This window comes from Streptomyces desertarenae (assembly GCF_042681365.1).
Classification (GTDB): domain Bacteria; phylum Actinomycetota; class Actinomycetes; order Streptomycetales; family Streptomycetaceae; genus Streptomyces; species Streptomyces desertarenae.
On record NZ_JBHUFU010000004.1, the window covers coordinates 229,407 to 285,338 of the forward strand.

58 protein-coding genes and 2 pseudogenes (2 of these 60 running past the window's edge) are annotated in these 55,932 nt (G+C 70.6%); 34 read left to right on the forward strand and 26 right to left on the reverse strand.

Going from position 1 to position 55,932, the window contains the following annotated elements; translation table 11 throughout:
* The 6 genes from ACFSJS_RS09010 to ACFSJS_RS09035 form a co-directional block, all read left to right on the forward strand.
* On the forward strand, positions 1 to 173 hold the 3' end of the coding sequence (locus tag ACFSJS_RS09010) for a roadblock/LC7 domain-containing protein (RefSeq protein WP_380898709.1). Its footprint begins 232 nt before the window's first position; only the last 173 of its 405 coding nucleotides appear in the window; its start codon lies off the left edge, out of view; its stop codon occupies positions 171 to 173.
* 29 nt (positions 174 to 202) lie between these two features.
* Positions 203 to 535, forward strand: a complete 333-nt coding sequence (locus ACFSJS_RS09015) for a DUF742 domain-containing protein (protein ID WP_380898711.1) — start codon at positions 203 to 205, stop codon at positions 533 to 535.
* On the forward strand, positions 507 to 1,103 hold the full coding sequence (locus tag ACFSJS_RS09020; RefSeq protein ID WP_380898713.1) for a GTP-binding protein: 597 nt from the start codon (positions 507 to 509) through the stop codon (positions 1,101 to 1,103). Before ACFSJS_RS09015 ends, ACFSJS_RS09020 begins: the two co-directional genes overlap by 29 nt.
* Positions 1,100 to 2,365 carry a cytochrome P450 family protein gene (locus tag ACFSJS_RS09025; RefSeq protein ID WP_380898715.1) on the forward strand — a complete coding sequence of 422 codons (1,266 nt, stop codon included), beginning with the start codon at positions 1,100 to 1,102 and terminating at the stop codon, positions 2,363 to 2,365. Before ACFSJS_RS09020 ends, ACFSJS_RS09025 begins: the two co-directional genes overlap by 4 nt.
* 5 nt (positions 2,366 to 2,370) lie before the next feature.
* Positions 2,371 to 3,633, forward strand: coding sequence for a cytochrome P450 family protein (locus tag ACFSJS_RS09030; RefSeq protein WP_380898716.1), 1,263 nt, complete (start codon positions 2,371 to 2,373; stop codon positions 3,631 to 3,633).
* A gap of 572 nt (positions 3,634 to 4,205) precedes the next feature.
* Positions 4,206 to 5,465 (forward strand): transcriptional regulator, encoded by a 1,260-nt coding sequence (locus ACFSJS_RS09035; protein ID WP_380898718.1) that lies wholly within the window; start codon positions 4,206 to 4,208, stop codon positions 5,463 to 5,465.
* Positions 5,466 to 5,513: 48 nt separating this feature from the next.
* Here the strand turns inward: ACFSJS_RS09035 and ACFSJS_RS09040 are convergent, their stop codons facing one another.
* From ACFSJS_RS09040 to ACFSJS_RS09080, 9 genes are all read right to left on the reverse strand, one after another.
* Positions 5,514 to 6,104 (reverse strand): nitroreductase family protein, encoded by a 591-nt coding sequence (locus tag ACFSJS_RS09040; RefSeq protein WP_380898721.1) that lies wholly within the window; start codon positions 6,102 to 6,104, stop codon positions 5,514 to 5,516.
* Positions 6,101 to 7,378: a cation:proton antiporter gene (locus tag ACFSJS_RS09045; RefSeq protein WP_380898723.1), complete on the reverse strand. Its 1,278-nt coding sequence runs from the start codon at positions 7,376 to 7,378 to the stop codon at positions 6,101 to 6,103. The genes ACFSJS_RS09040 and ACFSJS_RS09045 overlap by 4 nt, the downstream gene beginning before the upstream one ends.
* A 102-nt stretch (positions 7,379 to 7,480) precedes the next feature.
* The gene (locus ACFSJS_RS09050; protein ID WP_380898725.1) at positions 7,481 to 8,353 is read right to left on the reverse strand and encodes a dimethylarginine dimethylaminohydrolase family protein; all 873 of its coding nucleotides are present in this window, start codon (positions 8,351 to 8,353) and stop codon (positions 7,481 to 7,483) included.
* 131 nt (positions 8,354 to 8,484) lie between these two features.
* Positions 8,485 to 8,919 (reverse strand): GFA family protein, encoded by a 435-nt coding sequence (locus ACFSJS_RS09055; RefSeq protein ID WP_380898727.1) that lies wholly within the window; start codon positions 8,917 to 8,919, stop codon positions 8,485 to 8,487.
* The gene (locus ACFSJS_RS09060; protein WP_380898729.1) at positions 8,919 to 9,782 is read right to left on the reverse strand and encodes a DUF3865 domain-containing protein; all 864 of its coding nucleotides are present in this window, start codon (positions 9,780 to 9,782) and stop codon (positions 8,919 to 8,921) included. Before ACFSJS_RS09060 ends, ACFSJS_RS09055 begins: the two co-directional genes overlap by 1 nt.
* A complete protein-coding gene (locus ACFSJS_RS09065; protein ID WP_380898731.1) occupies positions 9,779 to 11,065 on the reverse strand; it encodes a hypothetical protein in 1,287 nt (428 codons plus the stop codon). The genes ACFSJS_RS09060 and ACFSJS_RS09065 overlap by 4 nt, the downstream gene beginning before the upstream one ends.
* A 75-nt stretch (positions 11,066 to 11,140) precedes the next feature.
* Positions 11,141 to 12,274, reverse strand: coding sequence for an inosamine-phosphate amidinotransferase 1 (locus ACFSJS_RS09070; RefSeq protein WP_380898733.1), 1,134 nt, complete (start codon positions 12,272 to 12,274; stop codon positions 11,141 to 11,143).
* Between the two features lie 108 nt (positions 12,275 to 12,382).
* Positions 12,383 to 13,462, reverse strand: coding sequence for a fatty acid desaturase family protein (locus tag ACFSJS_RS09075; protein ID WP_380898734.1), 1,080 nt, complete (start codon positions 13,460 to 13,462; stop codon positions 12,383 to 12,385).
* A 125-nt stretch (positions 13,463 to 13,587) separates the two neighbouring features.
* Positions 13,588 to 13,722 (reverse strand): hypothetical protein, encoded by a 135-nt coding sequence (locus ACFSJS_RS09080; RefSeq protein WP_356701180.1) that lies wholly within the window; start codon positions 13,720 to 13,722, stop codon positions 13,588 to 13,590.
* A gap of 435 nt (positions 13,723 to 14,157) precedes the next feature.
* Here ACFSJS_RS09080 and ACFSJS_RS09085 point away from each other — a divergent pair, with 435 nt between their 5' ends.
* From ACFSJS_RS09085 to ACFSJS_RS09165, 17 genes are all read left to right on the forward strand, one after another.
* Positions 14,158 to 15,051 carry an amino acid--tRNA ligase-related protein gene (locus ACFSJS_RS09085; RefSeq protein WP_380898736.1) on the forward strand — a complete coding sequence of 298 codons (894 nt, stop codon included), beginning with the start codon at positions 14,158 to 14,160 and terminating at the stop codon, positions 15,049 to 15,051.
* 28 nt (positions 15,052 to 15,079) lie between these two features.
* Positions 15,080 to 15,997, forward strand: coding sequence for a TauD/TfdA dioxygenase family protein (locus tag ACFSJS_RS09090; RefSeq protein ID WP_380898738.1), 918 nt, complete (start codon positions 15,080 to 15,082; stop codon positions 15,995 to 15,997).
* Between the two features lie 27 nt (positions 15,998 to 16,024).
* Positions 16,025 to 17,140, forward strand: coding sequence for a DNA alkylation repair protein (locus ACFSJS_RS09095; RefSeq protein WP_380898740.1), 1,116 nt, complete (start codon positions 16,025 to 16,027; stop codon positions 17,138 to 17,140).
* 210 nt (positions 17,141 to 17,350) lie between these two features.
* Positions 17,351 to 17,635 carry a hypothetical protein gene (locus tag ACFSJS_RS09100; protein WP_380898742.1) on the forward strand — a complete coding sequence of 95 codons (285 nt, stop codon included), beginning with the start codon at positions 17,351 to 17,353 and terminating at the stop codon, positions 17,633 to 17,635.
* Positions 17,586 to 18,098 (forward strand): DUF6879 family protein, encoded by a 513-nt coding sequence (locus tag ACFSJS_RS09105; protein WP_380898744.1) that lies wholly within the window; start codon positions 17,586 to 17,588, stop codon positions 18,096 to 18,098. Before ACFSJS_RS09100 ends, ACFSJS_RS09105 begins: the two co-directional genes overlap by 50 nt.
* Positions 18,099 to 18,128: 30 nt before the next feature.
* Positions 18,129 to 18,977: a helix-turn-helix domain-containing protein gene (locus ACFSJS_RS09110; RefSeq protein WP_380898746.1), complete on the forward strand. Its 849-nt coding sequence runs from the start codon at positions 18,129 to 18,131 to the stop codon at positions 18,975 to 18,977.
* A gap of 375 nt (positions 18,978 to 19,352) precedes the next feature.
* The gene (amcB, locus tag ACFSJS_RS09115) at positions 19,353 to 20,471 is read left to right on the forward strand and encodes a cyclophane-forming radical SAM peptide maturase AmcB (RefSeq protein WP_380898748.1); all 1,119 of its coding nucleotides are present in this window, start codon (positions 19,353 to 19,355) and stop codon (positions 20,469 to 20,471) included.
* The gene (amcA, locus tag ACFSJS_RS09120; protein WP_380898750.1) at positions 20,449 to 20,625 is read left to right on the forward strand and encodes a multiple cyclophane-containing RiPP AmcA; all 177 of its coding nucleotides are present in this window, start codon (positions 20,449 to 20,451) and stop codon (positions 20,623 to 20,625) included. The genes amcB and amcA overlap by 23 nt, the downstream gene beginning before the upstream one ends.
* A 62-nt stretch (positions 20,626 to 20,687) precedes the next feature.
* Positions 20,688 to 21,362: a pentapeptide repeat-containing protein gene (locus ACFSJS_RS09125; RefSeq protein WP_380898752.1), complete on the forward strand. Its 675-nt coding sequence runs from the start codon at positions 20,688 to 20,690 to the stop codon at positions 21,360 to 21,362.
* Between the two features lie 14 nt (positions 21,363 to 21,376).
* Complete coding sequence (locus ACFSJS_RS09130) at positions 21,377 to 22,090, forward strand: hypothetical protein (protein WP_380898754.1); 714 nt, start codon at positions 21,377 to 21,379, stop codon at positions 22,088 to 22,090.
* 575 nt (positions 22,091 to 22,665) lie between these two features.
* Complete coding sequence (locus ACFSJS_RS09135; protein WP_380898757.1) at positions 22,666 to 24,534, forward strand: ATP-binding cassette domain-containing protein; 1,869 nt, start codon at positions 22,666 to 22,668, stop codon at positions 24,532 to 24,534.
* 71 nt (positions 24,535 to 24,605) lie between these two features.
* Positions 24,606 to 26,069, forward strand: a complete 1,464-nt coding sequence (locus ACFSJS_RS09140) for an NUDIX domain-containing protein (RefSeq protein WP_380898759.1) — start codon at positions 24,606 to 24,608, stop codon at positions 26,067 to 26,069.
* A gap of 80 nt (positions 26,070 to 26,149) precedes the next feature.
* Positions 26,150 to 27,187 (forward strand): phosphotransferase enzyme family protein, encoded by a 1,038-nt coding sequence (locus ACFSJS_RS09145; protein WP_380898762.1) that lies wholly within the window; start codon positions 26,150 to 26,152, stop codon positions 27,185 to 27,187.
* The gene (locus ACFSJS_RS09150) at positions 27,171 to 27,623 is read left to right on the forward strand and encodes an MFS transporter (protein WP_380898765.1); all 453 of its coding nucleotides are present in this window, start codon (positions 27,171 to 27,173) and stop codon (positions 27,621 to 27,623) included. The genes ACFSJS_RS09145 and ACFSJS_RS09150 overlap by 17 nt, the downstream gene beginning before the upstream one ends.
* Positions 27,620 to 28,996, forward strand: a complete 1,377-nt coding sequence (locus tag ACFSJS_RS09155) for a phosphotransferase (protein ID WP_380898767.1) — start codon at positions 27,620 to 27,622, stop codon at positions 28,994 to 28,996. The genes ACFSJS_RS09150 and ACFSJS_RS09155 overlap by 4 nt, the downstream gene beginning before the upstream one ends.
* Before the next feature lie 30 nt (positions 28,997 to 29,026).
* Entirely contained in the window at positions 29,027 to 31,402 is a 2,376-nt protein-coding gene (gene fxlM, locus ACFSJS_RS09160; RefSeq protein WP_380898770.1) for a methyltransferase, FxLD system, read from the forward strand.
* A 62-nt stretch (positions 31,403 to 31,464) separates the two neighbouring features.
* Entirely contained in the window at positions 31,465 to 32,259 is a 795-nt protein-coding gene (locus ACFSJS_RS09165) for a hypothetical protein (RefSeq protein WP_380898772.1), read from the forward strand.
* 69 nt (positions 32,260 to 32,328) lie between these two features.
* Here the strand turns inward: ACFSJS_RS09165 and ACFSJS_RS09170 are convergent.
* Both ACFSJS_RS09170 and ACFSJS_RS09175 read right to left on the reverse strand, forming a co-directional pair.
* Positions 32,329 to 32,760 (reverse strand): annotated as a pseudogene (locus tag ACFSJS_RS09170) (IS5 family transposase); the annotation flags it as partial.
* Positions 32,761 to 32,770: 10 nt separating this feature from the next.
* Positions 32,771 to 34,138, reverse strand: coding sequence for a hypothetical protein (locus ACFSJS_RS09175; RefSeq protein ID WP_380898775.1), 1,368 nt, complete (start codon positions 34,136 to 34,138; stop codon positions 32,771 to 32,773).
* 436 nt (positions 34,139 to 34,574) lie between these two features.
* On the opposite strand from ACFSJS_RS09175, the gene ACFSJS_RS09180 reads away from it, so the two are divergent.
* Positions 34,575 to 34,787, forward strand: coding sequence for a hypothetical protein (locus ACFSJS_RS09180; RefSeq protein ID WP_380898777.1), 213 nt, complete (start codon positions 34,575 to 34,577; stop codon positions 34,785 to 34,787).
* A 467-nt stretch (positions 34,788 to 35,254) separates the two neighbouring features.
* Here ACFSJS_RS09180 and ACFSJS_RS09185 read toward each other — a convergent pair.
* The 5 genes and pseudogenes from ACFSJS_RS09185 to ACFSJS_RS09205 all read right to left on the reverse strand — a co-directional run.
* Positions 35,255 to 35,725, reverse strand: a pseudogene (locus tag ACFSJS_RS09185) (ATP-binding protein); the annotation flags it as partial.
* Positions 35,726 to 35,818: 93 nt separating this feature from the next.
* On the reverse strand, positions 35,819 to 36,439 hold the full coding sequence (locus ACFSJS_RS09190) for a hypothetical protein (protein WP_380898779.1): 621 nt from the start codon (positions 36,437 to 36,439) through the stop codon (positions 35,819 to 35,821).
* Positions 36,436 to 37,632, reverse strand: a complete 1,197-nt coding sequence (locus ACFSJS_RS09195; RefSeq protein ID WP_380898781.1) for an MAB_1171c family putative transporter — start codon at positions 37,630 to 37,632, stop codon at positions 36,436 to 36,438. The genes ACFSJS_RS09190 and ACFSJS_RS09195 overlap by 4 nt, the downstream gene beginning before the upstream one ends.
* Positions 37,632 to 37,970, reverse strand: coding sequence for a hypothetical protein (locus ACFSJS_RS09200; RefSeq protein WP_380898783.1), 339 nt, complete (start codon positions 37,968 to 37,970; stop codon positions 37,632 to 37,634). Before ACFSJS_RS09200 ends, ACFSJS_RS09195 begins: the two co-directional genes overlap by 1 nt.
* Positions 37,971 to 38,417: 447 nt before the next feature.
* Positions 38,418 to 38,864, reverse strand: coding sequence for a helix-turn-helix domain-containing protein (locus tag ACFSJS_RS09205; protein WP_380898785.1), 447 nt, complete (start codon positions 38,862 to 38,864; stop codon positions 38,418 to 38,420).
* A gap of 806 nt (positions 38,865 to 39,670) precedes the next feature.
* Between ACFSJS_RS09205 and ACFSJS_RS09210 the strand changes: the two genes are divergently transcribed.
* From ACFSJS_RS09210 to ACFSJS_RS09255, 10 genes are all read left to right on the forward strand, one after another.
* Positions 39,671 to 40,576 (forward strand): helix-turn-helix domain-containing protein, encoded by a 906-nt coding sequence (locus tag ACFSJS_RS09210; protein ID WP_380898787.1) that lies wholly within the window; start codon positions 39,671 to 39,673, stop codon positions 40,574 to 40,576.
* A gap of 2 nt (positions 40,577 to 40,578) precedes the next feature.
* Complete coding sequence (locus tag ACFSJS_RS09215; protein WP_380898789.1) at positions 40,579 to 41,271, forward strand: zinc finger domain-containing protein; 693 nt, start codon at positions 40,579 to 40,581, stop codon at positions 41,269 to 41,271.
* A gap of 125 nt (positions 41,272 to 41,396) precedes the next feature.
* Entirely contained in the window at positions 41,397 to 42,023 is a 627-nt protein-coding gene (locus tag ACFSJS_RS09220) for a WhiB family transcriptional regulator (RefSeq protein WP_380898791.1), read from the forward strand.
* Positions 42,020 to 43,543 carry a hypothetical protein gene (locus ACFSJS_RS09225; protein WP_380898793.1) on the forward strand — a complete coding sequence of 508 codons (1,524 nt, stop codon included), beginning with the start codon at positions 42,020 to 42,022 and terminating at the stop codon, positions 43,541 to 43,543. Before ACFSJS_RS09220 ends, ACFSJS_RS09225 begins: the two co-directional genes overlap by 4 nt.
* The gene (locus ACFSJS_RS09230) at positions 43,540 to 43,731 is read left to right on the forward strand and encodes a hypothetical protein (protein WP_380898796.1); all 192 of its coding nucleotides are present in this window, start codon (positions 43,540 to 43,542) and stop codon (positions 43,729 to 43,731) included. Before ACFSJS_RS09225 ends, ACFSJS_RS09230 begins: the two co-directional genes overlap by 4 nt.
* Positions 43,732 to 43,816: 85 nt before the next feature.
* A complete protein-coding gene (locus ACFSJS_RS09235; RefSeq protein ID WP_380898798.1) occupies positions 43,817 to 44,053 on the forward strand; it encodes a hypothetical protein in 237 nt (78 codons plus the stop codon).
* A complete protein-coding gene (locus ACFSJS_RS09240) occupies positions 44,050 to 44,676 on the forward strand; it encodes a hypothetical protein (RefSeq protein ID WP_380898800.1) in 627 nt (208 codons plus the stop codon). The genes ACFSJS_RS09235 and ACFSJS_RS09240 overlap by 4 nt, the downstream gene beginning before the upstream one ends.
* Positions 44,673 to 46,394 carry a relaxase/mobilization nuclease domain-containing protein gene (locus ACFSJS_RS09245; RefSeq protein ID WP_380898802.1) on the forward strand — a complete coding sequence of 574 codons (1,722 nt, stop codon included), beginning with the start codon at positions 44,673 to 44,675 and terminating at the stop codon, positions 46,392 to 46,394. Before ACFSJS_RS09240 ends, ACFSJS_RS09245 begins: the two co-directional genes overlap by 4 nt.
* An 84-nt stretch (positions 46,395 to 46,478) precedes the next feature.
* Entirely contained in the window at positions 46,479 to 46,925 is a 447-nt protein-coding gene (locus tag ACFSJS_RS09250) for a hypothetical protein (protein ID WP_380898804.1), read from the forward strand.
* 80 nt (positions 46,926 to 47,005) lie between these two features.
* Positions 47,006 to 47,701, forward strand: coding sequence for a hypothetical protein (locus ACFSJS_RS09255; protein ID WP_380898805.1), 696 nt, complete (start codon positions 47,006 to 47,008; stop codon positions 47,699 to 47,701).
* A 172-nt stretch (positions 47,702 to 47,873) separates the two neighbouring features.
* On the opposite strand, the gene ACFSJS_RS09260 is transcribed toward ACFSJS_RS09255, so the two are convergent.
* The 10 genes from ACFSJS_RS09260 to ACFSJS_RS09305 all read right to left on the reverse strand — a co-directional run.
* Positions 47,874 to 48,695 carry an SPDY domain-containing protein gene (locus ACFSJS_RS09260; protein WP_380898807.1) on the reverse strand — a complete coding sequence of 274 codons (822 nt, stop codon included), beginning with the start codon at positions 48,693 to 48,695 and terminating at the stop codon, positions 47,874 to 47,876.
* Between the two features lie 15 nt (positions 48,696 to 48,710).
* The gene (locus ACFSJS_RS09265; protein WP_380898809.1) at positions 48,711 to 49,001 is read right to left on the reverse strand and encodes a hypothetical protein; all 291 of its coding nucleotides are present in this window, start codon (positions 48,999 to 49,001) and stop codon (positions 48,711 to 48,713) included.
* A 110-nt stretch (positions 49,002 to 49,111) separates the two neighbouring features.
* Complete coding sequence (locus ACFSJS_RS09270; protein ID WP_380898811.1) at positions 49,112 to 49,450, reverse strand: SPDY domain-containing protein; 339 nt, start codon at positions 49,448 to 49,450, stop codon at positions 49,112 to 49,114.
* Positions 49,451 to 49,812: 362 nt separating this feature from the next.
* Positions 49,813 to 50,724, reverse strand: a complete 912-nt coding sequence (locus tag ACFSJS_RS09275; RefSeq protein ID WP_380898813.1) for a hypothetical protein — start codon at positions 50,722 to 50,724, stop codon at positions 49,813 to 49,815.
* A gap of 393 nt (positions 50,725 to 51,117) precedes the next feature.
* Positions 51,118 to 52,188, reverse strand: a complete 1,071-nt coding sequence (locus ACFSJS_RS09280) for an MSCRAMM family protein (RefSeq protein ID WP_380898815.1) — start codon at positions 52,186 to 52,188, stop codon at positions 51,118 to 51,120.
* Positions 52,189 to 52,246: 58 nt separating this feature from the next.
* Positions 52,247 to 52,741: a hypothetical protein gene (locus ACFSJS_RS09285; RefSeq protein ID WP_380898817.1), complete on the reverse strand. Its 495-nt coding sequence runs from the start codon at positions 52,739 to 52,741 to the stop codon at positions 52,247 to 52,249.
* Positions 52,742 to 52,775: 34 nt separating this feature from the next.
* Entirely contained in the window at positions 52,776 to 53,642 is an 867-nt protein-coding gene (locus tag ACFSJS_RS09290) for an SPDY domain-containing protein (protein WP_380898819.1), read from the reverse strand.
* Positions 53,643 to 53,657: 15 nt separating this feature from the next.
* Positions 53,658 to 54,899: an ATP-grasp domain-containing protein gene (locus tag ACFSJS_RS09295; protein ID WP_380898821.1), complete on the reverse strand. Its 1,242-nt coding sequence runs from the start codon at positions 54,897 to 54,899 to the stop codon at positions 53,658 to 53,660.
* 51 nt (positions 54,900 to 54,950) lie between these two features.
* Positions 54,951 to 55,100, reverse strand: a complete 150-nt coding sequence (locus ACFSJS_RS09300) for a hypothetical protein (RefSeq protein ID WP_380898823.1) — start codon at positions 55,098 to 55,100, stop codon at positions 54,951 to 54,953.
* 195 nt (positions 55,101 to 55,295) lie between these two features.
* Positions 55,296 to 55,932: the 3' portion of an MFS transporter gene (locus ACFSJS_RS09305; protein ID WP_380898938.1), read on the reverse strand. 503 nt of this gene lie beyond the right edge of the window; the window shows 637 of its 1,140 coding nt (coding positions 504-1,140); its start codon lies beyond the right edge, outside the window; it ends in the stop codon at positions 55,296 to 55,298.

Consider the following 55,932-nt stretch of genomic DNA (forward strand, 5'->3'; position numbering starts at 1 on the left):
ACCGCGGCGGCTACCTCTTCCTCGTCGCCGCCAGCGACCGCTCCTACCTGGCGGCGTCCGCGCAGGCCGACGTGGACATCGTCACCTTCTCGGACCGGATGGCCAAGGTCGTCGAGCGGCTGGGGTCCGCACTGGGCGTCGCCCCCCGTCAGGTTGAGGACGAGCGGGGATGAGCCCGGCGGGGCGCGGCGATGACCGGCTCGTGCGGACCTACGTGGTCACCGGCGGCCGGTCACAGCCCAGCCGCAACCACTTCGACCACATCACGCTCATAACTCTCACCGCGTCCTCCGCTCACCTCAACCGTGCTGCGCTCAACCCCGAGCAGCTGACGATCCTCGACGCCCTGGTCCACAGCTCCCAGTCGGTCGTCGAACTCGGGGCACTCCTCGGGCTGCCGGTGAGCGTGATGCGGATCCTGCTCGCCGACCTCATGGAGGCGGGCCACATCTCCACCCGGCAGCGCATCACCGACGCTGCCGATCCCGACCGACAGCTCTTGGAGGATGTCCTTGCCGGGCTTCAACGGCTCTAAGTCCCCGATACTCCGCGGGGACGAGCGCACCGCGAAGGTCCTCGTCGCCGGGCACTTCGGCGCGGGCAAGACCACCTTCGTTCACGGCCTGTCGCAGATCGCGCCCGTCAGCACCGAGGAGGTGATGACCAGCGCCGGCGAAGGCATCGACGACCACGCTGGCCTGCCGCAGAAGACCACCACGACCGTGGCGATGGACTTCGGCCGGCTCCACCTCGCCGACGACCTGGTCCTCTACCTCTTCGGAGCGCCCGGCCAGCCCCGCTTCTTCACCATCCTCAAGGACCTGGCGTACGGCGCGCTCGGCGCCCTCGTCCTCACCGACACCCGCCGCCTGCAGGAGACCTATCCCATTCTCGAGCTCATCGAGCAGCTTCACATGCCGTACGCGGTCGCCGTCAACGCCTTCGACGGCGCCCCGGTCCACCCCGAGCCGCGGCTACGGCAGGTCATGGACCTCGCCGTGACGACCCCGCTGGTCACCTGCGACGCCCGCGAGCCGGTGAGCTCCCGCAACGCGCTGATCGTCCTCATCCGCCACCTCCTGACGCCGGAGTCCGCCCGATGACCGCCCGCCACGAGTCCGATGCCGCCCAGTGCCCTGTGCGCGGGCACACCCCGCCGCCCCAGCGGCCTCTGCCGATCTACGGAAGCGCCTTCGATGCCGACCCGCAGGCCACCTACCGCCGGCTGCGCGACATGGGCCCGGTCGTGCCGGTCGAGATCTCCCCGGGCGTGTTCGGCTACCTCGCCGTCACCTACCGGGCCTGCCTCTACCTGCTGCGCCACACCCCCGCGCTGTTCCACAAGGACCCGACCTACCACTGGGAGGCCCTGCGCACCGGGCAGATTCCGGCGGACAGCCCGGCGCGGCAGATGATGATGCCCCGGGACAACGCGCTGTGGAAGGACGGCGCGGAGCACCAGCGGCTGCGCGGCGCCATCACGGGCGCGCTCGCCCGCATCGACACCTACGCGCTCGCCGACACCGTCGTGCGCGTCGCCGACCAGTTGATCGACGCGTTCTTCCCGGCCGGGCAGGCCGACCTCGTGTCCCAGTACGCCGACCCGCTGCCGATGCTCACCGTCATCGAGCTGTTCGCGAGCCCGCCCGAGCACGGCCAGCGGATCATCCGCCACGTCACCCGCCTGTTCGCCGCCGGGGAGGACGCCGCCCAGGCCAACGCCGCGCTCGAAGCCGCCTGTCTGGAGCTGGTACAGCTCAAGCGGGCCCAGCCCGGCCTCGACATCGTCAGCTACCTGATCCAAGCCGGGCTCAGCGACGGCGAACTCGTGCAGACACTCGTGCTCCTCTTCGGAGCGGCGGCCCCGCCGACCGCCAAGCACATCGGCCGCGGCATCCAGCACTTCCTCACCAGCGAGCGGTTCGCCGGCAGCGTGTACACCGGCGTCACTCCGGTCGCCGCCGCCCTCGAGGAGGTGCTGTGGGACGAGCCGCCCGTGCCGAACTACTCCCCGCTGTACGCCCAGGGCCTCCGGCAGGTCGAAGGCGTCACCGTCCACCCCGGCTACCCGATCCTCATCTCCTTCGCCGCCGCCAACAGCGACCCGGCCGTGTCCGTCGACGCCGATCAGCGCGCCGGGAACCGCGGACATCTGGCCTTCAGCGCGGGCGTCCACGCCTGCCCGGCCCCGGGGCTGGCCCGCGTCATCTCCGAGACCGCCGTCGAACGCCTCCTCGACCGCCTACCCGGCCTCGCACTCGCCGTCCCCGCCGGCGACGTGGCGAACCTGTCCGGCACCTTCCTCGCCGGCCCCACCTCCCTCCCCGTGCACTTCCAGCCCGCTCCCGCACCCACCGGAAGGTGACCACCATGCCCGCCAACCCCGCGCCCCAGAGCCCCCTCACCGGCTGCCCCTACCGACTCGACGGCACCGGATCCGACATCCACGGCGAAGCCGCCGCCCTGCGCGACCGCGGCCCGGCCACCCGCGTCCTGCTGCCCGGCGACATCCCCGCCTGGTCCATCACCGACCCCGGCCTCATCCGCCACCTGCTCACCCACCCCGACGTCTCCAAGGACGCCCACCAGCACTGGCCCACCTACATCAACGGAGACCTCCCGGACACCTGGCCGCTGCGGATCTGGGTCGACGTCCGCAACGCCCTGTCCGCCTACGGCACCGAACACCGTCGGCTGCGCCGCTCCCTGGCCGCCGCGTTCGCCACCCGCCGCGTGCGGGCGCTGGTGCCGCGGATCGAGGAGATCACCCGCACCCTCCTGGACGAGGTCGCAGCCGCCGGGCCCGATCAGGTGGTGGACCTGCGCGAGAAGTTCGCCTGGCGCCTGCCGCTGCGGGTCGTCAACGTCCTGCTCGGCGTGCCCGACGACCTGCACGACGACTTCCGCGACGCCGTCGGAGCGCTCTTCGTCACCAACGCCACCCCCGAGGCGGCCGCAGCGGCCGGCCAGCGCATCTACGAGCTGATCGGGCAGCTCGTCGACCGCAAGCGGAAGACGCCCGGCGACGACGTGACCAGCACCCTCGTCGCCGCGCACACGGACGGCGAACTCAGCGACCAGGAACTCGCCGACAGCCTCGTCCTCCTCATCGGCGCCGGCCACGAGACGACCGTCAACCTCCTCGACCACGCCATCACCCACCTGCTCACCCACCCCGACCAGCTCCATCAGGCCACCTCCGGCCACACCCCCTGGGAGCAGGTCATCGACGAGGCGCTGCGCCTGGAAGCGCCCATTGCGACGATCATCATGCGTTTCGCCGTGCGCGACGTCACCGACGAGCCCACCGGCATCACCTTCGCGAAGGGCGACGCCATAGTGATCAACTACGCCGCCGTCGGCCGCGATCCCGGCGTCCACGGCCCCGACGCCGACCGCTTCGACACCAGCCGCCCCACCGCACACGAGCACCTGGCCTTCGGCCACGGCGCCCACATGTGCCTCGGTGCCGAACTCGCTCGCATCGAGGCGCGCATCGCCCTCGACGCGCTCTTCGCCCGGTTCCCCGCCATGCGGCTCGCTGTTGAGGCCGACCAGCTCCGACCGCTGCCCAGCTTCATCTCCAATGGCCACCAGAGTCTCCCCGTCCGCCTCGGCCAGTCGGCCGCCTGACCCCCCAATCCGTCAGGACCTCATGACAACCGTGACCGCCGATCCCATTACACCCCTGACCCCAGCAGCCAAACGCGTCGCCGCACGCCTCGTCTACGGCGACACCGACGCCGCGATCGCCGCGCACCTGTACCTGTCCGTGCACGGCGTGAAAAGTCAGCTCCAGGCGGCCCGCAGACACGTGGGCTGTCCGCCCGGAGCCTCCCGGGCAGTGCTCGTGCACGCACTCCTCACCGCCCGGCATATCGACCCGCCCGCGTGCCGCACCTGGCCCGCCGGATACCTAATCGGAACGCGTGCGGCGGCTGGAGGCAAGGCAGTGAGTACCGAAGCCATGGACTGTGCGTGTGCCCTCGGCCACGCCAGGCGGCTACGCGGTTGTTCCATCGGCACGGGTCAGATGGGCGCGTCCTGCCCATGTCGCCCGGTGCCTCCGCACGACGGTCTTCACCCAACCGGTCCGAGATCAGCATGCGTGCACTGACGGTCACCCGGATCCCGGGGGCAGCCGCATGAGCGGGGCGGCGTCGGTGCGCGGAGCTTCGCGGAGGAACAGGGATCTCGAGCGGATCGTGCTGGATGAGCTCAAGTGGTCGTTGTCCGGGTTCGCCAAGAGGATTCGCGAGCATTGCGCGGCCACCGGCCATCCCCGATCCGTGAGCAAGAGCACGGTGTCGCGATGGTGCGCGGGGGCGCAGCCCGGGCCGGAACTGGCGGCCGCCGCGTGTTACGTACTGACTCGGGCGTGCAAGCGCCAGGTGGCCCCTGAGAGCTTGGGATGGTCGTCCGAGGACACGGATGTCGCGGAGCAGGCGCTCCAGTACGGCGATCTGAGACACGCGGTGCGGATGCTGCGGCGGCTGTGGCAGATGGACGCCGTGCCCAGGAGTGCGGCGGTGCGGAGGATGCCGTTCGCCTCGACGCCCTCCGCGGTCGAGGCACTGGTCATGTTGCCCGACGCGGAGATCGCCGGGCGCGGACAGCGGCGGGTAACCGTGGCGGACATCGAGCTCCTGGACGCGCACACCGACCTGTACGGCAGGACGGACGCCCGGCACGGAGGCGGGCAGTTCCGCTCCGTGTTCGCCGCTTTCCTCGCCGCCCACGCCGTTCCACTGCTCGAAGGGAGTTTCAATGCCGCGCGTGGCCGGCTGCTGTACGGCAGCGTCGCCGACGCGGTGCTCGCACTGGCGAGCATGGCCTACGACGACCAGTTACCGGGCCTGGCGCAGCGCTATGACCTGCAGGCGATGAGGCTGGCGCAGGCGATCGGGGATCGCGGCCGGCTGGCACGCGGCTGCATTCACCGGGCCCGGCTGGCGGCGGTGCGGGGCGACGGCCGGGAGGTGCTGACCCATGCCCGCAGCGCGGTGGTCGCGGCGACGGGCGCGCCGGCGCTGGTGCGGGCCTACGTTGCGGTGACGGAGGCGAGGGCGTGGGCCTACAACGGTGACGGCGCGCAGTGCCGGGCGGCGGTGGAGCGGGCGCGTGCCGCGTTCGACCGGGCGGGGCGCGGGTCGGACCCGAGGTGGCTGGCGTGGCTGGATCGCCCGGAGTTGGAGGGGCAGGCCGCGTGGGCGCTGGTGATGGCCGGGCTGGTCGAGGAGGGCGAGCAGGCATTGAAGGTGGCGATGGGCCTGCCGCCGGAGCGTACGCGCGACAGCGTGGAGCTACTGATCACTGGTGCTGAGCTGGCGCGGCTGCGTGGTGACCGGGCGGAGTGGGAGGAGTTGCTGGTGAGGGCGGAAACTGCCGCCCAGAATCTCAAGAGTCGGCGCCTGACGCGGCGCTTGGCCGACGCCACTGCGGGCGGGCCGCTCCACGCTTTCTGACCCCTGGCCGGCCGGGCCCGGCGGGCACGGGCGTCGGCGGAGCGGGGGTCAGAGAGCGATGTCGTCGAGCCAGGTGAGCTTGGAGCGGACGTCGGCAGCGGGACGGGGCCGAGGCCCATCGCCGGGGACGGGGGTTCCGACGTACAGGTAGCCGAGTAGTTGTTCGCCGTCGCCGATGGCGAGGTGCTTGCGGACCTGTGGCGCGTCCGGGTAGGGCCCGCCGAACCAGACGCCGCCCCAGCCGCGAGTGTCGAGGAGCAGCAGCAGGGTGGTGGCCATCGCGGATGTCGCGGCCAGTTGCTCCCAGCGCGGGATGGTTGGGTGTTTACGGGGCTGGAAGACGATGGCGAGCATCAGCGGCGCGCGCAGGTGCTTGGCGGCGACCCTCTCGGCCAGGTCGGCGGTGGGCGCGGCCTCAGCAGCGGCTTCACCGAGCCCGGCGCGGGCATCGCCGCGGATGGCGATCAGGCGCCAGGGGCGCAGCTGTCCGTGGTCGGGTGCGGTGGCCGCGGCCGCGAGGAGGTCGAGGAGTTCGTCCGGGCTCGGGGCGGGCTCGGTGAGGCGGATGGTGCTGCGCCGGGTGCGGATCGCCGTCTCGACGGTGCCCGCAGCGGGCCGGGGGGCGGGGACGGTGGTCATCGGGCCGCTCCCGGGGTCTCGGGCAGCACGGTGACCGGCTTGCCGGCATACGGGGTGGTGGGGTCGGAGGTGCTCCGGGTCAGGCGGTCGAGCAGGGGCGCGGTGGCGGCGGTGGTCGCGACGGCCATGACGACCATGATCGTGAACAGGTTCGTGGTGATGACGCCGAGCTGGAGGCCTATGCCGAGGACAACGATCTCGGTGATCCCGCGGCAGTTCATCAGGGTGCCCATCAGCGCTGACCACCGCCAGTCGCAGCCGGCGAGCCGGGCCGCCCCGGCGGCGCCGACCCACTTACCCGTCACGGCGACGGCCAGGACGAGCGCGGCCCACCCCCACTGTCCGGCCGGGAGGGCGGCGAGGTCGGTGTGCAGGCCGATGTCGACGAAGAATAGCGGCAGCAGCACCGGGACGATCAACGCATGGAGGCGAGCAGCGCTGCGTTCGACGGCCGGCACCCCGCGCGGCACGGTCGCGCCGGCCAGGAACGCGCCGATCGCGGGGTGGATACCGATCCGGTCGGTGGCGTATGTGGCCAGGAGCAGCCCGGTGACCAGCAGCACGGTCACCAGGTCGTCGGAGGTGCGGGCGGCGCGCTCCAGCGTGCGCTTCACGAGAGGGCGGGCCGCCGCCAGCGCGGCGGTGAGGGCGGCGGCCAGGGCGAGGGCGGTGAGTGCGTCCAGCGGGGAGCCGGCGGTGGCCAGGGAGGTGACAGCGATGAGCAGGCACCAGGCGAGGGCGTCGTCTGCGGCGGCACACGCGAGGGCGAAGGTGCCCAGGCCGGTGGTGGCCAGGCCCCGGTCGGTGAGGATCCGTGCGAGGACGGGGAAGGCGGTGATGGACAGCGCGGTGGCGATGAACAGGACGAACGGCAACTGGTGCACGCCGGCAGGCGCGAGGGACGGGTACATCGCGAGTGCGAGGCCGGCGCCGAGGGCGAGGGGCAGCAGGATGCTGCCGGCGGCTACGGAGGCGACGGCGAGGCGGGTGGCGCGCAAGGAGCCCAGGTCGAGTTCGAGGCCGATGAGGAAGAGGAAGACGAGCAGGGCGAGGTTGCCGAGCAAGGAGGTGTAGGGCAGGACGGCGGGCGGCAGCAGGAGGTGCTGGACTCCGGGGGCGAGCCAGCCGAGGAGGGAGGGGCCGAGGAGGATGCCGATGGCCATCTCGCCGATGACGGGCGGCTGGCCGAGGCGGCGGGCGGCCCAGCCGCCGGCCTGGCAGGCCAGCACGACGGCGGGGACGGCGACGAGGACGAGTGAGAGAGGACTGGACAACGCAGAAACCTCCGGGGACGGCGGCGAGGGGCTGGCGTGCGCGAGCGGACCCGCAAGCCAAAGGTGAGCCGGGAGCGGGCAGCTCCAAGAGGACGAGCGGGGTCAGGTGCGCAGCAGGGGCAGGGTGGTGCAGCGCAGGGAGCCGGGGATGCGGGTGACCTCGCTGTAGTCGACGGTCAGGACCTCAAGTCCGCGGGCGGTCAGGGCGGCGGCGATGCGGTCGCTGCCGGCGGCGACCACGATCGTGGTGGGGGCGATGGCCAGGACGTTGACCTGGACTGCGCGGGCCTCGGCGTCGGTGACCGGGAGGAGGTCGTCGAAGTGGGCGTCGAACCAGCGGTTCTGGTCGGCGGTGAACACCTCGCGGTGGATGAGTGCGGTGCCGGGCGCGACTACGGCGAGGTGGTCGTCGAGGTGGACGATCCCCTTGACGTTGAAGTGCACGGGGATGACCTCGCGGTCGACGCCGTGCTGGGCGAGGGCCTTCTGGAGGGCGGCAGCACCGTCGGGGCTGGTCTCCTCGCTCAGGCCGACGAGGACACGGCCGGTGTCGGGGAGCAGGACGTCACCGCCCTCGATCGTGCCGCGCGTGAGGTCGACGGGCCGCAGTCCGAGCTCGGGGTCGGTGAGGGCGTCGGTCTCGGGAAGGCGGTGTTCGGAGTTCAGGCGGGCCCGGAGCAGGACATGGTCGACGGCGAAGGCGATGTCGCGAGGGTAGTGCTGGGCGGGGCAGCCCGGCGCCGGAGGGAGCAGGACGACCTCGGCGCCGCGGTCGCGCAGCAGGCCGATCAGCTGGTCCTGCTGGGCGCGGACGGCGACGGGGTCGTAGGTGGTCCAGGAGCTGGTGGCCTGCTGGCGGGCGAGGACTGGATGAACATCGGGGCCGGCCAGGGGGCGGGTGAAGTCGCCGGCGTGTCGCACGGCGACGCGGCGCAGGGTTCCGTACTCGGTGGCGACACGGGTGGCGGTGGGCACGGGTCCTCCGGGGGCGGTCGGTGCGGGCGCTGGTGGTGCGGGGTGGAGGCGGCCCCAGCACGGTCCGGCGGCGGGATGCCTGCGGGGGGGCGGGCGCTGTCAGGTGCGCCTGCCCCCGCAGGGGTCCGGGGTCAGCCGGCCGCCGCGTGCCGGTTGTCGTCCTGGGCGAGCCAGGTGGCCGCCTCGGCGAGCCGGTTCAGGTTGGTGGGCACCAGGGCCGGGTCAGTGTCGTGGCGGTCGAGGGCGGTGGCGAGGATGCCGATGACCGTGTCGTCGCCGTAGTCCCGGGCGGCGATGTGGGTGCCGCACGCGCCGCAGAAGCCGCGGGCGGTCTTACCGGGGTAGGTGTCGAACCAGGTCGGCTCGGCACCGGTCCACTCCAGCCCCGCCATCGGGAAGCCGACCCACCACTGGAACGGCGCGCCGGAGCGCTTGGTGCAGTGCTCGCAGGCGCAGATATGCGGGTCGTCCACCGGGCCGGTGACGGTGAAGCGGACCTTCCCGCACAGGCAGCCGCCGGAGCGGACCTCGGGGCCGGAGACGTTGGCGGCGACAGCCTCGGACACTAGTTCAATTCCCTTGCGCAGTAGGTCAGTTGGGTCCACCAGTGTGCCATCGCGTTGAAGATCTGCAGGAAGCCCTCCAGGGCCTGTGGCAGGTCGAGGCGGAAGAGCTCACTCTGACGGATGAACCGGGCCAGGCCCTCGATGTGGGCCTCTTCCACGCTCATGCCGCCGACCTGCGCGGCCTCGTGGCCCTCGTCGAGGTGGAGCCGGTAGTAGTAGTCCAGGTGCTTTAGCGCCGCGCCGCTGACCCCGCTGGTCAGCTCGCCGTACCGGTCGGTGATCTCCCGCAGGATCTCCGTCTCGGCGACGGCGACGCCCTCGGTGGCGTAGTAGCCGCCGGCGATGAGGCTGGTCATGTGGGAGTTCACAAGGACCTGGTGCTGGAGAACCAGCTTGGCGGTCTCGTCGGCGGGAACGTGGCCGTTGACGCACAGGCCGAGGTCGGCGAGGAGCGCGCGGGTGTAGAGGATGTAGTGGGCGGGGACCTTGCCGGGCTCGCCGCCCTCCTCCAGGAAGTTGCGGTCGAACTCGTGGCCGAGGGCCGGGCAGGAGCTGTAGACCTGGGCGGCGGCCAGGCGCAGGAACTGCGCGTTGTGCCGGGCGAAGACGGCGAGCTCGGCGATGTACATGCGGGCCTGGGCCTCGGTGAGACTGCTGGGGCCGACCAGGGCGCGGATCTGCCGGTAGACCGTGTCGATCATGGGCTTGAGGTGCTTGTCGACGAGGTCGTCACCGCTGTTGCGGGTGCCCTGGAGGGTGGCGTGGATGTAGCTGCGAGTCTCCGGGTTCGCCCTGAGGTACGCCTCGACGAGGCTGGTGCCGTACAGGGTGTCGAGCGTGGGTGCGGGGGCGGTGGTGGTCACTCGGTCTCCTCTGTCGTGGTGGTGGTGAGGGTCAGGCCGCCGGTGGCGCCGAGCGTGCGGATCGCGGCGATCACGTTCGGGTCGTCGGGGAGGGTGGTCGGGCCGGTGTTGAGGCGCTCGACCAAGTCGGTGGTGAGGACGGCGGGGTCTGCCGCCGTCTCGCAGCCGCGGAGGAACGCCTGCTCGCCGGTGACCATCAGCCGGTAGGGGGCGCGGACGGCGACGCTCGTGCCGGGCGCGAGGCTGGCGGCGGCGAACGCGGCGGCGGCTTCGTCGCGGGCGAGGTCGTGGTCGGTCTGCTGCCAGCCGCCGTTGCTGAGGACGGTGTGCCAGCGCTGGTGGGCGTGCTCCGCGGCGGCGGCCGGCGCCTGCTCGGCGGCGGCGGTGAACGCGGCGGCGGTCACCGTGGTCAGGCGGCGGGCGAGTTCGTCGGGGCCGGCGGTCAGGGGCTGCATCGGGGATGGCCTGCCGGCGTCGGTGTCCGGCTCGCTGACCAGCAGGGCGCCGAGCAGGTCCGGTGCGATCCAGGCCCGGGCGATCGCGGCGTCGGGGAAGGTGTAGAGAGGGATGGCGACGGAGACGGAGAACTCGCTCTGCCGGCCGACGTGGAAGACCCGTTCGGGCAGGAACAGGGCGTCGCCGTGCTCCAGGGCGAAGTGCTCGCCGTGCTCCAGGAGCCACGTGTAGTCGCCGTACAGCGGGTCGGTTCCGCCGGTGAGCTTGCGGTACTCGTCGGCCGGCCAGCAGTAGAAGTCCTTGGTGCCGGGCCCATAGTGGGTGAGGAACGCGTTTTCGTAGCCCTCGTGGACGCCGAAGGCGGTCCCGCTGTAGTTGCCGACGAAGGCGACCAGCTCGGCGCCGCCGGCCGGGAGGCCCCAGCCGTCGATCAGCGCGCCGACGAACTCGCCCAGGCCCGCGGCCAGCGGCTCGCTGACGCTCTCCAGGGTGTTGAGGACCAGGCTGAACCGCTCGGCGCCGATCTGCTTCTGCATCCACGCGGGGAAGCCGCCCTTCGGCCAGGCGTCGGCGGCCAGCACCTTGTCCACCAGGTCGGGACGGTGCTCCTCGCCCACGTACACCCGGGCGTTCGCGGTGATCTCTAGCCCGGCGGTGTGGGCGCGGCGGATCGCGGCGAAGCCGTCCAGGACGGCGTCCGGGTTCGCCGCCGAGGCGGGGACGACGCCCTTGAACAGGTGCGGGCGGGTCATGCCGTCGGTCTTCTCGGGCAGGGTATCGGTCCAGAACGCGCGGGGCGGGGGCCACGCTGCGGTGCTGCTACTCATGGGCGGGGTGCTCCTTGGGAATCGGGCCGCGCGGGTGGCGGCCAGGCGGGCGTGGAGGGATGCGGGCCGGGCGGATCAGGCCGCGAGGTAGTCCTCGAGGCCGCCGTCGCGGACGGTGTCGAGGGTGAAGCAGTGGTGCCCACCGCCGAACAGGCGCCGGTGGCGGTGGCGGACCGGGACGACGGTGAAGCCGCGCTGCTCCAGCAGCTCGATCAGCTCTGGGTAGAGGGAGTTGACGACCACCGTGCTCTCGTCGACCGACAGCACGTTGATGTCGATGTACCGGGACGCGGTGGGGATCACGAACCCGAACTCGTCGTAGTCCTGCTCGGGCACGGCGCTCGGCGGCGGGTAGATCGCCTCCCAGCCGCGCATGGCCTCCGGCAGGTACTGCAGGTAGTCCGGGTCGCGCAGCAGCATCAGGCCCGGGCGCAGTGGGACGACGATGGAGTCGACGTGGTTGTCGGCGATCCCCGGCAGTCGGTGCCAGCGCAGGCCGGGGAAGTTGCGGGCCAGCCACTGGTAGGCGAGCTCGTGGTTGTGGTTGGCGACGTTGACCAGCACATCGCGGCCCAGGCGGACGCACTGCGCGCCGTCGAAGACCATCTCCAGGCCCAGGCCGTCGATCGGCAGGGCGTCCTCGCTGGCCATCGCCGCGTTGACGTCGATGTCCTGTCGGTCGAAGTAGACGGTGTCCAGGGAGCCGACGGCGAGCGCGGGGCGTGGCATGGACAGCCAGTTCGCGCCCTGCTCGAAGTAGCGGGTGAAGTGGGGCTTGAGGTGGTCGTTCTCGAAGACGCGGCCGCGGATGTGCGGCGCGGTCTCCACGATCGTGTCTCCGAGGATGATCGCGTTGTCGCGGACGTTCAGCGGCGGTGTCGCTCCGCTGCTCCACCACGGGGAGGACACCTCGATGTCCTTGCCGGGGGCGGAGGGGCGCAGTACGCGTACCCCGCAGCCGGCCAGGGCGTCGGCGAAGCCGGCGACGTCCTCGTTCAGCTCGTCGACGATCTGCTGCGGGATGGACAGCTTCCGCTGCCCGTCGGCCAGGTGGGGGGCGACGTTCTCGAAGTAGAACAGCCGCCAGCTGATATCGGTTTCGTGCGTGGTGTAGTGGTCGGCGCGGCCGACGACGACCTCGCGCAGTCGGGTGAAGTCGTCGAAGCTGTGCACACCGTTGGCGGGCGGGTTGAGCTGGGGATGGGTCATGGGTGGCCGCCTCCTCGGCGGCGGGTGCCAGCACGGCCCGGACGGCAGGGGGTGCCGCCCCGGCGGCACTGCGGCGGGCCCGGTCGTGGACAGGATGAGGGGGATCGGTCAGGCGGCCGCGCGCTCGGCGGCCACGGCCGCGCGAGGTGCGGGCTGGGAAGTGAGGCGGTCGATGATGTCCTCGATCACGCACGGCCTCTCGGGAGTGGAGCGTCGGCGGAAGAAGTAGCCGGAGCACCAGGGCACCTCGTCGAAGCGCTCCAGGCGCTCGGAGAGGAGGGCGGTGGCCTCGGGCAGATGCCGCCAGGGGATCTTGGGGCACCAGTGGTGCACCGGGTGGAACATGTCGTCGAGGTGGCCGCCGAGCAGGTGCCGGGTGAGCCAGTGCGAGGTCCAGCCCCGGGTCTGCAACAGCACGTCGTCGCGGTTCTCGATCAACCCGGCGTGGTTGCCGAGGTCGGTGATCCAGGTGACCACCGGCCGCACGAACACCAGCGGGACCAGCCAGTACAGCAGCAGGTCACCGAGGACGCCGAAGAACCAGCACACGGCCGCGATACCCGCCCACAGCACCGCGCGGGCGGCCAGCGCCCACCAGCTCTCCCGAGGGCCTCGGGTCACCAGCACCCGCAACGCCGACGTCGGCAGCCGCCACAGCGCAGCCTTGACGATCACCCGCAGCACGAACCCAGCCCGGCTCATCGGAGCCTGGACCGTATGAAGGCGCCCGGCCTGGTACGACTGCCACATCGGATCACCGGCGGTACCCAACTGCGCGTGGTGCACCCCGTGAGTGACCCGGTAGGGCCGAAGCCCCTCGCCGAGCATCCCGGTCAGCAGGTACCCCACCACGCGGTTGCCGCGCGCGGTGGCCAGCAGCTTCGCGTGGACGCACTCGTGCGCCAGGTTCGACAGGTGCCGCTGGCGCACCCCGATGTACAGCACTGCGAGCAGCGGCCCGACGACATGCCCGACTTGGGAGCCGACGATCGCCGCCACGACGATCGCCCCGACATCACACGCAACATCCCGCAAGCCGACACTCGGAGCGCCGCACAGGTCTTCCAGCTTGCCGATCAGCTCCGGCCCCAGCGCCTTCCGGACCGGACCGGACGCGCCGGTCGAGTACCGGGTGCGCCTCGGTGTCTTCTCGCGCCGGCGTACCGACCACCGGTTGGGCCTGCCCATCCGCTCTCCTCCGGACATCACTGCACTGGAACGGGACGTTGGCCTTCCGTGAACCGCTGCCGGTGGGGCGGGGTGCCCCGCCCCACCGGCAGCGGTTGCACGTCAGCCGATCAGGACGATCGGGGTCAGGCGGCGATGCCAGGGCGCATGCCGAGCTTGACGCCCGGGCGCATGCCGAGCTTCACGGCGACCGCGCCCGGACGCATGCCGAGCTTGACGCCCTCGCCCGGGCGCATCCCCAGCTTCAGGTTGTTGTCCATGTGCACTCCTCTCGGCCGCGGGCATGCCGCGGCCACGCGTGGTGAATCGGATGGTCGAGCCAGAGATGAGCACGGCTCGAAGGAACCGGCCGGGCGCTGCGCCGAGGGCGCCGGTGAAGCCGTCGCGCCGAGTCGCCGTGCCATCACGCTAGAGCCGCACCAAGGGCACCGGCAACGGGTCATGGCGTTGCGCCTGATGCGTTGGGGGGTTGCGTACCCGTTGCGTCCACCGTGCCGCTGAACTGGGAAAACGCCTCTGCGGGCCGCTGGAATCGCAGCAAAATGCCGTCCATCGACCACTCGGCCGGTGTGCGCGGTCTTCTGTGCCTCGGCGGCGTGCGGCTACCTTGAGGCGCTCCGAGAGAGCCGCGCCGCCCAGGCCATCCCCGTATTACCAACTCCCCTTGTGTGTAGCCGAGTTGAGAGGACGCATGCATGTCCACGCTGTCCGGTCCCATCCACACCAAGGCCCACGTCCTGCGCGGCCTGCGGACCCTGCTGCACGACACGGGCTTCACCGAGGTCGTCACCCCCGTCGCCCGCCGCGCCGACCTCGGGCCTGGCCGCCGCGCACCCGTCGGCCTCCGCGAAGGCCGGTACCTTCGCGCGATGATCGGCCCGGCGCTGCGCGTCAACGTGAGCACTGACCTCCCGCGGGTGTACGAGATCGGCCCGTGCTTCCGGCCCGAGCCCCCGGACGCCCTTCACGCCGCCGAGTTCACGATGCTCGACCTGTACGCCGCGCACCTCGGCTTCGAGGACCTGGTCGACCTCGCCTGGCGCCTGGTCGGCCCGCACCTGCCCTCCTACACCCCCGAGCGGCTCTCGATCGCCGACCACGTCCACACGGAATTCGGCATCGATCTGCGTACCGAGCCCATCGGCGACCTGCACCCGCGCATGGCCGCCCGGATCGGCTCCGACGCGGGCGAGCCGTTCCGCGATGTCCTCGGCCGCTACATCTCCCGCGAGCTGGAGGCCAGCACTGTCGGGCGCGCGGTGTTCCTGACCGACTACCCGTCCGGCGGTGACGAGCCGTGCGCCCGCCTGGCTCCCGGCACCACCGCTGTCCTGGAGCGGTTCGAGCTCATCGTCGACGGCATCGAGCTCGTCCACGGCTACACCGACGAGACGGACCTGAAGGCCTTCACCGAGCGCGCGAAGGCCGTCGGCCTCTACGACGACGAGCAGCGGCTCGCCCAGGAAGCCGTGGAGTCCGGGGCCGTGCCCGCGGACACCGCCGGGCTCGGCATCGGCATCGAGCGGCTGTGCGCCGCCTCCGCCGGACTGCGCGACATCACCCCGTTCCTCCAGTCCCCCCAGTTCTAACCGCCCGCCCTTCAGCCCCGGAGCCACGATGGACCTCGTGATCACCCCGCTGCCCGGCGGATTCGGCGCACGCGTCGGCACCGACCTCGCCCGGGTGACCGGCGCCGCCGCAGCGCGGGCTCTTACCGACGCCCTGCACCGCCACCGCGTGCTGGTCCTGCCCGGCCAGCACCTCAACCACGCCGACCTGCTCGCCGCCGCCGCCCTGTTCGGCGCCGTCGACACCGCCACCGACCGCCGCTACACCGTCCCCGGCTTCCCCGGCCTCACCGTCGTCTCCAACATCCACCAGGACGGCACGCCGATCGGCATCTACGACGGCGACCAGGAGGAGGAGTGGCACGCCGACAACTCCTTCAAGCCCGAGCTGACCGCCGCCACCTTGCTGTACTCGGTCATCACCCCCGGCGAGGGCGGTGAGACCCGCTTCGCCGACGCCACCCGCGCCTACGCCGACCTGCCAGCCGGCCTCCGGGCCCGGGTCGACGGCCTGAGCGCCGTCCACTCCGTCCAGCACCTCGCCGCCCGTCAGGCCGACGCTGCCGACGGCCGCTCCTCCACCCAGGCCGGCACCCTCGCACAGCTGCCCGAGGTCACCCACCCACTCGCCCCCGTCCACCCCGTCACCGGTGTCCGCGCGCTCCTGCTCGGCTCCATGGTCATCCCTCGCATCGAGGGACTGCCCGAAGCTGACGGCCAGACGCTGCTGGCCGACCTCCTCGCCCACACCACCGGCCCCGAATACCTCTACACCCACCGCTGGAAGCAGGGCGACCTGGTCGTCTGGGACAACCTCGCCGTCCTGCACACCGCCTCCCCTTGCGACAGCTCACGCCACCCTCGGCTGCTGGTGCGCGCCGCCGTCCGCCAGCAGGCACACCGCTCCGGTACCCCCGGCGGGGGAATCACCGCCGAGCCGCCCGCCTCCGGATCAAACCGTCACTAAGGTGGGCCAATGAGTAGCCAAGTGCCCATGAAAGAGCGGGCATTGAACCCCGACCGGATCGCCCGGATCGGGCGCGAGATGCAGGCCGCCTGCCCCGGCTTCGACGCCGCCTCCTTCACCGCCCAGGTCACCGCCGACCTCCCCCGCCTGGAGCTCAAAGCCCGCATCGCACGCACGGCAGAGGGCCTGCACCAGCATCTGCCCGTCACCGGGCCGGCCGCCCTCGACACCCTGCTGCGCTCCCTGCCGGCCACCGCGGAAGCCTCCGGCGCGGAAACCGACTTCGGCCTGTACATCTACGCCCCGCACTCCGCCTACGTGGCCGCTCACCACCTCCACCCGGACCACCTCGACCGGGCCTTCGCCGCGCTCGCCGCCCTCACCCCGTACTTCTCCGCCGAGGACGCTGTCCGCACCTTCCTCACCACCTACCCCCGGCAGACTCTGGCGGCGGCCGCAACGTGGGCCGCCGCCTCCGACCACCGGGTGCGGCGCCTGGCCAGCGAGGCCCTCCGCCCCCACCTGCCCTGGTCCGTCGGCACCAGCCTGCCCGTCGACACCGCTCTTCCGCTGCTCGACACGCTGTACGCCGACAGCAGCCGCTTTGTGACCACGTCGGTCGCCAACCACCTGCGCGACATCGCCCGCACCCGTCCCGAGCTGGTTCTCGCCACCCTGACCAGATGGCGCACCGAGGGACGTGCCAAAGACGCCGAACTCGCCTTCATCACCCGCGAGGCACTCAAAGCCCGACTCAAGGCTGGCTGGGCACCCGCCTACACCCTGACCGGCTACGACCCCCAAGCGGCCGTCAGCGTCTCCCCCCTCCGCCTGACCCACACCGAGTACCGGCTCGGTGACGGCCTCGCCTTCGAAGCCGACCTCACCGCCCCCACCGACACCCCGGTCCACATCATGTACGTCCTGACCCGCACCGGCCCCGGCAGCACGGCCGGGGAGAAGGTCGCCCACCTCACCCGGACCACCGTCAAGGCGGGCACACCGCTGCACGTGAACAAGACCCACCCCCTGAAATCCACCGGAACCGCCGCCCTCGCCCCGGGCAACTACCACCTCGCCCTCCAGGTCAACGGCCGCCGCCACTCCCCGGCACCGCTCCGCATCACCAACCGCCCCACCTGACCAGGACGGCTCCACCGCGCAACCGCGCTCCGAGCAGCCTTGCGCCTCCTGCTGGCACAGCACCGTCTGAAGGGGAAGTCACCATGATCGGCAGTTCCGCGGTCTCTCCGAGCCGCGAATGCGCCAATCTCACGACGCAGCCTTGACCGCACCCTTCGGCAGGGGAATGGTGCGCAAGGGTTGGCAACTGGCTTGCGGCTGGGAGGAATCGTGGCTCTACAGTTCGTCGGGAAGGATCCGAACTCGCCCAACGGCGGCTCGCCGACCGTGTGGGTCGAGGACGAGTCAGCCGAGATCGTCGTCCAGGGTTGGCTCCCGGATCCGGAGATGAAAGCGAAGATCGACACGACGGAGTGGGTACCGGGACACCCTGTGGGGGTGCCCGACCACGAGGGCGTCGTGCGCATCCCCGTCGGGATGATTCCGTATCTGAGAGAGGCCTGCGATGCCGCAGAACGACGTGCCGGACTTCACCGCTCTGCTCAGGAGCGCTGACCGCTCGGCTGTCCACCTGGAGATGCGCGACTCCTACATGGCTGACTCGGTGTTCGACGCCTGGCAGGACGGCCGTGAGGTTGAGCTGCCCGACGCCTACCGGCAGTGGCGCACTCTGGTGGAGGAGACCGTGGCCCGCGGCGTCGCCGTACGCCGCGCACGTATCGTCTCCGAGCCGGTGACCGACTACATCCGGTGGGAGCACTCCCTCACCGGACGGCACAACATCGCCGCCGGGGAGGATGTGCGATGGCTGCCGCGTCGGCTCGCCTCCGACCTGATGCTCCCGGGCAACGATCTCTGGCTGATCGATGACGAGCGGGTGCTGTTCCACTGGTTCACCGGTGACGGGGAGTGGGCGGGGCACGAGTTCAGCGAGGACCCCACCGTGGTGAAGACGGTCGTGGCGGCGTTCGAGGCCGTGTGGGCGCGGGCCGTCCCGCATGAGGAGTTCGCGGTCTAGTTCCTGTTCCACCGCCACCGAATCATCAGCATGCCGTCGTCTCCGTCCTCCAGCGTCGTCGAAGCACGCAAGGCCCTCGCCCGCCGCCTCAAAGACCTCCGCAAGGATGCCGGTCTGACCGGCGAGGAGCTGTCCGTCCGGTGCGGGTGGGGCGCCTCGAAGACCAGCCGGATTCAGAGCGCGGACAGGGCCCCGTCCGAGTCGGACATCAGGACCTGGTGCACCGCGTGCGGTGCCGAGGACCAGATTCCCGACCTCATCGCCGCCGCCCGCGCGGTCGACTCGATGTACACCGAGTGGCGGCAGCTGGAGCGCAACGGGCTCCGCGCCGCCCAGGAGTCCGTTACCGCCCTCTACGAGCGCACCCGCCTCATCCGTGTCTACGCGAGCAGGGTCCTGCCCGGCATGGTGCAGACCCGCGAGTACACCGCCGCCGTCCTGCGCTCGATCCAGCGCGATCGCGTCGGCGTGGACGACGTCGACGAAGCCGTACAGGTGAGGATGGACCGCCAGAAGGCCCTCCTCAGTGGGCGGCACAGGTTCGGGCTGCTGATCGAGGAGTACGTCCTGCGGGCGGCCGTGTGCGACCCCGAAGCGATGGCCGACCAGCTCGACCGCCTGATGTCGGTCAGCGCCCGGTCCTTCGTCAGCCTCGGCGTCATCCCTCTCGGCGCCGGCCGCTCGTGCCTGCCCGCCGAAGACTTCTACATGTTCGACGACACCGAGGTGGCCGTCGAGCTGACTTCCGGATATCTGCGGATCACCCAACCGACCGAGATCGCCGACTACGACCGCGCCTTCAACAACCTGGCTGGCATGGCGGTCCACGGCGCCAAGGCCCGCGCCCTGATCCTGTCCGCGCTCGACGCCCTCGGGTAAATCCCGGCAAGAAGTGGCAACTTCGTTGAGGCCGCAGCGCGGAGCTTCCTAGCGTGGTCGCTGCCGCCCGGAGACCGACGACCCTACGGGCCGCTTCCTCTCCGAAGCCTCCGAGGAGTCCTCGATGCCCGTGCTTCCCTCGATCTCTGGGTCTGCCACCCCACCGCACGTGCCCGCCGCGGCCCGCCCCCGCGTATGTCGAGGCGACAACGGGGCGCAGGGCGCGCCCGTGAGCGGCGTGGCCTCCTTCCACGAGGACGGCTACCCCTGGTGCACAGGACGGTCCGCTTCCGGCGTCGAGTGGGCCATGGCTGCGGACAACATCCAGCTCGTCTCCTGACCCGCCCGCTCGAACCTCCGATCGAGAGGAGCACGATGCCCAGCCGGTCCCGTCTGGCCTCCAGGCCGCGTGCGGTGATCATGCAGCCCACCACGCAGTGTCTGCCGATGGACTGCACCTACTGCTACCTGCCGTTCAGGAAGACGAAGCATCTGATGCCGGCCGCCGTCGCCGAGGCTGCGGCGAGGTCCGTCAACCGGTGGGCGGCCGAAGACCCCGCGTTTGAGGTCGTCTGGCACGGCGGGGAGCCGCTGGCCACCGGCCGCGAACACCTGGCCGCCCTCATGGCCCCTTTCCGGGGGGTGAAGCACTCCGTGCAGACGAACGCCGCCCTGCTCGACGACGCATGGTGCGAGTTCCTGCTGGAGCACGAGGTGTACGTGGGCGTCAGCATCGACGGCCCCGAGGACATGAACACCCATCGCGTCACGCTCGCCGGCCGCCCCGGGTTCCATGTCGCGATGCGCGGCATCGACCGGCTGCACCGGCACGGCATCGTGTTCTCCGCCATCGCCGTCGTCTCCGACCCCGACCCCGCGGACGCGGCCCGCTTCTACGAGTTCTTCGCCGAGCTCGGCGTCACAACCCTCGGCGTCAACGTCGAAGAGACCGAGGGAGTCAACTACCACGCGCCCCAGGCAGACCCCGCCCGGTCCACCGAGTTCTGGGCCGCCCTCGCCGACGCCTGGAGGAGCAACCCCGTCATACAGCTGCGGGAGATGACGAGGGTGATGAACTTCGCCAGCGCCGTCCTCCACAGCCACACCCCGGCCTCGGCACCTGCCGACATGCCGTGGGACCCGCTGCCCACCATCGCCTACGACGGCGGCGTGGTCATGCTCTCGCCCGAGCTGGCCGGTTTCACCGACAAGCGGTTCGGCGACTTCACCACCGGCAACGTGCTCCGCGATGGTCTCGATGTCCTCGTGGCAGAAACCGAGAAGCGCACCCCCTGGATCGCCGAGTTCTGGAAGGGCGTGGACGCCTGTCGCGCCACCTGCTCCTTCTTCGCCTTCTGCGGAGGAGCCCACCCGGCCAACCGGTACTTCGAGCACGAGGGCCGCTTCGACGGGACCCGGACCCGGTACTGCACCACCGCCAAGATCGCCTTACTCGAAGGAGTCGCGCGTCATGCTTCCGCCCACCGCCACTGACCTCGTGATGAACTCGGCCCAGGGCTTCCAGGCACTCCTGGAGACAGCCGGCACCCACCCCCTCGCCACCTTCGACAACCGTCCCACCTGGGACAACCTCACGCCCGTGTTCGACAACCGCCCCACCTGGGACGACTGGAGCAAGAAGTCCTAGCCCGCACTGCCATCCGGGCGGCCCGGCGAACCGGGCCGCCCTGGAGCAGAACCAGGAGCACCATGAGCACCCGTACCTTCGGCACCGCCACGATCACCACGCCCGACCTCGACGAGCCGGGCCTCTACCTCACCAACGTCAGCACCCTGGACAACCCGCGGGGCGCCCTCCAGGACTTCACCTTCGGCGACGCGGACCTCCGCTCCCTCGGGCTCGCCGACACCCAGCTCATCACCGGCCGCATCCACAGCGTCCGCGCACAGCGCGTCGAGTTCGAGTCTCTGAACCTGCACAGCGTCGAGATCGCCGGCAGCGATCTCGGCGCGGCGCGCTGGAACGAGAGCAAGCTGACCCGCGTCGTCATCCGGGACACCAAGCTCCTCGGCGCCGCACTCGACGGTCTGGTGCTGGACGATGTGCTGTTCGAGAACTGCAAGCTCGACTACACGACCTTCACCAAGGTCCGCAGCACCGGCCCCGTCGCCTTCGCCGGCTGCATCCTCACCGAAGCCACGTTCACCGACTGCGACTTGTCCAACGTCGTCCTCTCCGACTGCACACTGCGCCTCACCGAATTCGGACCCGGCCGCTACCGGGGTACCGACCTGCGCGGCAACGACCTCACCACCCTCCGCGGTGTCGCCCACCTCGCCAAGGTCCGCATCGACCCGGGCCAGCAGCACGACCTCGCCCAGGCCCTGGTGAGCGAACTCGACATCGCCGTCGGAGACGACTGACCCGGAGCGCCGCATTGCCGCTGCACATAGCCTTCACCAGCCCCGACTCACTCCGCGAACGCTGCGACATCACCACCGTGCGGACCGCCGACACCGAGCCCGCCTACGAACCCGGCGCCGTGATTCCCGCCGGACCATGGCACTCCGTCACCGATGCCGCCGCCCGCGCGCTCATCCCACCCACCGCTACGCAGGCGAGCACGCTCGTGGAGATCGTCCGCCCGCCCCTGCCCTCGCACGGCCGCCTCGACGACCTCGCCCTACCCCTGGGCGACGCACACGCCCAGTACATCGGCCAAGCCCTCGCCAAGCCCGACATGACCACCACGACCGACAACCACCGAGACGGCCGCCTCATCGGCCTCCACCTCGACAACTGGGACAAACTCACCTACGAGCACAAGCCCTCCGGCCGACGCCGCCTCGCCCTCAACCTCGGCCCCGGCATCCGCTACATCATCCTCGCCACCCTCGACGCCCAAGCCGTCTGCCGCGCCGTCCGCCCCAACGACTACGCCTGGCGCCACCCCCACACCGATGACTACCGCACCCACGCCGCCGCCGGATACACGATCAACGTCATACGCATCCGTCTCGTCCCCGGCGAGGGATACATCGCCCCCACCGAGTACCTGCTGCACGACGGCTCCACCGAAGGCCAGGAGGCATCCGCCATCGCCTTCTGGCTCGGCCACTGGCAGAGCGGGAAACTGCCGTCGCTCATATGAGCCCTCCTTGCTGCCGACGACCGTCCCCTGCACCCCGAGGCGATCGCCCACCCCTGATACGCGCGCACTGGCAGCGGCTTTCCCTTCGAGCACCACTCGTCTCCGCGCCCCACATCCGCCAGGGCCTCGCCTGCGACCACCAGGAAGCACGGAGAGCGGCCTGCCCGACGACGCGGCCATGACGCCGCGCCCGTGCCTGACTGACCGCGCAGATTCGCAGTGCCTCAGCATCGGCGTTTCGGCCAATCCGCCACCGGCCGTGCGCTCTTGCGTGGCAAGGGTCGGTGCATTGCGCACCTTCGGAGGACCGCTGGATCTCGGGGAACGCGACGCGTCCGAAAGACACGTGTTCGAAATTGCGGCGGCATCGTTGAACACGCCGACACCACCACGCCCACGAGGGGAATACGTTGACGCAAGTCGAACCAGACAGCGACGAGATCAAGAACCCGCCGAAAGCCGCAGTCACGGGCGATACATCGGATGCCGAGCGTGAACTGTACGGTGGCCGACTGCGCTACGACCAGTCCTACGTCCGACATGAAGACCCCCTGACCCGGCTGAAGTTCGGATACATGGCAGCCGCGCTTCCCCGCATGGTCGGCATGGTGCTGCGTACGGGCTGGGAGACGGACCGGCGGGCGCTCGCCGGGGTCGTGGCGGCGCAGCTCGGGCAGGGCGTGACGGCCGCCTGGGGGCTGGTCGCGGTCAACAGTGTGCTGACGGAGCTGTTCGCCGACGGTCCGACTGCGGACAAGCTCCGCGACGCTCTGCCGTCGCTGGCAGCACTCGCGGTAGCGGCGGTGGCGACCGCGGTGCTGTCGGCGTGGTCGACGGCCATGTCGGGCCGGCTGGAGCCGCAGGTGGAGCGTGCGGTCTCCGCCCGGTACTACACGGCCGTCACCGGTGTGGAGGTGGAGGCGACCGAGCGGCCGGAGGTCCAGCGGGTCCTGGAGGCGGGAAAGTTCGGCACAGACTCGGCCCGCAGCATGCTCCGGCTGTCGGTCGGCGTGGGCAATGTGGTGATCGGCATGGTGGCGGCCGCGGTCGTGCTGGCGTCGCTGCACTGGGTCCTGCTGCCGATGCTGCTGGCCATCGCCCTGCCCAAGGGGTGGGGCGCGGTGCGCTCCGCGCGCCGTGAGTACCTCTCGCGGAGGAACTGGGTCGACCACCGCAGGGCGATCGCCTCTCTGTTGGCCTATCTGACCCGTCCGCACGCTGCCGGGGAGATCCGCGTGCACGCCGCCGGCACGAAGCTGCTGTCCAGCTACGAGGAGATGTCGCGGCAGACGGAGGCGGAGCAGCGGCGTCTGGCCCGGGCGCAGGCTTCCACAGAGCTGGTCGCGGGCGCGTTCGCCGGTGTGGCGTCGCTGGCGTGCTACGGGGTGCTGTGGTGGCTTCTGGCGTCCGGTGGGCTGCCGCTCGCCGTGGGCGGCACGGCGGTGATCGCCATCCGTACCTCGACGGCGCGGCTCACGTCGCTGGTGCAGCAGGTGAACCGGCTGTACGAGGAGTTGCTGTTCCTCACCGACACCGAGGACGCCATCACGGTGGCGGGTGAGAACGCGATCCCGCTCACCGGTAAGCCGCTGCCCGCGCCGGTGCTGGAGGTGCGGACGGAGGAGGTGTCGTTCAGCTACCCGGGCGCCGACGGTCCTTCCCTGAAGGGCGTGAGCGTGCGGGTTCCCCGGGGAAAGGTGACGGCCCTGGTGGGAGCGAACGGCTCGGGGAAGACCACGCTCACGAAGATGCTGGCCGGGCTGCTGCTCCCCTCCGAAGGGAACGTGTGGTGGGTGGGTGAGTCGGGCGAGCAGGTCGAGCTCCGCGAGACGGACCGCGCCCAGGTCTTCGGATCCGTCGGGCTGCTGGCGCAGGACTTCCCGCGCTGGGAGATGACGGCCGCCGCGAACGTGGCCATCGGCGCCGGCGACCGTCCCCGGGACATGGAGCGCGTCCGCGGCTCCGCCCGGGAGGCGGGCGTGCTCGACCTGGTCGAGAGCCTGCCGCACGGCTGGGACTCCATCGTGTTCAAGGGGTACGAGCGAGGTGTCCAGCTCTCGGGCGGACAGTGGCAGAAGCTGGGGTCCGCTCGAACCCGGTACAGGGGGGCGCCGTTCCTGCTGGTCGACGAGCCCACCAGCGCTCTCGACCCCCATGCGGAAATCGCCTCGTTCCAGGGGCTGTGGTCCCTTGCCGAGGAAGGGCACGCGGTCGTCCTCGTCACCCACCGGCTCGCCGCGACCATGCACGCCGACCACATCTACGTCCTTGACCAGGGACGCGTCGTCGAGGACGGCACCCACGACGAACTCATGGCCCGCGCGGGCGGCCTGTACCAGGGCATGTTCACCGCCCAGGCCGCCCAGTACGGACTCGCGCCCGCAGCCGCCAGGCTTCCCGGTCCCCGCGGCATCCAGCCGTCCGACCACGAAACGGCGAGCTGACCCGCTCCAGCGCGACTTCCTCAGCCCGGTCCCGCAGCACCCGCCCCTACGTCGAAGGCGAGACGACGCACGTGCCCCCCAGCTCCTCCTCGATCCGCAAGACCGTCGAGGCGTACCTCGACCGCCACCCTGATGAGCATGACGCCCTGGCCGAGATGCTCGCCTCATTGGAACGGCCTGTCGACGTGACCGCCCGGACGACGCTGCCCGGCCACATCACCTGCAGTGCCGTCGTCATCGACCGCCGGCTCCGGGCGCTGCACATCCGGCATCGGGCCACCGGCCTCATGCTCACCCCCGGCGGCCATATCGAGCCCGGCGACCGCACGCTGCTCACCGCGGCGCTGCGCGAGGTGTCGGAGGAGGCCGGGATCCCTCCGGGTGCCCTGTGCCTGACCCGGCAGATGCTCGGCTCTCCCATCGACATCGACGTCCACGACATCGACGCCAGCCCTTCCAAGGGCGAATCGGCCCACCGGCACTTCGACTTCCGCTATGTGTTCTACCTCGTCGACGAGGAGTTGCCGACGATCACCTTGCAAGACGAGGAGGTGTCCGGCGCCCAGTGGCTTCCGTTGTCGGAGGTCACCTCACCGACCCTGCGTGCGAAGCTCCTCGGGGCGCAGCTGGACGGCCGGCCGGAACCAGTGAACGCATCCGCGCTGATCCACGACGGCCAGGGCCGGTACCTGCTCCATCTGCGCGACCACAAGTCCGGCATTTGGCAGCCGGGGGCGTTCGCCCTTCTCGGCGGCGGCCGGACGCACGACGACCGGAGCATTGAGGACACGCTGCTGCGTGAGCTGTCCGAAGAGGTCCCCGACCTCCGTCTGGAGGACCTGGAGCCCTATGCCGTGGAGGACGCCACCAGCGTCGACGGGCTCCACGTTCCGATCCAGGTGTTCACCGGCCGCTGGCGCGGCAACCCCGACCGGCTGCTGCTGCGCGAGGGAGTGCTGCTGCGCTGGTTCGCCCCCGCCGACCTGGACCGGTTGCGCCTGAGCCCAGCGACCCGAGACCTCATTCACCGGCATGCGGCCGAGAACGGCCCGGACGGCCTGCCGGTCGTAGCTCCTGCCCCGTGGGGCGGGGGCAGCCGGACCGTGCTGAACGGCATCGGCGTGCACCTCCACCTGGAAGATGACGAGGGTCGGGTGCTTCTCGGCCTGCGCCACCCCGACTCGGTGTACGCGGGGAACACCTGGCACTACCTGGCCGGGCGGTGCGAGCAGGAGCCGGCGCGGGCGTGCCTCGTCCGGGAGGCGTGGGAGGAAGCGGGTCTGGTCATCGACCCTGCTGACGTGGATCTCGTGCATGCCGTGCACGTCGTGGACGCCCCAGGCGGACAGCCCTTGATGCAGTTGGTGTTCCGGGCCCGCCGCTGGGAGGGCACTCCGGAGGTCCGCGAACCGGACAAGTGCTTGGTCTGGCGGTGGTGGCCACCGCACGAGCTTCCGGAGCGGCTGGTCCCCTACACCCGTGCGGCCCTCGCCGGCATCGCCGAGGGCCGCGTCTACTCGCAGATGGGCTGGTGAAGGCCGTGAGCGCGCATACCGGGAGCAGCCCCGGGTTGCCGGCCACCCCGTTCGGTCCCCAGCCACCGCGGAGTGCCGAGATGAGCGCGCAGTCCGACATCATGGTCGTGACCGGCATCCTGACGCTGCTGTACCGGATCGTCCCGGTCTCGGTCAGCGAAGGGCCGGCAGGCACGGCGACCCGCAACTACCTGGTCGAGGACCGCAAGGGCGGGCGGTGGTTCGTGAAGGAGTACCCCCGCGGGACCGACGTGGCCGAGGAGCGGCAGGCCCTGGCCCTGGGCGAGTCGGCCAGGGCGACCGGGGTTCCGGTGCCAGCCGTGCGACGGACGGTGACCGGCGAGCTGATCGCGTCGGCCGGAGGACTGTCGGTGTCCGTGACGGAGTACGTCGCGGATGCGCAGACCGCCGAGGGCGGACTGTCCGGCGGCCGGTGGGCCGCGGTGGGCGAGGCCGTCGGCCGTCTGCACCGGGCCCTGGCCCGTCACCCCGCCGGGCCGCCGCGCCCTGTCCCGGTCGGCGCAGTGTGCGACGTCGAGCGGGCCGGGCGACGGCTGGAGGACCTGCTCGCCCGCTGGGCCGCCGCACCACCGTCACAGGGGTTCGCGGCCTGGGCGCACCGGACCGCGGCACGGCGGCTCGCCGCCCTTCCCGAGGCGGCAGCCAGGCTGGAGAGGTTGCCGGTCACGCTGACGGCTCAGGTTGTGCACGGGGACCTGGCCTCGCCCAACCCGCTGCTGCGCGGCGAGGAGGTCGCAGCACTGATCGACTTCCGTCCCCCTGGACATCGCAGCGCCGCCTGGGAGCTCGGTCGGATCGTCCTGGACCCGCGCACCGTGCTGGCCCGCCCCGACGAGTGGATCCCCGGCCTGATCCGTGCAGTGGACGCCTACCGGGTGGCCAACCCCGCCCTCTCCGCCGGGGATCTGCTCGCCGTGCCGCGTGTCGCCGCCGGGTACCTGGCCTGCTCTGTCTATCCCCTGTCCGAGCCGCTGAACGACCCCGCCGCGCTCACCCCAGCGCTGGAGGCGTACGGGCGTGCCCGGCAGGAGGCCGCGACGGTGCCGTGGGAGCGCCTGGAGGAAGCCGAGGAGGTGCTCCGTGACGTCCTGTCCTGAGTGCCTCTCCACACCCGCCTTCGCCCCCTCGTCGCTGTGGTGGCACCGCGACTTCCGCCGGTACCCGAGCGGCCAGACCGCGAGCGTGGCCGGCAGCTCGATCACCCAGATGGCGCTGCCGGTGCTGGCCGTGCTCCACCTGGACGCCGCGACCACCCGGGGCGCATGGCTGGCATTCCTCGAGCAGCTCCCGCCTGTGCTACTCGCTCTGCACGCCGGCGCGCTCGCCGATCGGTACTCCAAGCACCGGCAGGTGATCACCGGTGACCTGGTCCGTGCCGCGGTGCTCGTGACCGTACCGGTGGTGGCCGCGCTCGGCACGCCGACCCTGACGCAGCTCGTGATCGTCGCCGTGCTCCAGGGGGCGGCGAGCGTCCTGCGGGAGAACGCGGTGTTCAGCGTGCTGCTCACGCGGCGCCCGGGAGGCGCCGCGTGAGCAGCGAGCGGCACACCGTGCCGGTGGACGTGCACCTGCTGGCCGTCCGCGACGGCGAGCAGGGCCCGGAGGTACTGCTGTCCCGGCGGGCCGGCGACGTGTACGCGGCGGGCCTGTGGCACGCGCCATCGGGCCACCTGGAGCGGGAGACCATCCTCGCCGCCGTCGCCCGCGAGACGCTGGAGGAGACCGGGCTCGTCGTGGATCCGGCCGACGTCCGGGCAGCGGTCACGGTGCACCACCGGCCACCGGGCGGGCAGGCGCGGATCGGCTTCTTCTTCGAGGTCCGCCGCTGGCACGGCACCCCGCGGATCATGGAACCAGACAAGTGCGACGCGATCGGCTGGTTCCGGCTCGACGACCTGCCAGAGCCGATGGTCGCGTACTGCCGGGCCGGACTGGACGCCTACCGGGCCGGCGCGCCAGTGGCCGTGCACTTCCAGGAACCCGGCGACCCGGTCGCCTACGCCCCGTCCGCCGACCGGCTGGTCCTGGTCGCCAACCGCATCAGCCGCGACGCCGCCCCGGGCGATGCGGTGCGGGCCTTCGCCGAGCAGGCGGTAGGCCGGATCGCCGCTTGGGCGGACGTCTCCTGGGCACGCGAGGAGAGCCGCGTATGGCGGGCGGACGGAGCCGACGGCGGCACCTGGTACGTCAAGATCCACCAGAACGACCGCTTCCACCAGCGCGAGGTCAGCGCCTTGCGCGAATGGGTCCCCATCGCTCTCGGCGCGGCCGCACCCCGCTTGGTGGCCGCCGACCCGGGGCGGCGGTCCGTGGTGCTCACCGCGGTGGGCGGCCGGTCACTGCACGGTGCTGTCCACCCTCCCGAGCAGCAGCGCCGGATCTTCCACCGCATCGGACGGCTCGCGGCGGACATCCATCACAGCGCCCCGTCCCGCCCGGCCGCCGGCACCCTGCCTCTGGGGAAGTTGGAGCGGCACCTGAACGGAGCCCGGCCCTACCTTACGCACGGGGACGAGGAGTTCATTCGCGCCACCGCCGAGAAGGCTGCGGAGCTGCCCGCCCTGGATGAAGTGCCAACACATGGTGACCTCCAGCCCCGCAACCTGCGCTGGGACGCGGACGCTGACGTCCTCTACGTGATCGATTTCGAGCGGTCGGAGCGAGGGCCCGCGATGCGGGACTTCGTCCGGCTGTCCGACGCGTGGCACGGCCGTCCCGACCTCCTGACCGCCGTGATGGACGGCTACGGCCGCCCTTTCACACCGGAGGAAGAGGACCAGCTCACGGTCCTGTCCGTCCTCGATGCCGTCTCCGGCATCTCCTACGGCACCGCCCACGGCGACCCGGAGCTGGTGGAGCGCGGCCACCGCACCCTGGCCCGGCTCCGCCCCGCACAACACCCCTGACCACCACACCGTCACACGAGGAGCAGCACGTTGACGTACATCGTCCGCGACCAGTGGGAGCAGCACTACAGCGACGGCAAGAACTTCCGGCAGGTCGGTGAGCGGGAGCGGGCACTGCTCGCCGAGCACACCTCTGCCCCCGACGGCGGTGGGCGGGCGCTCGACGTGGGATGCGGCACCGGTGGGATGACCGCCTGCCTCGCCTCCCTGGGCTACACCGTGGACGCGTGCGACTTCGCTGAGAGTGCGCTCGACCGGGCCCGCAAGGAGCACGCCGGCGTAGAGGGAGTGCGCTGGCTGCACCTGGATATCGAGCGCGATGACCCGGCCCCGCTGCGCGAAGACGGGTACGACCTGGTCGTGCTGCGACTGGTGTATCCGTTCTTCGCCGACCGCACGCGGATTCTGCACAGCCTCGGAGAGCGGCTGCGTCCCGGCGGCGCGCTCGTCATCATCACCCCAGTGTCCGAGCACACGCCTGAGGAACGGCGCGGGATCGCCCTCGACGAGGAGGAGATCGCTCTGCTGACGGTCGGCTGGGAACGCACGCAGCGGTTCGATGCCGGCCAGCTGGCGGTCCTGATCCTGCGTGGCCCGTGCCATGCCAACACGCGGGCGGTGGAGCGGCAGCGGCCGCCATCCGGCCCGGCGGCGACCGCCGCGCTCGCGGTCGTCACCGACGAGGCCGGCCGGGTCCTGCTCGGTCGCTCGCACCGCGGCATGTGGGAACTCCCGGGCGGTAAAACCCTGGGTGCGGAGCGGTTCGAGGCGGCGGCGGTGCGTGAACTCGCCGAGGAGACCGGGCTCGCGGCCGAGATTGAGAACGCGTACGTGGTGACCATGCTTGCCGATGCCGCCGGTGAGGTGCCCCGGCTCACCGCGGTGGTCCGCATCACCGCCTGGTCGGGGACGGTGTCCAACCCCGAGCCCGAAAAGTTCGCCCGCTGGGAGTTCTTCGACCTGCATGCTCTGGCCTGCGTCGGCGACGTGTTCGCCCCGGCCGCGGCTGCGGTGGATGCCGTGTGGCCCGGAGTCATCCCCAGCCTGCCGCCGACGACCTCCTACCCCGTCGCCGTCGACCAGCCGCCTGTGCCGGGTGAGCCGGCCGAGGCCGTCCGGCTACGCCGGGCGATGGCCGAGACGGTCATCGGTGACGGTTGGGCCGTCTCCGCGCCGGTACGCGACGCTCTGCGCACGGTGCCCCGACACCGCTTCGCTCCCGAGAAGGATCTGAAGACGGCGTACGACGCCGGAGACGTCGCCATCGTGACCCGTCGCGACGAAGCCGGTCGCGCGACGAGCTCGGTGTCCGCGGCATGGCTGCAGGCCGACATGATCGAGGGCCTTGGCCTCGAGCCGGGCGCGGTGGTGTGGGAGGCGGGCTCCGGCGGGTACAACGCCGAGCTGCTCGCCCACGTCGTCGGCCCGGGGGGGCGGGTGATCACGAGCGACATCGACGAGTACGTCGTGCGCCGTGCCCGTCGGTTCACCGCGGAGGCCGGTAGCGGGCGTGTGACCGTCGTCCACGGCGACGCCGCTCACGGCGCGCCAGCCCTTCTGGTCCCGCGCGGCGGGTTCGACGCCATCGTGATCACCTACAACTGCTGGGACATCGCCCCGGCCTGGAAGAACCAGCTCGCCGAGGGCGGCCGGCTTGTGCTGCCCCTCGAGCTCGGCGGCTATACGCGTGCGATCACCTTCCAGCGGGCCGGTGATGTGCTGGTCGCGGAGAAGTTCACGCACTGCGGGTTCGTCCCCGCCCAGGGCGCGCACGCCCGCACCACCGCAGTCGCCGACCTGCTGGACGGTCAATTGCAGCTCCGCTTCGAGGACGGCCCCGCCGGAAACGTCGAGGGCCTGGAGGAGGCGCTGCGCGGACGGCGGCACGAGATCGCCACTGGCGTCACCATGGGCCAGGGCTTCTACTTCGGGTCGCTACAGCTTTACACGGCGACGACGGTGCCCGGATTCTGCCGCCTGGCAGTCACCGCCGACCAGGAGAGCTCGGTCGTCCAGATCACCACCGGCTCGGACGCGCCGGCTGTCCTCGGCGGCGCCTCGCTCGCCTACCTCACCTATGTGCAGACCCGGCACAGCGAGATTCGCGAAGAGCGTGAATGGGAGTGGTACGTCCACGCTTTCGGTGACCAGGGACCCGCTCTCGGCGAGAAGCTGGCGGATGCGGTCAGGGCCTGGCACCGGGACGTACGCGGCGACGGCGGCAGGAGCACCGATCCGGCCGTGACCGTGCACCCCGCCGGAACGCCGGACCACCGGCTTCCTCCCGGCGACGTGGTGGACAAAGCCCTCTGCCGCATTGTGGTGCAGTGGCCCGGCCGTAACACCCTCCTGCCCTCCCCCGTTGACCGGGTCGAAGCACGGACCGCTTCCGGGGAGGGCATGTGACGGGCGGACCAGCACCGGCGGCGGTCTTCGCCGCGCCGCCAGCACGTGACGAGCAGACGCGGATGCGGGACGCTCACGCCGCCGCGGCACGCAGCCTCCAGGTGACCGCGTCCGGTCCGGAAGTATGGGGCTGGCAGGGCCGCACCCTCAGCCGGCGGGCCGGGAGCTGCTGGCTGCGTGTCGTGGCCGCACCGGTCGCGAAGCAGGGCGGGCGGCTGTGGGAGGGCACCGCCTTGGCGGACGCGCTCGTGCCCCGGTCGGTGCCCCGGCCGCGGCTGCGCGGCCTGCTTGACTGGAAGGCCGACGGCTCCGCCTACCGTGCCGAGCTCACCGAATACGTCAGCGTGCCCCCGGTGACGAGTGGAACGCCGGTGCTCGCCCGGGATGTCGCCCTTCCTGACGCGTGGTGGGCGGATCTGCGCACCGCACTGGAGACGCTCGCCACGGTGCCCACCGATCGGGAGGCGGTACGGCAGCGGTGGATCGACAACAACTTCCGCCGCTTCCTCGGCATCGACCCCATCCAGATCCACGCCTACACCACCGGCCACGGAGACCTTCACTGGGCGAACCTCACCCACGCGCCCCTGGTCCTGCTCGACTGGGAGAACTGGGGGCGCCTGCCCGTCGGCTACGACCTGGGGCTACTTCACGCCTACTCCCTGACCGCGTCCGCGACCGCAGCGCGGATCCGCCACCAGTTCGCCCACGTCCTCGGCACGGCTGCCGGCCGCGCCGGGGAACTCGTCACACTCGGCCAGCTCCTGCAGGCCTGCAGCAGAGGCGTCCACCCCGGACTCGCCCCGCTCATCGCCCGCTGGGCCGAGCACCTCACCGGCACTCCCGTACCCGTGTAGGTTCCGCAGTTTCGCGAGCACTTCCGCGTGATCATGAGCAGAGGTAACGTTCAGTAGCGGCCAGTTGTCGGTGGTCAGTCCGCCGCGCGAGCGCCCCAGCGCCTGGCGAGCCGCCGCACGTACCAGATCTTCCAGCTCGTCCCCCGCCTCCGCACCCCTTTACGGGCGCCGGCGGCGTGCTGGTGGGCCCGGCTGATCGTGAAGTCGACCGACATAGTCCACTCCACGGCCCCGACAGAGTCGTCCCGGACCTGGGCCTGTTCCAGCAGACGGGCCCAGGTCCCGTCCACCTCCCAGCGGGCGAACCGCTCGTAGGCCGTCTAACCACGACCCATAGCTTTCCGGCAGTTCACGCCACGGAGCACCCGTCCGCTAACGCCATAACACCCCGTTGATCATCTGCCGATGATCACACCACGGCCGCCTACGACCATTAACACCTGGTAGCAGAGGCGCTACGCGTTCCCACACCACATCCGTCAGGTCACCACGACCCACCACAAGATCATTATCAGAGGTCTTCGTCCGTGCTGAGGAAGACTGACTTGAACAGGTCGGCCGCGTCAACGAGGGGCCTGGTAGGCACCCGGAGTTCACCACTAGTCACCGCGTCGTTGCCGTCCTCGGTAAGTTCCCACGAGACCTCCACCGAACTGGCCTGGGCATCCCTCGCGATGATCACGTAGTCGTCTTGGTCGCTCGTCCAAGGTACGTTCGGGCGGAACGACTCCGGAGTGAGCACAACTTCAGCGTCCTCGCCGTGGTTGCTCCAGCTCACGGGATAGCCCCGTGGGAGGGGTCGGATAGTCGAGTGGTCGAAGCTCGGCAGGAACGGCTTGTGCGGCCCCAGTACTGGTTCGACGGCCTTCTCGAAGTCTGCGTCGTCCGGGTCGAGGTAATCCAGCACCTCGCAGTTATGGAACGTCAGAATCAGGTGCGGCTTGGCCACGAAGCGATCGCGACTGACCACCTGGACGCCGACACCCGGCATCCCGACGCCTAGGAGGTGCTCCCGCCCCTTGGCGATGTGCTCGGCCTTCTTGCTCTGCCATACGGCAAGCGCCTGCTCTCGGTCCTCCGTCGACAGCGGCTTCGGGCTGCCGAAGACGCTCGACGGCAATGTGAACGGCGTTGAGGCCGGAGTGTCTTCAGCCGGTGTCGGCTGCTTGGTGAACTGCTCTTCTTCGTAGCCGCGCAGGCTCTCCAGGATCTCGTCCACGCGGTCGACCCTGCAGATCGGGCCGAGCAGTTGCACCTCAAGGTCAATCGGTGGCCTCCCGCCCCGGCGGACGCGCTCGACGAGGGCGAGGACCTCTCCGGAGCGTGCGGGCCGCGTGTTGCTGGTGCCTCGCACGTAGATCGCGCCGTCCTCGAGGCTGTCGCGGCGGTCGTCACCCTGATAGCTCTTGTGACACGGGAAAATCGTCTGGCCATCCTCCGGCGGCTGGGCGATGACGAACAGGACCTCGTGGTCGGAGTCGATGCCGATCCGGCCGAACTCGAAGGCCGGGAACTGGGGCCCGAGGTAGGGGCGGAGCCGGTCCTCGAGCTCGTGCGCCTCGGTCCCGCGCAGTACTCCGGGAGCGCTGTTCTTCTGTGCGCCGATGACCAGGACCGCGTAGCCGTGGAAGTGCCGAGCCGCCTCCCCCGGACGCCGGTTCGCTGCGCCTAGGAGGAACTTTGCGATCTTGGCCGCGGTCGCCTTGCTATTCATGTCGAGTGGGCTCTTGACCTCGAGGTAGGTCGTCTCGGCCTCGTCGCCGACAGCGACTACGTGCCCAAGAACACCCCGTAGGGCGCGCTCACCGAGCGGGATGACGCTGGTGTCGAGAGCGGAGGTCCCGGCGTCCGAGTCGTCTGAAGGCAAGAGATCTGGCATGGAACGATTCTCCCATTCATGACCCGCCGGGCGGGATCGAGCATCCGCCTCCGAGAAGCCTGGGCCGCGGTCACGGCGCAACACAGCCGATGATCGCCGGTTACCCCAACCGGCGATAATCACGACACTTGAAGCCCCCCTCCGGCGCGAATCTCAGCGGTCCGGCACGCGCATGGCCTGCAAAGCCGACCCACGAGCAGCCCCATCTCTCCCCCACGGCCGCGAGCCTGCCGCACAAAGCGATGCCCGTTACTCACAGCCACCACCCAAGCATCGATCGCAGAGGCGAGTGCTCATGATCGTGCGACGGGCCCCACGACTAAGAATACTCACCGCGGTCAACGCCCCAGGTAGCCGGACGGCCGATGCTCACGAAATCGCGGAACCTACGACCCGCTCCCTGACCGACCCGGCTGCCGCCGGGGTGGAGGAACACGTGCCCAAGCCGCGTATCGACGTCGTCCTTGACGACTGCGGGTACCCGCCCCGGACGATCCGCTGCACCCGCCCCGTCGACCTGGTGAACACCACGGATCCCAAGCTTGTCGCCGCCGCATTCGGCATGGACCCGCAGGCCACTCTGATCTACCTGGCCGACCACGTCGACGAGGGATGCCTCCCGACCTCGGAGCCGAGCCGGAAAAGATAGGAGACAGCATCAGAGACTCCCGCAGAATTGCGACCATGACCGTCTTCTCCTGCATCGCCTGTCAGCAGCGAATCAGCCCCGGCCTCCGGTAAGTACCGATGCCGCCGCCGGTGACAGAGGAAGCCCCGGGACATAGGTTCCTGCCACCGCTGATGCCGCGTGGCTTGTATACGGTCAGCCCTCACACTGGCGTGTTCACCCTCAATCCCGACGACGTCTCGGGAGTGACCAGACACTCTGACCGTGGGCGGCTCAACGGATGCTGCGGCCTCGATGGCCTGGACGGCCCCAACCTTGTCTGCGATGCTTGTGGAGCCGAAGTCGCCACCCAGCAATCGGATTGCTGGTCTCAACAACTGATCGCGTTGATCCCCGACGCGGTGGCCATAACGGTCTCGCCCTCCGCCTGAACCCATGGAGTCTCAGCAGCATCTCGCACGGGTTCGCCGGAACATGTGCGCTTTGCTGAAGGACTCGTTGGAGGCGATGGCGACGCTGTTCTTCTCCTCGCGTTCGGTCAGGGCCTGGAAGAGGAGTTCGGCGCCGCACCGGTCGAGTTCCATATAGCCAAATTCGTCGATGCAGAGCAGGTCGACGCGGCCGTAGCGGGCGATGGTCTTGGCCAGCTGCTTCTCGTCCGCGGCTTCGACCGGCTCGTTGACCAGCTTGGTCGCCAGGACGTACTTGACGCGGTAGCCAGCCATCGCGGCCTCGGCGCCCAGTGCGATCAGCAGGTGAGACTTGCCCGTGCCGGAGTCTCCGATGAGGCAGAGGGGTAGGCCCTTCTTGAGCCATTCGCACTTGGCGAGGGTGTGAATCATGGCTGCGTCGATGCTGGGGGTGGCCTCGAAGTCGAACTTCCGCAGCGACTTGTCGCGGGGGAAGCCGGCGGCCTTGATGCGGCGCTCGGAGCGGCGGCGGGCGCGGTCGTCGCACTCGGGATCGGCGCAAGGTGTTCGGTTTGGATCACCAGGGGCTGTCCGGGCTAACCGGTGGGCAGCACCTGGTGAACCTCTCCCGGCCTTTGGTAATCACCTGAGAAGTGCGAAGACGAGGGCGGCGACGGAGCCGAGGGCGGTTCCGCAGACGAGCTGAGCCACGGTGTGTGCCTTCAGTACGCGGCGGGACCAGCCGATGGCCACGACCAGCGCTACCGCGGGGAGCAGCACCTGACCGTAGGCCAGGAGCAGGATCATCACCGTGCCGCCGGCGACAGCATTGTGTACGGAGATCTGCCACCACACCGTCACCGCCAGGCTGCTGGCCAAGCCGACAAGCATGGCGATGACCAGGGCGAAGACCTCGCGGGGCGCGTTGAGGACGTCGAGCAGCACGATGCCGGTGACGACCGAGCCAAGAGTGGCCGCCAAGGGCGCGATGCGCTGTCGGCGCACCCGGATGTGCTTGTCGGTGAGCTTCCCTCGGCGTACGCCGAGCCGGATGATCGCAAGAGGGATGATGCCGCAGAAGAAGGCGGCGAACAGCCCCCAGCCCACCCCAACGAGACTGCCTGTGCTGTGCCAGCCGATGAGCAGGAGCAGGGCGATGACGAGGTGGCCCGGCGCCAGAGCGTCCGTGATCACCTTGGCCGCCTTCACTCGGGGAGTGGCCTCGGCGTAGGTGGGGGTCGGGGGTGCGGTGAAGGTGCTCATGTCTGTTTCTCCGGCAGGCGGTCGCAGGCGTCCGCGATGTCTCGGACGAGGTCGGAGTGGTAGGCGTCGGACAGCTGGGTGAGTGCTGAGATCTCGCTGCGCAGGTCCCCGCCGCCTCTGGTCGGCTGGTGCTCCGTGTTCGAGCCGGGGGTATCACCGCGCAGCTTGGAGCGGCGAGCGGCGGCGAGCCAGCAGGCTTCAGTGGTGACAGTGGCCCGAGATTCGGCGAGCCCTCGGGCCTCGACGTGCTGCCTGGCTCGTTCCCGGATGTCGGCGGGCGCGTAGTCGCTGAGGGCGAGGGCGGCGTCGCGGATCTCGATGGTGCGGCGGTAGAGACGGCCGTGCACGTTGCGAGGGTCGAGTCGTTCGGTGGCCAGGCCGCGCGGGGGATCGAGGCGCACGGAGGGGGTGGCCTCGGTGAGAGCACACCACAGGGGGTGAAGGCGCAGCAATGCGCGCCGCTCGGCTCGCCAGGTGCGCAGCTTGCCGAGCACTGGGAGGCTGCTGCCGACGACGATGAGGAGGAGGGCGGCCATGAGCAGGTAGGTGCTCACGTAGTCGTCGAGGTCTCCGGGGAGGATTCCGTCCCCGGTCATGTGGGCGACGAGCGCCGCGATGCGGGTCAGGGCGTAGACCACTCCGGCGGCCAACCCGGCACCGATGACGCGAAGCCCCCAGCTGAGGGCACCGTCACTGGAGTCGCGTCCCCAGCGCCAGCAGACCCGCATGCCGCTCAGCAGCGAGGCACTGAGGAAGCCGAGGAACACGGCAGTGTAGGCGAGGAGTGCCAACCGGGCCGTGGGGTCCTGGAATATCGCCCTAGTCTCGTACGGCTGAAGCTCGGCGAAGAAAAGCACCGCCATGGCGGCTGCGGTGACAAAGGGGAGAATGACACGCATCCGCTTCGCCACAGGACTGCCGCCCTGTTGTCCGGACACCCTGCGCAGGAACGCCAGCAAGGCAGCCGACGAGAGCACTCCGCCAAAGAGATGCTTCAACAGGTAGGAGAGATCGGTGACTTCGGTCAGCTGGTCCAGTGCCCGCCCTGCCGGCAGGCGCAATGTCATCATCATGGCCAGGCCGAAGAAAGTCCACCACAGGGTTCGGTCCTGGCCTTTCCGCCAAACCTTGGTGGCACGCCACCCGGTGGTAATCCACAACAGGACTGCTACGACCGCCTCAAACGAATCCATCAGATTTCCTCACCGCGCAACGCCGCGTCAAGGCGGTCGAGTTCGGGGGCGCGGTCCTCTGCCATGGACTGCAGTTTGGCCGCTTTGGCAATGCGGGTGGCGAGTTGTTCGGCTTCCCGTTCCTGTGGGCTGCTGAAGTTGGCGCGGCCCAGTACGTTGCGGACGGTACGGGGGTCGATGCTGGTGAAGAGTCCGGTCAGGTCGGCGCCGGGGTCCGTACCGGTCGCGGTGGTGTGCCCGAGCAGCATGTGGCTGATCTCGTGCAGGATGATGTGGTCGCGATGCAGTGGAGAGGTCGACGCCTCGTAGAAAATGTAGTCGGCGTTGTCGAGTGCCACCCACAGGCCGCACAGTTCATCATCCGCTCCGGCTACCCCTTCAGCCGCTTGTACCTGGAGACGGCGCCCGCGATGTTGCGCGACGGCATCGCAGAACTTCCGGATGTCGAAGGGGGAGGGAATCTTGATCCCGTCCAGAGGGTCGGGGTTCTCCTGACGCCGGCGTCGGCGGAAGGGTCTCTGGAGTCGTCGCCGCAGACGCAATGGTTCTCTCCCGGACCTTCATGACCTGTTTTCTACACGATGCATCGTTTCATGCACCACACAGGTAACGATAGGCGACCCGATTCCTTGATCAATTCACAAAGCAGTCAGGGTTTTCATGATCAGCACTCTCGGTTACGGCAGAAAGCACGGAGCGCTTCGCAAGGCCCCCCGAGCGGAACCGGCCGGGCGTGAAGTGTCCCGATTGGCGAAGGGCGGGGAACTACGCCAGCGTGGCAAGGGTCACACTTCCTCGCGGGATTGACCGTTCTCGTTCAACCCTTCGAGCTCCCGCGCGCGCTCAATGAACGCCTGGACCGTCCGCAGTGTCTCCGAGGAGAGCCCTGAGGCCCGCAGCGCCACGGAGCGCACCTGGTTGTCGCGCATCGACTCCAGCAGGGACAGCTCCGCATCGACACGCCGCCCCTCCTCGCCATCGAAGAAGTAGGAGGGAGGGACGCCGAAGAAGTCGGCAATCGCCTTGAGGTACTTGATACCCGGGTTGTCCCGCTGCCCGTTCCGCAACTGATGGAGGAAGCTGGGCGACATGGTCGGGCCGCCCATGTCGGCGATACCCCGCGCCACCTCGCGCAAGGAGTACGGACCCCGCCCCTCGGGATGAACCACCCTGAAGAGGCGGTCGACCTTCTCCGCCAGGGCGCGCCCTTCCTCGCTCACTTCGCCACCCACCGGCTGACCTCCCTTCGCCTGGAACCGACGGTCCGCCTTTACTCGCAACGTCTACAGGTGTGGACGATACACGAAACACCCCTCTCGTTCCGTTCTCTTCAGTTGACAGAGTGCAGCGCTCTCAGCTTACGATCACCCTGCGCTGTCCACAGGTGTAAACAGTGCAAGCGTAGAGGGCCGCCCTGTCGTGCCCGGACGGAAGACATGAGGGGAGACGAAGTGCCACGCTGCTGGACGCCATTGCCGGACGAGGCTGTGCACCTGCTTCCCCCGTCTCCACCGCGCATGGGTGCGGGCCTAGCGTCTGCTCGTGCTGTTGACCGGTCCCACTGCGGCGCGACTCGGCCCACAGGACCAGCACGCTCGGTCTTACGAGTTGTAGAAGGCTGTTGAACCAAGTCTGGATCTTGGCACGGGGCCGTGCGTATGTTCGTCGTCCCTCGGGCAGCCCGCCCGCCACGACGAGCGTGAGGAACAGCGGCATGCGTACACCCCGGGCCCCGTAGGCCCGCGTACAGCGACGGCGCCCGAGAGCGGCAACTCCCGGACGCCGGACGCTTGAACGGCACAACCCGCCCCGGCAAGGGCGGAGATCGCCACCATCACCACGCTGATCCCTTCCAGGGGGCGTCTCAGCGTGGCAACACCAAGGGAGATTCTCGCATGCGCTCCGTCCTGCGCAAAAGGCCCGATGACCCGGCCTGCGCGGCAGCCGCCCGCCTCTCCGACCCCGCCCGCCGACGACATCACAGCGCTCCTGCCACCGCGCCGGCGCGCGCCTCCCACCCGGCGGACGGGAGCAGCCGATGAGCGTCAGCGCCCGCGAGTGGGTGTGGGAGCACAGCTCCAGCAAGGGCACCGCGCGTCTGGTCCTGCTGTCGATCGCCGACCGCGTACCGGACGAGCAGTGCGCCGCCTGGGCCTCCCACACAAGCCTGGTCGAGCGCACGAACGCGAGCCGGACGGCGGTACGCGACGCGCTCACCGCGCTCACCGGGACCGGCGAACTCCAGGTGCTGGACCACCTGCAGGGCCCGCAGCGCACCACCGTCTACCGCCTGCCGCGCGCAGCCGCATGGCTGGTCAAGATCACGGAGGCCCGGCGAGAGGATCCGGACGCGTACGTCGAACCACCGACGGACTCGGACCCGGTGCCCGAGCTGGACGAGACCAGGCTCCGGCGGTACGGGATCTGGCCCAAGGAGGGTGAGGAATCCGCGCCCTCCCGGCGGAATCCGACCGGTACACAATCCGGCACCTCACGACGGAATCCGACCCCTCACCGTGCCGGAATCCGGCCCCAGCAGGGCACGGAATCCAACCCCCAGAACCGTAGAGAACCGAAGGTGAACCGTAAAGGCAGCAGTAGAGGTGGTGCTGCCGTCACCTCGGCCCGCGACTGGCGGATCGACCCCGCCACTCAAACCTGGGCCCGCCGACAGGGCCACCTCGACCGCCTCGGCGAGGACGGACTGGCCGCCGCCGACGCGAAGTGGCGCGCCCACCGGGCCGACCGCGGGCCCCGCCCCGCCGACGCCTGGGCAGCGGACTGGCGCTCCTGGATCGCCCGGGAACACCCTCCGGTCCGCCCTCACCTCTACGCCCTGCCCGGTAAGGGCGGACCCGCCCCCGCCGGCGGAATGACCCGCGCCGAGGCCCACACCGCGGCGCTCCTCGCCGCCCTCGACGAGCCGACCGGAACGGAGGAGTAGCCGTGGATCGCCGCGAGATCGCCGCCCTGCTGGCCTACATCGGCCGACTCGACCCCCGCACCATCCGCACCGACCAGGGCGAGGCCCGCGACCAGCTCGCCCAGTGGCATGAGCTACTCGCGGACGTGCCCATGGCCACACCGCACGGCTGGGACGCCCGCGTCGCCGCCCGGGAGCACATCCGGATCTCGCCGTATCAGATCCTGCCCGCGGACGTCGCCCGCCCGTGGGAGAGCTACCGGCGCGACCGCCTGCAGCGGCACACCGACCCGCCCCCGGCGGCCGACCCGGACGACCAGTCCGCCTGGACCGCCGAGCTGGTCAGCACCCGGCGCGCCGTAGCCTCGGGGAACGCCGAGCCCGCACACCACCGGCAAATCACCAGCGGCCGGGTCAACCCGGAGCTGGAGGAGAGGCTGCGGCAGATCGGCTCCTGCATCCCTCCGGAAGCCCGAGCCGCCCTCGCGCCCTACCGGCCCACCCGCGCGGCTCGCGAGGCGGCCATCGCCCAGGGGCAACCCGACGCCCTGTCGGTGCGCTGCGAGTGGTGCCATGCCCAGGTCGGCGAGCCGTGCCGCCGTCGGCGGATCGGCCCCGACGGCAGTGCGCGCGGCAACGCGCTCCGCGCCACCCCGCACCCCGGCCGCTTCGACCTCGCAGCGGCCCAGCAGCCCCGGCAACCCACGATGGCCTAACCGGCTCGCCTCATCCCCGTCCCGCCGGGCCGCGGCGCCCGCCCCGTGCCGCAGCCCGCACCCGACGCCGCGACCACCCGCCGCCGGCCCTGGTCGGCTAACGCGGCAGCACACCGGAGAGCACCTTGCGTCACATCACCACCCACGACGCGCCGGCCACCGGCCTGCGAGCCATCGGTGACACCACCTGGCACACACGTGGCGTGTGCCACGGCATGGACCCCGAGGACGCCGACGCCGTCTTCTTCCCGCTACCCCGCGACTACGAGGCCATCGCCGAGGCGAAGGAGCTGTGCGGCCTGTGCCCGGTCCGCCGCGACTGCCTCAACTTCGCGCTGGAGAACGTCCTGAAGGAGGGCATCTGGGGCGGGTTGACCGAGGCCGAGCGACGGCCCTGGCACGACGGCCTGCCCCAGCGCCTCGACTACGACCGCGTGATCGCGTTCTTCAACGGCCGCGACGTGCACCTGACCGAGTCCGAGCGCCAGGTCGTCATCGACCACGCCTACGTACGGGGCTGGCGCGCCGACCGGCTCGCCGGCGCCCTGCAGATCAGCCACAAGCACGCGCGTGACCTGCTGCGGCAGGCGGCCAACAAGGTCTTCGACCGCGACCGGAACCTCGGCGTGCCGAGACGCAAGAACAAAAAGGAGAAGCAGGCGGCCTCGGCAAGCAGCCCCGACGCAAAGCCATCGATACCCCGCCCGGCGAAGTCAACCTCCGCGACCGCCCCTCTCGGGAAGGCCGCATGACCCACCTCCTGTCCTCCGGTGCCGCCCCGGATCTGCCCCTCCTCCTCACCGCCGGTGTCCTCGTCACCGCCATGGCTCTGGCCTTGACCGGCTGGGCAATCCTGCGGCGCGGAAGGCGTCTGCAGAAGCGCCCCGGCAGCCCAGCGGTCAAGGTCGCAGCCGTCGCCGCGCTCGGCTGCACCGCCTACAGCGCCGACACCAGCTGGCGCTTCGCCGCCGACTACCTCGACATGGCCGGCACCGCCGAGCGCGCCGCGATGTTCGGCGCCGCCGAATTGGCGCTCTTCGCGACGGCCCTGATGGCCCGGCAGAACCTGGCGACCCAGGGAGCTCCTGGGCTGCCGGGAACCCTGGTCTGGGTCATCACCGGCGTACAGGTGATTCCCGCCTATGCCGAGAGCGGTCCGGTCGGCGGCACGGTCCGCGCCTTCGTCGGGCCGATCATGGCGGCGATGCTCTGGCACCTCGCCATGGGCATCGAGCTGCGCCTGCGCACCCCCGGAGCCGCCTCCAACAGCCTGATCGCCACCCTCGGGCGGGAGGCACGCGAGCGCCTGCTGTCCCGACTGGGCATCGCCGCACGGGACCGCGACGCCGCACAGATCACCCGTGACCGCGCCACCGCCCGCGCCGTCGCCCTCGCCGCCCGCCTCGCGGAGCGCACCCCGAAGCAGCGGCAGGGCTGGCGCGGTCGGCACCTCACACGCCGGCTGTCGAAGGCGATCGGGAAAGCCTCGGTCGGAACGGACCCCGCCCAGCGCGCCGAACTGCTCGACCAGCTCGCCGCCCGCCAGCACGCACTCGCGCTCGCCACGGTCCCCCTGCCCTCCCCCTGGTCCCCACATCACGACCACGACGGGACCGCCACGGTCCCCGCACCGATCGGCCGAAGCACCACGACCACCATCGACGGTCCCCGCAGCGCTTCCCAAGCCGCCGGGGACCGGGGAGCGTACAAGGTCCCCAGAACCGGGGCCCGAGACACGGGAACCAAACCGGGGACCAGGGACCGGGATGCGGGGACCGGGGACCGAATCACGGGGACCGACAGCTACATGGCCAACGGGCAGCTTACGGCTGAAGCCCCTGCTCAGAACCCTGAGTCGCATCGGGGACCGAGGGGCGCCGAGTCGGGGACCGACCCCACCGGGGACCGGGGACCGAGCGACACCGACACGGGGACCGACCCCACCGGGGACCGGGGACGCAAGGTCCCCCTCCGGCGGAAGCCGACCACGAGGTCCAAGAGCAGCAAGTCCGGTGGCCGGTCCCGCACCCCTCAGACGCCGCGGTCGCCGCGCGAGCCGGAGCAATCCGTGGAGGACCTCGTCAAGCAGGTCCGCCCCCACGTCTCCGCCCTGCTCGCCCGGGACGGCAACGCCGCCATCACCCGTGTCCAGCTGCGGGAAATCCTCCGGCGGGAGGGGCTCAAGGGCGGTCGGAACGACCGACTGAGTCTCGTCCTCGCACAACTGCGGAGCGAGACAAGCACCACGAGAACAAGGGGTCCCGCCCGATGAAGACCTGCCGCCGCTTCGCGGCCATCCGCGAGGAGTATGAGCGCGAGATCACGTTCCTGAACGCCCACTCCGAGCGGCACGCCGGCAAGCCGTCGGCGAAGTCCAGCGCAAAGCACGCAGCATCGACGAAGGCGCGAATGGCGAGAGCGCTGACCGGCCACGTCGGGCGCTGCCCTGAGTGCGGTTGACCGGCAAAACGGCAGCTCAAAGCCCCTAATCGCTACAGGTGGCCCGGCTACGGCCGGGCCACCGCCCCGCTCCAGGAAGCAACCCATGATTTCCCGTTCCGCCTGCTCCTCCACGCCCACGACCATCGAGGCCATCGCGTGGGCGGAGGTCTTGGTCCGCCGGCGGTTCCTGCACGCTGCAGTCCTCGCCCCGAACGGCCAGTGGCTCGTCCAGCACGCCCCCGACAGTCCTGTTCACGTCCTCGCGGGGCCGGCCGACGTCGTCGAGCTGGCCGCTGCCATCCAGCACTGCATCCGCTCCACGAGGCCCCGCACCCGATGACCAATCCCAACGAGAACGGTGCCGCCCCGGAACCTGCTCCTGACCTCAACTCGGTCTCGGGGCGAGCAAGTTGGGGCGGAAGCATAGCTTCCGCCGAATCCTCCCCCGAAGGGGCGGGCGAGGACCTGCACCGGGGGGCGCAGGTCCTGGAGGCTTCGACCGGGGGCGGATCGAAGCCGGAGCAGGAGAAGAAGCCGACCGAGCGTCGCAGCCGCCGCAAGCGCACTGCCCGCGCCCGCCAGCGTCCGCGTCAGCCTCGCGAGAAGAAGCGCCTGCACCAGCCTGCGACCCGCCTCAACGACGAAGAGTTCGCCCTGATCAAGTCCGCCGCCGCCCGGTGCAACCTGTCCGTCGCCGGGTTCCTCGCCCGTTCCGCCCTCGCGGCTGCCCGCGACCTTGACCGCACGAGCGCGGAGATCGCCGATGAACGCGAGGTGATTACAGCCTTGTTCGACACCCGCCGTAGGCTCGGCTGGGCCGGCAGCAACCTCAACCAGGCGGTAAAGGCCCTCAACTCAGGTGCCGAGGCCCCACAGCTCGAAGCAGCAGTCGCCGCCGTCCGGCGCGCCGCCGAGAGCGTCCATGAAGTCTCCTCGCGGTTGATCGAGCAGCGTGCCTCATGATCCCCAGCGTCAACAAGTCCGGCTCCCGGACGATCGGTCTGCTCGCCTACCTCTACGGGCCGGGCAAGCACGAGGAGCACATCGACCCCCACCTCGTGGCGTCCTTCGACGGTATGTCTCCCGACCCCGGCCGCGATCCGATGGCCACCCTCAAGGACCTTCAGCAGCTCCTCGACCAGCCCGTCCAGGCATTGCCGAAGCATGCGCGACCGACCAAGCACGTCTGGCACACCTCCGTGCGCGCGACCGCCGACGACCGGGTTCTCACCGACGAGGAGTGGGGCGACATCGCCCGACGCGTTGTGGCCGCTACCGGTATCGACCCCGGTGGCGGCCAGCCCGGCTGTCGCTGGGCCGCCGTCCGCCACGCCGACGATCACATCCACATCGTCGCCACCCTGGTCTGTGAGGACGGCAGCCGCCCCGACGACTTCCGCTCCGGCAAGCGTGCCCAGGCCGAATGCCGTCTGATCGAGAAGGAGCTCGGCCTGCACCAGGTCGCGCCCGGTGACGGGACCGCTGCCCAGCGCCCGACCAGCGCCGAGCGCCACAAGGCCGAGCGCCAGGGCCGGGAAAGAACCGCGCGAGAGGAACTGCGCGAGACCGTCCGGCGCGCGGTGGCCGGCGCGACGAGCGAGGAGGAGTTCTTCGACCGGCTGGCCGCTGCCGGCCTGCTGATCCGTAAGCGCGCGGCGCCCTCCGGCGACCTGCTCGGCTACAAAGTCGCCCTGCCCGACGACCGCAACAAGGACAACGAACCGGTGTTCTACCCCGGCGCTCGCCTCGCTCCGGACCTGTCCCTGCCCCGGATCCGGGAACGCTGGTCCGCCGACGCCCCCGGTCAGGGCCTCGCCCCAGCGGAGCCAACCTCGCGTCCGGCACCGGGCGACCCGGCCGCCGCCCGCCGACAGACCGCGTCGGCCGCGTGGACGGCGGTACTGGCCATCGAGCACGCCGAGGACGCGGTCGCCGCCGCGTACATCGCCGCCACAGGCGAGGTCCTGGACGCGCTGGCGCAGACTTCCGCCGCCCACACCCGCCGCGGACTGCGGGAAGCAGCATGGGAGTTCGAGCGTGCCTCTCGGTCCCATGTCCGTGCCGAACGCGGACACGACCGGGCCTTGCGGCAGGCCGCCCGCGACCTCGTCCGCAGCGGCCCCGCCCTCGGCCGCGGCGAAGACGGCGCGACGACCGCGATGGCGATCGACATGCTCTTCTTCCTCATCACCGCCGCCGCCCACTGGCACGCCAAGAAGGGCCACGCCCAGCAGGCTGCCGCCGCACGCCAGGCTGCCGAGCACCTGCGCGCCGCCTACCAGGCCGCCGCCACCCAGCCCCTCAGTGCTCTCCACCAACGCGGCCGACGCCTGGGACGCCCCCTGCTCCAGCAACGGGCCGCGGTGCTGCGTGAGGTGTTGCCGGAACTGGCCGAGCAGATTCTCGCCGAGCCCGGCTGGTACGCGCTCGCCGCCACCCTCACCGACGCCGAAGCCGCTGGCCACAACCCGACCACACTGCTCGCCGAGGCCGCCGGGCGGCGGGAACTCGGCACGGCGGAATCCGTGAGTGACGTCCTGGTGTGGCGGCTGCGCCGGGCCGCGGGCTTGCCCGCGGACACAACCGGCACGGTGCCCGACGGTCAGAGACCGGAGCGCTCGGCACACCGTGCCGAACAGCGGACACCGGGCCGACCCGGGCCCCGGCGCGGACGGTCGTGACTGTGGACTTTGTGAATTGCAGCAGGGCGAGGACTCGCGACACGATCATGACGCGTGCAGGACGAGACGAGGGAGGACGCCAGGGTGTTTCACCGGATACGCCGTCGGCGGGCAGCGGAGCCCAGCGAGCTGGAGCGCCACAGCCATGAGGCGTACATGCGGGTGGCCGGCCAGACGCCGCCGGAGGTTGAACGGATGCGGGTCGCGCAGCAGCCCGCCGAGCCGGCACAGATGGCGGACGACTTCCTTCCCCCGGAGTTGCGTGTCCCTAGCCATGACCAGCTCGATGGCCGGATGATGCCCTGGCCGTGGCCGATCGTCCTGGACGGCGAGGTCGTCGCCTGCGCCGGCTGCGGCGCGTACCGCGACTGGCTCATCCTCTCCACCCGCGATCAGATCTGGCTGCGCTGCCGCGCCGGGCACCAGCAGCACGAGGCACGCCTCGACACCGCCTGGTACAACCGGCACGCCGGCCCAGCGGACGCGCACCACGAAACGTTCGAGGACTGCCTGCGGCACCTCGGCCACTGACCGCCATCCCTACGACCCCATCGGGCCTACGGGCCCGCACTGCCCAACCGTTGTCCAGCAGCAAAGGGGTCAGCTCCGCCATGCGCGTTCGCGTCACCACCGCTCTCGGCCTCACCGCCGTCACCGTCCTCGCCCTGCCCGCCTGCTCCACCGACTCCAACGAGGCGAAGCCCGCCACCTCATCCCCCACCCCTGCCACGCAGCCGGCCAACGTCGGCCAGAACGGCACTCCGCTGTCGTCGGCCGCGCTGGAGGCCCGCCTGCTCAACGAGAGCGACCTCGGCACCGGCTACACCCGCAAGCCCGAGCGCCCCTCCCAGCAGGACGACGTCACCGTCCTCGGCTGCCCCGCGCTGAACGACTTGGGCGGCGACGCGGTCACGGGCGGATCCCTCGACTTCCCCCGCCAGGCGAAGGTGGCCTTCACCTACGCCGGCAGCAGCGACTCGGATGTCTCCGAGGAGCTGTACAGCGACACCGTCGCCAAGCTCTCCGACGGCACCAGCCGCATCTTCGACGCCATGGCCGGCTGCCCGGAGTACCAGGTCCTCGTCGGCAGCACCGTGATCGACATCACCACCCAGCAGGTGACCGCACCTCAGCTCGGCGACGAGCGGTGGAGTCAGCTGCTGACCTTCTCCACCGGCGGCCAGGACACCGTGGTAAAGCAGACCGCGATCCGCGACGGAAACGTGCTGCTGATCATCTCCGGCTCGTCGGCCCTCGTCGACCGGCACCTCGACAAAGCCCTCACCAAGGCGACGGCGGCCCGCTGACGCACCTTCCAGCGGCGCCCCGACCCACCAGAAGCGACGGGTCGGGGCGCCGCCGCGCTCTGTCAGCAGGCGCGGGTTCTGCGAACTCCGAGAAGCCGGAGCAGCACGAAGCCCGGCCTCTTCGATCGGAGAGGCCAGGCTTCATGCATCGGGTCGAGGAAGGCGCTGGCCGTCAGCCAGCCGGGGCGCGCAGGAGCCGGTCCCGAGTGCTCTCGGGCAGCACCCGCCGCAGAACCGGTGCGGTAGAGCTGAGCGAAGCGGCAAACACCGCGACGAGGTCATGCGGCACACCGGCCGAGAAAGACGCGGCCCACAAGCACTGCGCGCCCAGCACTGGCTCGGCCCATGCCTGCCACCCAGCAAGCCCCGTCTCATCGGCCTCGGCCACCAGGGCGCGCGGGTCAGCGTCCTGAATGAGGGGCGGTACCTCGCCGAGGCTGAGATGGGAGGTGAAGGTCGGGTCCATCGCTCCCGCGTCGGGCTGGTCGATGTCACGCAGCCAACCGTGCGCGGTGACGGCGTCGAGAACCAGCTCGGGCCCGGCGAGCGGCACGGCGGGCTGCTCGCGGGCATCGAGCGCGACGAGGAAGTCCACCAGAACCTCCCCGGGGACGTCGGGGGTGAAGTAGGCCGACCACTGGGCGAGCGGGCTGCCGGTGTCCGCGCGAGCGGAGACCTGCCAGGCGATCGGCAGATTCCCCAGGTGGAACGGCTCATCGGGCAGAACCCACTGGGCCCATCGGAGGGTGTCGGGGCTGATGTGCAGAACGGTACTGCGCAGGACTTGGCGGTCCTCCGGTGCCTCGTCCGGCTGCTGCCGTCCGCGGACGATCGTCAGGCTCGTCCAGCCGAGGCCGGACAGCGTATCGGCGACAACCTCGTAGAGGCGTCCGTCGTCACCGGCCAGGTGGCGAGGGCCGACCCAGTACGCGGACCGGGGGCTGTTCGGAGTGAGCGGGTCGAGCGGGAAGTCGGAGTGCAGGGGCGTCTCCAACGGCTGGGTGCGGGTCTACTGGCCGCCGGCGGTGCGGCGGGGGCGGCGCGGGGGCGACTGGACGGGAGCCTGCCAGGCCAGCTTTACGGCGACCTCGAGCGGCAGATGGCCGAGCTGCGTGCCCGCGTCCCGGCCCTCAGCGAGGTAGACGACGGGCCGCCCGGTCTCGTCCGTGGCCTGGATGACCTGTTCGAGGCGGTGCGCCATCGGGAAGAACGGATTCATCGCCTGCCGCACCGGAGCGTTACGGTCGCAGGCGGACAAGCAGTCGATGAGATCGCCGACGGTCATCTCCGTGTACGCCACGGATAGCCTCCTTGCGCGGGGAAAGTGATTGGGGATGGCGGGCTGTAGCGCCGCCGATGAGCCGGAGAGAAAAGCAGTCTCCGGCGTCCCTCCGATTCGAGCTTTTGATGTCACACGCGCCGGGAGGTCTCCAGCACGCGTGCTACGGCGGCGGCGACGATATCGGCCGGCGTCTCGGTGTCGAAGGAGATGTGGTATCCGGGCTCCTTGGCCGTTCCGGTGACGGCGATCTTCCAGCCCTCTCCACTGGTGCCGGGGCGGCCTAGCGGAAACCAGCCGAGATAGAAGCGACCGTCCTTGGAATTGACGTGCACGTCGGCTCGATCGTCCACGACCAGGTTGAAGTCCTGCTCGTTGAACTGATCGAGCACGAAGGTCGGCTGGCCTGGGCCAAGCCGCCACTCACGCAACCGCAAGGCCCCGACGGTGGTAGAGAACGCGGGACTCATGGGAGCCACGGTCACAGACAATCACCTCTCCGAGCCGGGTTTTCGGGGAAGGTCGTCTACGTTGGCATGCCCCTGCAGATGCTGGCCAGTCTTTCGTGGTTCTTTCATGTCTGCTCCCAGCGAACTGCAACCCTGAGCAGGGGATCGGAGGCTTACCTGAGGACACCGCGCTGCAATGTGCTACTCACCTACGTTCGGAGAGCGCAGTCAGCAAAAACCTGCTCACTGCGTAGTGCAGGGATATCCCATTCCCGTCTGGTGAAACGGCGGCCACTTACTTCTCGCGTAGGCGGGGGCTGCCCAGGCCGCCTTACGAACCGGAAAGCATCGAGCTGGCTACGACGGAACTCTGCTCGCGCTTACTAGCGGAGCCGGGCTTTGGCCCTGGCCTGGGCACGATCGAAGGTCGGCTTGGCCAAGCCGAGGGTGTTGCCAAGGACCGTGACGAAGCCCTTCACATGCTGTCGGGCAGCCTGTTCCTGGTTGTCTGGCAATTCGAAGATGTGCCTCATCGTTCCAGCTCGGGATTCCCAGCCGGTCCGCACACTCTGGTACTCTCGCCAGTTGATCCGGTGCTCTTCACGGGCTCGCTTCAGCACTTGCTCATTGACGGATTCCTCCGCCAGCTGCTGGTTGATTTGCCAGTTGAGTTCCCACATCGCCACGACGTGGTCCGTCGTGACCGGCGCGTTTGGAGGACCGATCCCGCGCACGATCTCGGGAAGGCCATGGGACCGCCACGGACTGGCGATTGTGCTCAGCGCATCCGCCACAGCGTTCCAGTTGGGTCGCCTGGTCAGCTCCCCTTCCCGAATCCACTGCTGCGCGGCACGGCGCTGGTTGACCGTAGCCAGTGGATGGGCGAACTGCTCAACGACCTTGCGCGCCGTGGTCCGGCGACGTGGGTCGGAGCTGATGCCGACGTTCTGTGCGTAGGTTCGTAGAGCGCGACGCGCCTGCGTGTCAGTGACCACCGTGTCATCCAGACACCACAGATAGAGAACGACCGGGACCATGGTCCGGTGCGGAACGCGTGCCAGTGGGGAGCGCAGCTTGGCGCAGTTCAGCTCGTAGAACAGGCGGCGCTGCTCCGATGGAAATACACGTCGGTCACTCCCACGTTGCGTCGTCTTCCGAAAGAGCGGCGGCGCGAGGAGCCCCACCTCCACATAGTCCGTGACCATACGCGGGCTCGCCCTGATGCCAAGCGAGCGAGCATCTTCCACCAGATCTTCAGCCGTTCCCGCCGGCCAGGCTTCGCGCCAGTCCGTCATGCTCTGGAACTTACACCGGGATCGGCACGCCCGGTGGGGACTTCTCGGGTGCGGCAGTCTCACAGTGGGGGTGAAGACAGAAGCGCCCGTGCCGCCCCCTCTCGCAAAGTCGGCGGCACGGGGCCTGGCAACCCTAGGAGGGCTGGTATGTATCACCGTACGCGCTACCCGAGTCGGCCTCGTCGGCGTCGCCAATATCCCACTGCATCGGAGGGCGGTCTCCTTCGTCACTGCCTCCGAGCTGGGGCTGGGGCTGCTGTCGTGGCACTGACGACAGCCGGAATCAACTACCTGGTTACGGTACTCAACGTCCGCTGACGTGTTGAAAAGACGATGGGCCCGGGAGTCCGTACGGACTCCCGGGCCCTGGTGTCAGGGGGTGAAGGAGTTGTGTCAGCCCTCGTCGGGCCGGTTGTTCTCGTCGCCGTCGGTGCATCGGCGACGGACGGCGACGACGGCGCCGATGCCGCCAGCGAGGAGGAGTCCGGCGCCGCCAAGGATCCAGGGGGTGGCGTCGGCTCCGGTGTGGGCGAGAGAGCCGGCCGGGGTCTTCGGCACTGCTTCGCCGGCCGCGCCTGCTGCCGGGACCGGTGAGGAGTCACTGTCCGGCGGGGTGGGCTTCGTCCCGCTGGAGGTTCTCCCGGTCGGCTTGTCCTCAGGTGCGTGGGGGATCGGCTTGTCCGAGGGCTTGGCGGGTGTGGCGGTGGCCGGGGAGAGCGGCGGAGTGGTGGAGGGCCGGGTCGGCTGCTCTTTGGCCTTGCTATTGGTGAGGGTGACGGTGACCGGGGTTCCGGGTTTGGCGGTGAACTTCACCGGCTTGGCGTCCAGCCGGTAGCCGGCCGGTGCCGTGGTTTCGGTGGCGGTGTAGGTGGTGCCGGTGCGGGAGGAGACCGGGAGCTGGGCTGTGGCGGTGCCGTTCTTGCCGGTGGTCAGGGTGATGGTGTCGCCGCCGCTGCCTGTGGGGGTGATGTTGATGACGGCTCCGGCCAGCGGCTTGCCGGTGTTCTTGTCGCTCTTCTTGACGGCCAGGTCGGCGGGCTTGAACGGGTCGATGATCGTCAAGGGTGATGTCTGACCGGGGGTGACGATGACGTCCTGGTCGGGGACCACGTCGTGCAGCGGGCTGCCGCTGGAGGTCTCCTGGAGCCGGTAGACGCCCGGGGTGAGGTCGGCGAAGGCGAGCTGCCCCGCAGCGTTGGTCTTGCCGGTGGCGACCTGCTGGCCGAGGGCGTCGAGCAGGGTGAACGCGGTGCCGGCGAGTACGGATCCCGAGGGGTCCTTCTTGAGGATCTGGACGCCACCGGGCTCGGGTTCGGTCATGCCCAAAGGGGTGGGCGCGGTGGAGGTGGACGGGGACGGTGTGGGGGCCTGGGCGGTGGCGGTCGGGGCCCAGGTGAGGGTGCCGATCACCGCCGCGGCGACGGCGACGGCAGCGGGAAGGCGGTAGGCGGGGCGGATACGCAAGAAGGAACTCCGGAACGAGGATGGGGGTGGAAGGGGTGCGGCGCGGGGTTGGTAAAGGTCAACGAGAGCGGCTCACGCTGCGAGGGGGCGGCGGGGACGGGGTCTTCCGCGCGGTGCGGCCCGGAGTACGGGGCGGTGTGGGCGTCTGCCACGTGCCGGGGAACCACACGGAGGTGTACTGCTCGATGGCGGCGCGGAGTCCGTTGGTGTGGGCGCCTTTCCAGGGCACCCAGTCGGGTCGGTCGCGGAACTCGCGGAACGTGGCGTACCCCGAGTGCGTCGGGCCACGGCCCTGGGAAGCGTCGCGGTGGTCGAAGGTCTTGTGGTCCTCGAACCGCAGTGTCACGGCATCGAGTTCGCCTCTGTCCGGGTGGATGGTGGCCAAGCGCAGGCCGTCGTACTCGTGTGCACGGATGGTCCGGGCGAAGTCGATCCGCAGCCTCAGCAGGCCGCCGGGGGTGGGAGTCGCGTAGTAGGTGTTGCCGACGACGGCGGCCTTGACGAACGGGAGCTTCAGGTGCTCGATGAAGAAGGCGCGGGCGTGCAGGGCCAAGCGGATACCTCTAGAACGATCGGGCTGCGGGCGGTCAGCGCCGAGGGCCGCGCAGTGCCGGGCGGCTGGTGGTGCTCCAGCGCGGCACGCTGGAGGTGGGAAGCGCAGCGGAGCGGCGGGAGGCGGCCCGCTGGACATCGAGCGGGGTCGGCGCTGGCGGGTGCGGCGGGAGGATGGAGGTGAGCCGGGCCAGGTCCTGGATGTAGCTGTAGGTCTCCTCTCGCCAGCGGGGCAGCGGTGCGGGGTCGGAGACGCACTCGGTGACGGCTCTGAGCAGGGCGACGGGGGTGTTGGTGCTGGCGGTGGCGTACCAGGCGGGGCGGTCGATGGAGGTACCGGCCCACAGCTGCCAGCGGGCGTCGCGGGTGGTCAACTCGGCCTGCGGGTCGAGGCGTCCGGTGGTGAGCTCCAGTCCGGCGTAGCCGTCGGGCGAGCGGATCGCCAGGACGCCTCCACTGGGGCGTTCGAGCTGCCAGCAGCGGTTGATCAAGGGGGCGGCGGCGAGGAACGGTTCGCGGTCCACGCTCCGGGAGTCCGGTGCCGCAAGGTAGGCATCCGGGCCCTGCTCGTACGCCTCGGCCAGGGCGGTGGTGAAGGCCCGGACGAACTCGGTGGGGCAGGAGTCGTTGAAGCAGACGCCCCAGGTGGGCGGGCCGAAGGCGTCGCGGTAGGCGTTGATGCGCCAGAGGCCGTCGTCCTCTCCCTCGGGGAGGTAGCCGAGGCGGACGGTGCGGTCGGGTGCCTGGACGTAGGCGTTGCCGAGGTCGTCGTGTTCCAGGTCCCAGCCAAGGTCGAGCAGCGGTGCGAGGGCGGGGTCGCCGGTCGCGGTGGCGGCAGCGAGGTAGCGCGGGGAGACGTGGACGTCCCCGTCGATGGCGCGAAGGTCGTCGTGGGGCGGCATCAGGCAGTCCGGTGGTCAGGAGGCGGCGGCCGGTTCGACGTGGATGACGACGTGGCCGAGGGCGGTGGCGGCGCGGGCGCGGGCGGTCTCGGTGGTGGGGCCGGTGGCGATGAGGTGACCGATCCGGGCGGTGAACATGTCGCCGCCGTCCGCGGGCAGGAGGAGCCGGTCGCCGGGGTGGCGCTGGAAGTGGACCCGCTCCAGCCACGGCGGGCGGGGGCCGTCGAAACGCAGACGGGTGAGGATGCCGGAGCTCTCGGGGTAGATCAGGTGGATCGCGGCGGCCGAGGATCTGATCGGAGTGAGGTCGGGGGCGCGGTCGCAGGCGACGTCGGCGGCGGCACGGGGCAGGTCGATGCCGGTGGTGAGGCGGATGAGGTGGCCGATCATGTCTCCGGCGAGGCGTCCGTTGACCTCGATGAGCCGGGGCCGGCCGTCGACCAGGCGCATCTCGACGTGGCTGACGCCGTCGGTGATCCCCAGTGCGCGGATCGCGGCTCGCGCGGCGGGCGCGACGGTGGCCAGGAGCGGGTCGGTGGCGTCGACGGAGTGGGCCAGCTCCTCGAAGTGGGGCGGCTCGCTGACCGTCTTGCGGGTCACGGCCACCACCGTGGTCTTGCCCCGGTACGTGACGCACTCGGCCGAGACTTCCGGGCCGTCGAGGTACTCCTCGACCAGAACGTCGGTGCTCTCCAGGCCCAGGCCAGCCGCCCGGCTGGCGATGCCGTACGCGGCGGTGAGCTGGTCGGGGTCGTCGGCACGGACTACGCCGATGCTGGCCGCGTGCGCGGCGGGCTTCAGGACGACCGGGTAGCCGATCCGCTCGGCCGCGGCCTGCGCCTCATGGCGGGTGCGGACGCTCACCGATGCGGCCGACGGGACGCCGTGGCGGGCGAACAGGGTGCGCGCGGTGGCCTTGTTGCGGCATGCTCGCATCGCCTCCGGGTCGGTGGTCGGCAGGCCGAGCCGGCGCGCGAGGCGGGCGATGGGGACGAGGTACCACTCGGTCCAGGTGAACACCCCGACCAGGTCGTGGCGGTCGGCCAGGGCCTGGCCGGCGGCAAACAGCGCCACCTGATCGGTCGGGTCGGATACCACCAGGCAGTCCCGGAGGTACGGCACCTCCCACGACGGTTCCTCGCCGGTGATCAGGACGATGTCGTAGGCGGCGGCCACGGACTCGAGGCAGTAGCCGCGGTATGCCTCGGCTTCCGTATCAGCCGCGGCGACGACCAGGACGGCAGGACGGTTGGGCAAGAACAGGCTCCTCAACGGTTCAGGGGACAGAAGGCTGGTGCGTGCTGCCGTTCACGGGCTGCGCCGGCGGCGGACCTCGATGGCGGAGGTCCACTCGGGGTGGGCGGTGAGCAGCCTGCATACGTACAGCGCCGTGTAGTTGCTGAGGCCCTTCACCCCGTGCGGCTGGCGCCAGCGCAGTGCCTCGAACAGGACCTTCATCCCGACGCGCTGCGCGCCTGCGGCAAGCCGCTGCTCGACGAGCTGCTCCAGCGCTCGTTAGACCCATGGGTGCTGGGCGTCGAAGGCGTGGAACTGCTCGGTGATGGTCAGGCCCTGGTGCGGGAGGGCGAGGCCGAGCAGCCCGTTTTGCGTGATGGTGGACATGAGCGGTGAGGCTCCTCTCGGACCGGGAGGTCAGGGCGCCGGTGTCGGCGGGGCGGGCAGGGTGCGCAGCCGGATGAAGGCGGCCGCGAGGCCAGCGGCCTGGAGCAGGGCGGCGGCGGTGACGGCGTGCCCGAGCTGGGCGGGCGGTATGGCCGCGACAAGCAGCCCGGCGGCGGGGAAGGGCAGCAGGAGCAGCAGGATCGTCACGGCGAGGGTGCTGCCGAAGACGTCGGGCGGGATCAGGTGGGAGCGCAGGGTGCGCAGGACGACGGTGAGCCCGCCTTCGCCGGCCATCAGGATGGCGATCAGCAACAGGTAGCCGCGGTAGGTGTCGGCCTGGGCGACGGCGAGGGTCGCTCCGGCGGCGAGAGCGGCGGCGGCGGCTCCGACCGGCCACAGGTCCCAGCGGTCGATCGCCCGGCGGGCGGCGGTGATGGCGAGCAGGGAGGCGGCGGCCGCGGCGGACCAGATCAGTCCGGCGTCCGTGCTGGAGTGCCCCAGCTCGGTCACGACGATGACCGGCATGGCGGCCTGGAGCAGGGCGATAGCGGTGTTGGAGACGACCAGTCCGGCGACCAGCCAGGCCAGGGCCGGCAGGGAGCGCAGTGTCGCCCAGCCCGTCCGTAGTCCTCCCTGTGCGGGTGCCGCGCTCGTCGGTGCGTTCCGC

Excerpts from the sequence above, each read along its gene's own strand:
- ACFSJS_RS09085 (WP_380898736.1), top strand. The coding sequence starts at position 14,158 with ATGTCCACGCTGTCCGGTCCCATCCACACCAAGGCCCACGTCCTGCGC.
- ACFSJS_RS09290 (WP_380898819.1), bottom strand. The coding sequence starts at position 53,642 with ATGCCGCCCCACGACGACCTTCGCGCCATCGACGGGGACGTCCACGTC.
- ACFSJS_RS09105 (WP_380898744.1), top strand. The coding sequence starts at position 17,586 with ATGCCGCAGAACGACGTGCCGGACTTCACCGCTCTGCTCAGGAGCGCT.
- ACFSJS_RS09145 (WP_380898762.1), top strand. The coding sequence starts at position 26,150 with ATGAGCGCGCAGTCCGACATCATGGTCGTGACCGGCATCCTGACGCTG.
- ACFSJS_RS09020 (WP_380898713.1), top strand. The coding sequence starts at position 507 with ATGTCCTTGCCGGGCTTCAACGGCTCTAAGTCCCCGATACTCCGCGGG.
- ACFSJS_RS09275 (WP_380898813.1), bottom strand. The coding sequence starts at position 50,724 with ATGACGGACTGGCGCGAAGCCTGGCCGGCGGGAACGGCTGAAGATCTG.
- amcB (WP_380898748.1), top strand. The coding sequence starts at position 19,353 with ATGCCCAGCCGGTCCCGTCTGGCCTCCAGGCCGCGTGCGGTGATCATG.
- ACFSJS_RS09300 (WP_380898823.1), bottom strand. The coding sequence starts at position 55,100 with ATGAAGGTCCTGTTCGAGGCACTGCGCTGGCGCCAGCCGCACGGGGTG.
- ACFSJS_RS09125 (WP_380898752.1), top strand. The coding sequence starts at position 20,688 with ATGAGCACCCGTACCTTCGGCACCGCCACGATCACCACGCCCGACCTC.
- ACFSJS_RS09040 (WP_380898721.1), bottom strand. The coding sequence starts at position 6,104 with ATGACCACCGTCCCCGCCCCCCGGCCCGCTGCGGGCACCGTCGAGACG.
- ACFSJS_RS09195 (WP_380898781.1), bottom strand. The coding sequence starts at position 37,632 with ATGGATTCGTTTGAGGCGGTCGTAGCAGTCCTGTTGTGGATTACCACC.
- ACFSJS_RS09230 (WP_380898796.1), top strand. The coding sequence starts at position 43,540 with ATGAAGACCTGCCGCCGCTTCGCGGCCATCCGCGAGGAGTATGAGCGC.
- ACFSJS_RS09110 (WP_380898746.1), top strand. The coding sequence starts at position 18,129 with ATGCCGTCGTCTCCGTCCTCCAGCGTCGTCGAAGCACGCAAGGCCCTC.
- ACFSJS_RS09245 (WP_380898802.1), top strand. The coding sequence starts at position 44,673 with ATGATCCCCAGCGTCAACAAGTCCGGCTCCCGGACGATCGGTCTGCTC.
- amcA (WP_380898750.1), top strand. The coding sequence starts at position 20,449 with ATGCTTCCGCCCACCGCCACTGACCTCGTGATGAACTCGGCCCAGGGC.
- ACFSJS_RS09190 (WP_380898779.1), bottom strand. The coding sequence starts at position 36,439 with ATGAGCACCTTCACCGCACCCCCGACCCCCACCTACGCCGAGGCCACT.
- ACFSJS_RS09070 (WP_380898733.1), bottom strand. The coding sequence starts at position 12,274 with ATGACCCATCCCCAGCTCAACCCGCCCGCCAACGGTGTGCACAGCTTC.
- ACFSJS_RS09210 (WP_380898787.1), top strand. The coding sequence starts at position 39,671 with ATGAGCGTCAGCGCCCGCGAGTGGGTGTGGGAGCACAGCTCCAGCAAG.
- ACFSJS_RS09240 (WP_380898800.1), top strand. The coding sequence starts at position 44,050 with ATGACCAATCCCAACGAGAACGGTGCCGCCCCGGAACCTGCTCCTGAC.
- ACFSJS_RS09075 (WP_380898734.1), bottom strand. The coding sequence starts at position 13,462 with ATGGGCAGGCCCAACCGGTGGTCGGTACGCCGGCGCGAGAAGACACCG.
- ACFSJS_RS09135 (WP_380898757.1), top strand. The coding sequence starts at position 22,666 with ATGGCAGCCGCGCTTCCCCGCATGGTCGGCATGGTGCTGCGTACGGGC.
- ACFSJS_RS09090 (WP_380898738.1), top strand. The coding sequence starts at position 15,080 with ATGGACCTCGTGATCACCCCGCTGCCCGGCGGATTCGGCGCACGCGTC.
- ACFSJS_RS09025 (WP_380898715.1), top strand. The coding sequence starts at position 1,100 with ATGACCGCCCGCCACGAGTCCGATGCCGCCCAGTGCCCTGTGCGCGGG.
- ACFSJS_RS09065 (WP_380898731.1), bottom strand. The coding sequence starts at position 11,065 with ATGAGTAGCAGCACCGCAGCGTGGCCCCCGCCCCGCGCGTTCTGGACC.
- ACFSJS_RS09030 (WP_380898716.1), top strand. The coding sequence starts at position 2,371 with ATGCCCGCCAACCCCGCGCCCCAGAGCCCCCTCACCGGCTGCCCCTAC.
- ACFSJS_RS09175 (WP_380898775.1), bottom strand. The coding sequence starts at position 34,138 with ATGCCAGATCTCTTGCCTTCAGACGACTCGGACGCCGGGACCTCCGCT.
- ACFSJS_RS09270 (WP_380898811.1), bottom strand. The coding sequence starts at position 49,450 with ATGAGTCCCGCGTTCTCTACCACCGTCGGGGCCTTGCGGTTGCGTGAG.
- ACFSJS_RS09080 (WP_356701180.1), bottom strand. The coding sequence starts at position 13,722 with ATGGACAACAACCTGAAGCTGGGGATGCGCCCGGGCGAGGGCGTCAAG.
- ACFSJS_RS09165 (WP_380898772.1), top strand. The coding sequence starts at position 31,465 with ATGCGGGACGCTCACGCCGCCGCGGCACGCAGCCTCCAGGTGACCGCG.
- ACFSJS_RS09225 (WP_380898793.1), top strand. The coding sequence starts at position 42,020 with ATGACCCACCTCCTGTCCTCCGGTGCCGCCCCGGATCTGCCCCTCCTC.
- ACFSJS_RS09235 (WP_380898798.1), top strand. The coding sequence starts at position 43,817 with ATGATTTCCCGTTCCGCCTGCTCCTCCACGCCCACGACCATCGAGGCC.
- ACFSJS_RS09095 (WP_380898740.1), top strand. The coding sequence starts at position 16,025 with ATGAAAGAGCGGGCATTGAACCCCGACCGGATCGCCCGGATCGGGCGC.
- ACFSJS_RS09255 (WP_380898805.1), top strand. The coding sequence starts at position 47,006 with ATGCGCGTTCGCGTCACCACCGCTCTCGGCCTCACCGCCGTCACCGTC.